Raw genomic sequence first — 57,671 nt, forward strand, 5'->3', positions numbered from 1 at the left:
GGGCGCGGGCGGGGGGGGGGGGGGGGGGGGGGGGGGGGGCCGGGGGGGGGGGGGGGGGGCGCGGGGGGGGGGGGGGGGGGGGGGGGGGGCGCCCCCCCCCCCCCCCCCCCCACCCCCGGGTGGCGGTGCGATCAGAGGCGGTTCGACGCCTCGGTGAGCACGCTGCGCAGGATCTGCTCGATCTCCTGGAACTCGGGAACGCCGATCGTGAGCGGCGGCGAGAGCTGGATCACGGGGTCGCCGCGGTCGTCGGCGCGGCAGTACAGCCCCGCATCGAACAGCGCGGTCGAGAGGAAGCCGCGGAGCAGGCGCTCCGACTCGTCCTCGTTGAACGTCTCGCGCGTGGCCTTGTCCTTCACGAGCTCGACGGCGAAGAAGTAGCCGGCCCCGCGCACGTCGCCGACGATCGGCAGGTCGTTGAGCTTCTCGAGCTCGGCGCGGAAGAGCGGCGAGTTGTCGCGGACGTGCTCGAGGAGGTTCTCCTCCTCGAAGATGTCGAGGTTCTCGAGCGCGACGGCCGCCGAGACGGGGTGGCCCGCCCACGTGTAGCCGTGGTAGAAGGTCGTGTCGCCCTTCGAGAACGGCTCGTAGATGCGCTCGTTGATGATCGTCGCGCCCATGGGGGCGTAGCCCGAGGTCATGGCCTTCGCGCAGGTGATCATGTCGGGCACGTAGCCGTACTCGTCGCACGCGAACATGTGGCCGATGCGGCCGAAGGCGCAGATGACCTCGTCGGAGACGAGCAGCACGTCGTACTTGTCGCAGATCTCGCGCACGCGCTGGAAGTAGCCGGGGGGCGGCGGGAAGCAGCCGCCCGAGTTCTGCACCGGCTCGAGGAAGACGGCCGCGACGGTGTCGGGGTCCTCCATGAGGATCTGCTCCTCGATGCGGTTCGCCGCCCAGATGCCGAACTCCTCTTCGCTGCCCGTGGGGGCGCCCATGTCGGCCGCGCGGTAGAAGTTGGTGTTCGGCACGCGCAGGCCGCCGGGGGTGATCGGCTCGAACGGCGCCTTGATCGGCAGGCCGGTGACGGCGAGGGCGCCCTGCGGGGTGCCGTGGTAGGCGAGCGCGCGCGAGATCACCTTGTACTTGCTCGGCTTGCCCATGAGCTTCCAGTAGTTCTTCGCCAGCTTGTAGGCGGTCTCGACGGCCTCGCCGCCGCCGGTCGAGAAGAACACGTGGTTGAGGTCGCCGGGCGCGTAGTCGGCGAGACGGTCGGCGAGCTCGATCGCCTTCGGGTGGGCGTACGACCAGATCGGGAAGAAGGCGAGCTCCTCGGCCTGCTTCGCACCGGCCTGGGCCAGGCGCTTGCGGCCGTGGCCGGCGTTCACCACGAAGAGGCCGGCGAGGCCGTCGATGTAGCTCTTGCCGTTGATGTCGAAGACGCGGTGGCCCTCGCCGCGGGTGATGATCGGCACGCCCGAGGTCTCCATCGTGGACTGCCGCGCGAAGTGCATCCAGAGATGGTCCTTCGCCTTCTGCTGCAGTGCGCCGTTGTCGTAGACCGTGTCGGTCATGATCTTCCCTTCTTAGCGAGTGCCCCAGTTGTAGAACTGCTTCTGGAGCTTGAGGTAGACGAACGTCTCGGTCGAGTTCACGCCCTCGAGGTTGCGGATGCGCGAGTTGAGCAGGGAGATGAGCTCCTCGTCGTTCTCGCACACCACCTCGGCGAGCAGGTCGAAGCTGCCCGCGGTGAGCACGACGTAGTCGATCTCGGGGATCTCGGCCAGCTGCTCGGCGAGCACCCGGGTGTCGCCGGACGCGCGGACGCCGATCATCGCCTGGCGGGTGAAGCCGAGCTGCATCGGATCGGTCACCGCCACGATCTGCATCACCCCCGACTCGGTCAGGCGCTGCACGCGCTGCCGCACGGCAGCCTCGGAGAGGCCGACCGCCTTGCCGATGTCGGCGTACGAGCGTCGGCCGTCGGCCTGGAGCTGCTCGATGATCGCCTTCGAGACCTCATCGAGCTGCACCGGCCGATGCCCGTTGGAACGACTTGCGTTCGTCATGGACTCGATTGTGACAGTGAAGGATGCCTCTGGCAAGCGAATCCGTCGAATTCTGGGTGTTGCACAACGGATTCCATGCATTCGACTCCGTTTCGCTGTGCAGATCGGGCTCGCAGGGAGCACCGTGCAGTGCCAGACTGGCGACATGCTTCCAGGGTCGGTCACGAGTCTCGCGACCGCCGGCGCCCCGGCCTGGGACTCGATCGTCGGCGAACGCTTCATCGCGGTGCTCCGCGCGCCGGCCGACCGGCGCGTGCTCGACGCGCTCGCCGAGGCGGCGGGCGACCCGCGACCGAGCCTGGAGCGGCTCATCTCGCTCATCCCGGCGCCGCTCGCCGAGGCGGGCGGCGACTTCGCCCTCGTGTGGTGGGGCGGGGGCGACCCCGGCGAGGTGACCGCGGTCGCGCGGGGCGATGCGGTCGTCGACCTCGATTCACCGGGCGGCAGCCGCCGGTTCGACGCGCGAGGCATCCGCCCCTGGCATCTCGCGGAATTCCGCGAGGTCGACGGGATCCGCCTCACGGCGGCGGGTGCACCGCTCGCGCCGCTCGGCGGCGGCACCGTCGTCGGCCACGCCCGTGCCAGCCTGCGGGCCTCCGCGATCGAGTGGCGGCGCGGCGACGCGATCGAGCCCGAGCGGGCCGCGGGCGACGCCGACACGGTCCATTCGAGGCATCCGGCCGTCGACGTCGACACTGTGCTCACCGCGAGGCGCGACGACGCGTCGGGCCCGCCGAGCGGGCCGAACGCGGTCGTCGAGGGCGCCGCCGGAGACCTCGATCGCGCGGTGCCGAGCGTGCGGATCGCGGGGGGTGCGCCGTTCACCCCCTCTGGCCCGGTCTTCGTCGGCCGGAGGCCCGCCGCGCCGCGGATCGCCGCGGTCGACGGCCCGGCGCCGCAGCTCGTGCGCGTGGCGTCACCCGGGCGGGTGGTGTCGTCCACCCACCTCGAGCTGCGGGTCGAGGGCGAGCGGCTCGTCGCGAGCGATCTCCGCTCGACGAACGGCACCACCGTGCTCGGCCCGAACGGGGTCCGCCGGTTGCGGGCGGGCGAGTCCATCGTGGTCGTTCCGGGCATGAGGCTCGACCTCGGAGACGATACGATCATCGAGATCCTCCGACCCCCGGGAGTCGATCCGACGCTCAGAGCAGACAGCAGGCCGAACACGTGACGCAGATAGGCAACGGCAACGCCCGCCACCGGGTCGCGCTGCCCGACGGCACCGAGGTCACCCTCGCCTGGGCCGCGATCACCGACACCGGGCTGCGCCGCGAGGTCAACGAGGACAGCTACGTCGCCCAGTCGCCCGTGTTCGCCGTCGCCGACGGCATGGGCGGCCACGCCGCCGGCGACTTCGCGAGCGCGGCGGTCGTCACGCGGCTCGCCGAGCACGGCGGGAAGGCCGCGATCGGCACCCCCGAGATCGACGCCTCGCTCCATCACGCCGTACAGGACATGGGCCGCGGCGCCGGGGTCACCGACGAGGGCAGCGGCACGACCGTCACGGGCGCGGCGCTCGGCACCATCTCCGACGAGCCGGCCTGGATCGTCTTCAACATCGGCGACTCCCGCGTGTACCGGCTCGTCGGCGGCGTGCTCGAGCAGCTCACCGTCGACCACTCGATCGTGCAGGAACTGGTCGACGCGGGGCAGATCACCCGCGAGGAGGCCGACACCCACCCGCACTCCAACGTGATCACGCGGGCCGTCGGGTTCCACGAGGCGCCGATCCCCGACTACCGCGCGATCGCCGTCGAGGCGGGCATGCGGCTGCTGATCTGCTCGGACGGGCTCACGAAGGAGCTGACCTCCTACGGCATCCGCCACTTCCTCCTCGCCAACCCGAACGCCGAGAAGGCCGCGGCGCAGCTCGTCGACGCCGCACTCGGCAACGGCGGGCGCGACAACATCACGGTGATCGTCGTCGACGTGCTGAAGGTCGTGCGTCCCGACCCGAGCGCCGACCCCGAGCTCGACGGCGAGGGCGGCGAGGCGGCGAGGGCCTGACGAGGGCCTGACGACGGCCCGATTCCGGGGCCGCCGGGCCTGATGTCCTGCGGCGCCGGAAGCCTACAATGGTGGGCACCGGGCCCACGTCTCCACCGACCCTGCCGAAGACGACCCGAGGAGCACAGGGAGGAACGTGACGCGACGTCTTCCATCCACCCCGCCGACGCTCCCGGGCTTCGAGTTCATCCGGGTGCTCGGCTCCGGCGGGTTCGCCGACGTGTTCCTCTACGAGCAGAACATGCCGCGCCGGCTCGTCGCGGTGAAGGTGCTGCTCGCGGGCGTCGTGAACGACGACCTCCGCCAGATGTTCCAGGCCGAGGCGAACCTCATGGCCCAACTGAGCTCGCACCCGTCGATCCTGACGGTCTACCAGGCGAGCGTCGCCGCCGACGGACGCCCGTACCTCGTGATGGAGTACTGCTCGGCCTCGATCGGCCAGCGGTACCGCGCCGTGCAACTGCCCCTCGGCGAGGTGCTGTCGATCGGCGTCAGGATCGCGAGCGCCATCGAGACGGCGCACCGTTCGGGAGTGCTGCACCGCGACATCAAGCCCTCGAACATCCTCACCACGGCGTACGGGCACCCCGTGCTCTCCGACTTCGGCATCGCGGCCACGCTCGGGCAGGCCGAGACGTCCGACCCGATGGGCCTCTCGATCCCCTGGTCGGCCCCCGAGGTGCTCCGCGACGAGATCTCCGGAACCGTCGCGAGCGAGGTCTGGTCGCTCGGCGCGACCGTCTACTCGCTCCTCGCCGGCCGCAGCCCGTTCGAGGTGATCGGGGGCGACAACCAGGCGCAGGCCCTCATCTCGCGCATCTCGAAGGGCAAGCTCCCGCCCACCGGGCGGGTCGACGTGCCGGCCAGCCTCGAGGCGGTGCTCGCCCGGGCGATGTCGAAGCAGCCGAAGGCCAGGCAGAGCGGCGCGCTCGAGTTCATCCGCGACCTCCAGGCCGTCGAGGAGGAGCTCGGGCTCCCGCAGACGCCGATCGAGGTCGCGATGGACGACTGGGCGCTGGCCACCGCGGTCGACCTCGACGAGCGCACGAGGGTGAATCCGGCGCGGCCGACCGCGGAGCTCGCGCGGCGCCGCCGTCGCGCAGCGGTGCAGCGGCCCTCGGCCTCCTCCCGGACGGGTCTCGCGGAGACGACCGGCTCGCGGGGGCGCAGCTCGCCGCCGACGGCCGGTCGGCTCGCCTGGGGGATCTCGATCGTGGCGGTGCTGCTGCTCGCGCTCGTCGGCGCGGGCGTCGTCACGGTCATCCAGAACACGCGCTCCATCCCGGTCGTCACCGAGGTCAACGGCAGCGCCGTCGGCGCCGAGGTCACGTTCGAGTGGGTCGACCCCGGCCTCCAGTCGGGTGACGCCTACATCGTCAGGGTCGACGGGGCCGCCTCCCCGATGCAGCGCGAGACCAGCTACTCGGTCGACGCGGGGGAGCGCGACCGCGTCTGCGCGAGCGTGACGGTCACGCGCGACGGCAAGTCGGGTGCCTCGAGCACCGAGCGGTGCGTCGAGGTGGAAGGCGTCGGCTGATGCGGCTCGCGATCCCGCATCGTCACCGCTCGGCGGTCATCACCGGCGTCTCGGTGGCCGCGGTGGTCGGTCTCGTGGGCACGATCGCGGTCACGAGCGGCGGCTACGCCTCGCAGCGGGTCGACCTCGGCGACGCCGCGGTGTGGGTCGCGAACGAAAGCGCGCAGTCGGTCGGCCGTGCGAGCACCGCGGCGCTCGAGCTGAACTCGGTCGTCGAGACGGGCGGCGGTGCGAGCATCGTGCAGCGGGGGCCGACGGTGCTCGTCCTCGACCCGGATCGCTCGAGCGTCGGCATCGTCGACGCGGCGACGAGCGAGCTGACCCAGCCGGTCGCCGTGCCGCCCGAGGTCACGACGCTCGCGCTCGCCGGCCCGCAGGTCGTGATCGCCGCGAACGGCGACGTCTGGCGCACGCCGCTCGCCGAGTTCCCCGAGTTCGAGGCCGACTCCGACGCGGCGCTGAGCTTCGGCGCGGACGCCGTGATCTCGGTCGATCCCGACGGCCTGATGTTCGCCGTCACGCCCTCGACCGGCGAGGTCGTCGAGGTCGACGCGGCCGGGAGCGCGACGGTCTCGTCCGAGTGGCGGATCCCCCCGGCCGCCGATCACGAGGTGCAGATCACCTCCGCGGGCGGAAGCTGGGCCGTCCTCGACGTCGACACCGGGGTGCTCACGGTCGACTCGCGGCCGGTCGACCTCTCGAAGGAGATCGGGGCCGGCGACGAGGTGCGCCTGCAGGCCGCGTCGTCGACGCCCGGCGAGATCTGGCTCGCCACCCGCCGGGCGCTCCTCGCCGTCGACCCCGACAGCGGTGCGGTGCGTCGTGCGACGGCCGATCGCTCGGGGGCGCCGGTCGCCCCGGTCGTGCACGACGGCTGCGTCCACGCCGCGTGGGCCGGCGACGGCGCCTGGCGGTCCTGCGACGGCGCTCCCGGCGAGCTGTTCACGCTCGAGGGCGCCACCGGCGACGACCTCGCCTATCTCGCGAACGGCTCCGCCCTCGTGCTCAACGACCGCGGCAACGGGCGCACCTGGGCGGCGAGCCGCGAGTACCAGCGCATCGACAACTGGAGGGACCTGCTCGACCTCGAGCAGGACGACGAGCAGCTCGAGCGCAACGATCCCGAGGACCGGCCGACTATCGAGAAGCGCAGCGTCGACCCGGTCGCCGAGGACGACGTCTTCGGCGCACGTCCCGGCAGGTCGACGCTGCTGCCGGTGCTGCTCAACGACTACGACGCGAACGGCGACGTGCTGATGCTCGAGCAGCCCGAGGAGCAGCTGCCCGAGTGGGCGCGGCTCGACCTCGTCTCCGACAACCAGCAACTGCAGCTCACCCTCGCCGAGGAGGCCACGGGGGTGCTCCGCTTCGCCTACCGCGTCGGCGACGGACACGGCGGCAGCGCCACGGCGGAGGTCGAGGTCACCGTGCGCGGCGCCGACGAGAACGCCGCACCGGAGCAACGCAGGCGCATCCACGAGGACGTCGCCGTCGACGGCCGGCTCACCGCCCCGGTGCTCGGTGACTGGGTCGACCCCGACGGCGACCCCGTGTTCCTCGCCGAGGCCTCGGTGGACGCGCCCGACGGGGTCTCGTGGTCGGCCGAGGGGGCCGTCGTGTTCCACGAGCGCCGGAGCACCACCGGCGAGCGCGTCGTGCCGCTCGTCGTCTCCGACGGCCGCGCCGAGGGATCGGGCACGCTCGAGATCACCGTCCACCCCGCGGGCGAGGTGCCGATCGTCGCCGAGCCCTTCATCGCGCTCGCGACCGCCGGCGAGGAGATCAGGATCGATCCGCTCAGGCACGTCCACGGGGGCACCGGCCGGGTCGGCCTGACGGCGGTGCCGGCGAAGCCCGAGGTGAAGATCACGCCCGACTTCGACGGCGGCACCTTCCGCTTCTCGAGCCTCGCGATCGGCACCCATCACCTCGAGTACACGGTCAGCGACGGCGGGGCGCCCGTGACCGGCGTCGTCCGCGTCGACGTGCAGCCGCCGCCCGACCGCGATCCGACGCCCATCACGGTGCCGCACACGGCCTTCCTGCGCGTCGGCGATCCGGCCGACGTCGACGTGCTCGCCACCGACATCGACCCGACCGGCGGGGTGCTCGTGCTCACCGACGCCGCACGCGACGTGCCCGGCGTGCAGATCGAGGTCGTCGAGCACCGCCTGCTGCGGGTGACCCTGACGGCTCCGCTCGAGTCGGGGTCGACGAGCTTCGCCTACCGCGTGAGCAACGGCATCGCCGAGGCCGAGGGCGAGGTCACGCTCGTCCAGGTGCCCGAGCCGGCGCTCCCGCAGCCCCCGGTCGCCGCGGACGACTCGGTCTCGGTGCGCACGGGCGACGTGATCGACATCCCCGTGCTCGCGAACGACGAGCATCCCGACGGCCTCCCGCTGCTGCTCTCGCCCGAGCTCGTGTCGAAGCCCGATGAGGGGCTGCTGTTCGCCTCGGGCGACCGCCTCCGCTACTTCGCTCCCGAGGCGCCGGGCACGTACACCGCGGTCTATCGCGTCGAGGACGAGCGCGGCCAGTCCGCGACCGCGACCGTGTCGATCTCGGTCAACGAGGCGGACCCCGAGACGAACGCCGGCCCCGTGCCCGAGGCCGTCGACGCGCGGGTGATCGCGGGCGCGACGGCGCGCGTCCGCATCCCGCTCGGCGGCATCGACCCCGACGGCGACTCGGTGCAACTGCTCGGGCAGCAGTCGAACACCGAGCTCGGCGCCGTCGAGGCGACCGGGCCCGACTGGCTCGACTATCGCGCCGCCGACTACTCGGCGGGCACCGACACCTTCGCCTACGCCGTCATCGACGCGCTCGGTGGTCGTGCGGAGGGCACGGTGCGCATCGGCATCGCTCCGCGGAGCGAGCGCCCGGCGGCACCCGTGGCCGTCGAGGACGTCATCACGGTGCGGCCCGACCGCACCATCACGGTCCCGGTGCTCGACAACGACTTCGACCCGGCCGGCGGCGCGCTCGAGATCGTCGACGTCGTGCCGCAGAGCGGGGGCGAGGCGCGCATCGTGGACGATCGCCTCGAGATCGACGTGCCCGCAGACGAGGGGGAGTTCGGGTTCGCCTACACCATCGAGAACGACACCCTCGGCCGGGCCTCGAGCTACCTCACCGTCGCCGCGAGCGAGGACGCGCCGCTCGCCCGCCCCGAGGCATCCGACACGGTGCTCACGCTCACCGACATCGTCGGCGTGGAGTCGGTCGACGTCCCGGTGCTGCGCGGGGTCTTCCTCGCCGACGGCGACGAGCGCAAGCTCGGCGTCGACCTCGTCGACGGCTACCGGAGAGGCGCCGAGGTGCTCGACGACGGCTCGATCCGCGTCGCGGTCGAGGACCGCCGGCGCATCATCCCGTTCGTGGTCTCCCACCCCGAGGAACCCGCGGTCACCGCGTACGCGTTCGTGTGGGTGCCGGGCCGCGACGACGCGTTGCCGCAGCTCCGCGCCGACGCGCCCGACGTCGAGGTGCGCAGCGGCGAGTCGATCGAGCTCGAGCTGGCCGACTTCGTCATCGCCGCCTCGGGCCGGCCCGTGCGCATCACCGACGAGGCGAGCGTGCTCGCCTCCCACAGCGACGGCTCGCCGCTCGTCGTCGACCGCGACACGCTCCGGTTCCAGAGCGAGCCGGGCTACGTCGGTCCCGCGTCGATCTCGTTCACGGCGACCGACGGCGAGGCGGACGATCCCGATGCGCGCACCGGCACGATCGTCATCCCGATCGAGGTCAGCTCGAACGAGGACGAGCCCCCGGCGTTCGCCGGCGGGGTCCTCGACTTCGAACCGGGTGAGCGGAAGACGATCGACCTGGGCAGGCTCACGCTTCCGGCCGGGTCCTCGACGGACGGGCTGAGCTACGAGGTGCTGCCGCCCGAGGCCGAGGGCTTCGACGTCGCGCTCGACGGCAGCGAGCTCACGATCACCGCCCGCTCGGAGACGGAGCTCGGCACCGAGTCCTCCGTCTCCATCGGCGTCGCCGACGAGGCGGGCGAGGGCAGCGGCGGGCGGATCGTGCTTCGCGTGGTGCCGTCGACGAAGCCCGTGGCGCGCCCCGCCGACGACCTCGCGATCGCGGCGAGGGGTCGCACGGTGTCCGTCGACGTGCTCGCGAACGACGAGGCCACCAACCCCTTCCCCGACGTGCCGCTGCGCGTCGTCGCCGTCGACCTGGGCGATCTGCCGCCCGGCGTCGCGATCTCGCCGAGCGAGGATCGCGCGACCCTCACGGCCACCGTCTCGGCGACGGCGGCGCCCGTCAACACGACGGTCAGGTACCAGGTCGAGGATGCCACGGGCGAGCCCTCGCGCCGGGCCTGGGCCGCCGTCACGATCTCGGTGCAGGACCGCCCCGAGCCCGTCATCTCGCCGCTCCTCACCGGATTCGGCGACGGCACGCTCGACATCGCGTTCGGTGCCGGCGCGTTCAACAACTCGCCGATCACCGGCTACGAGCTCGCGCAGATCGACCCGAACTCGCGCGAGGTGCTGAGGACCACCGTCTGCGCGGCGACGAACTGCACGATCGCGACGCCCGGCAACGGCCAGTCGAACGCGGTCATCGTCGAGGTCAGGGCCCGCAACGGGATCGGGCTGTCCGACCCGGTGACCGTGCCGGGGGCGGTCTGGTCGGACGTCGTCCCCCCGCCGGCCGAGGGGCTTCGCGCGCTCCCGCGCGACGGGCGGCTCCGCCTCGAGTGGAGCCCGGTCTCCGGCGGCTCCGGCAGCGCGGTCGGGTCCTACGTCGTGACGGTCGCCGGCGTCTCGATCGAGATCTCCGCGGCCTCCGCGTGCACCGCGTCGCTCTGCGGCGTGGACTCGCAGGCGATCGTCAACGGCAGCCGCGTGCCGGTCGCGGTCAGCGCCCGCAACCAGGCCTACCCGGCGCTCGCGACGTGGACGGAGGCGACCACCACCGGGACGCCGTTCGGCGCACCCGTCGCCGGGGCGCTCGACGTGGCCGGCGACGCGGCGGCCGGCACCGTGACCGTGACGTGGGCACCGTTCTCGGGCAACGGCGACGCCGTCGCGGGCTACTTCGTGCAGCGGCTCGTCGTGGGGGAGACCGCCGTGCCGGGCGGCGCGCAGGCCTGCTCGGTCACCACCCCGGCGCCCGGCTCGGTCGTGCCGCCCTCGACGGGCGGCACCGTCGCCGAGACGATCGGCGTCGGTCCCGACACCTCCAGCGTCCGGTTCACCGGGACGGCGACCGAGTCGGCGCGCTACTCCTTCATTGTCTGGGGCTACAACCGGGCCGGGTGCGCGCACACCGCGGTCGTCGGCACGGTCGTGCGGCCGGCGCCGGGCGGCGTCGGCGCCGTCGACAGCGGGATGGGCTGGAACGGCGCGGAGACCTGGGACCGGTACATCGGCGGCGTCGAGTCCGACGCGCCGCGCCTCGAGATCGTCGCCGTCGACGAGAACGGCATCCAGGTGCCCGGGTCGATCCGCGAGTTCCGCGGCTCGGGATGGCTGCGCGATCTGCTCGACGGGCGGTTCGAGTTCGGCGAGACCGGCCGGTTCCAGGTGCGGGGATGCAGCGTCTGGGGCAGTTGCGGCGCGTGGTCGAAGGTGCTGCCGGCCGGCTCGTCGCCGACGCTCACCTTCGCCCTGCCGAGTCGCCTCTGGGACGACCGCGGCGCCAGCTGGTCGTGGACGAGCCCGCCCGACAACTCCGGCCTCCCCGCGACGTTCAGCTGCGGCATCGAGGGCGAGCGCGGCCGGCGGGCCCAGACGCCCACGAGCTGCCAGATCTCCGGCGTCGTTCCGGGGGACCGGGTCTGGTTGGATGTTGAGGTCGCCGGTGTGACCGCCCGGTACGTGGCGACGAGTAAGGAGCCGTCATGACGATGTCCCCCGATGACGCCGCGCGTTTCGCGGCGACCCTCGACCGCCTCGTCGGCGCCGTCGAGGAGGTGCTGCTCGGCAAGAACAGGGTGGTGCGGCTCGCGTTCACCGCGCTGCTCAGCGAGGGGCACCTCCTGCTCGACGACGTGCCGGGCACGGGCAAGACGTCGCTCGCGCGTGCGATGGCGCAGTCCGTCTCCGGCACGAGCAACCGGGTGCAGTTCACGCCCGACATCCTGCCGGGCGACATCACCGGGGTGACGGTCTACGACCAGCGCTCGGGACTGTTCGAGTTCCACGCCGGCCCGGTGTTCGCGAACGTCGTGCTCGCCGACGAGATCAACCGGGCGAGCCCGAAGACCCAGTCGGCCCTGCTCGAGGTGATGGAGGAGGGGCAGGTCACGGTCGACGGCCAGTCGCACCCCGTGGGGCATCCCTTCATGGTGATCGCGACCCAGAACCCGGTCGAGCAGGCCGGCACCTACCGCCTGCCGGAGGCGCAGCTCGACCGCTTCCTCATGCGCACCTCGATCGGCTACCCCGACCACGCGTCGACCATCAGGATCCTGGAGGGCGCCGACCAGCGGGCCCACGACCACCGGGTCGAGCCGCAGGTCGACGCCGCCGAGGTGATCGAGCTCGCCGCGCTCGCCCGCACCGTGTTCGTCGACCCCACCATCCACGACTACGTCTCGAGGCTCGTCGACGCGACCCGCACGGCGCGCGAGGTGCGCCTCGGGGTGAGCGTGCGCGGTGCGCTCGCCCTCATCCGCACGGCGAAGACCCACGCCGCCGGCCGCGGCAGGCATTACGTGGTGCCCGACGACGTCAAGGCCCTCGCCGAGCCCGTGCTCGCGCACCGGCTCATCCTCGACCCCGAAGCCGAGTTCGACGGCGTCACCGCCTCGAACATGATCGCGCAGGTGCTCATCGAGACGCCGCCGCCCTCCACGAGGCAGGCGATGTGACCCTCGGCGCCACCCGCACGACGATCCCCGAGGAGGCCCGCAACGAGGGCGTCCTGGCGGTCGTCATCGGCCGCGCCGTTCGTGCGGCCGCCGCGGCCGGGGCGTTCGCCGCCGGGTCGGTGCGGGCCGTGCAGGGCGTCGTGACCCCGCTCGGGTGGTGCGTGCTCGCCGCCGCGGTGCTCGCGCTCGTGGTCGGCTACGGTTTCGGCCTGCTCGAGGTGATCGCGCTCGGGTGGGCCTTCGTCGTGCTGCTCGCCGCGGCGGCGCTCTGGCTCGTGGGCCGCGGGGCCGGCCAGGTGCGCCTGGTCGTGCCGATCCCGCGGGTCGTCGTCGGCGAGCACGCCGAGGCGCGCCTCGTCGCCGTCAACCCCGGCCGCCGTCGGTTCGGCGGCGTGCAGCTCGAACTGCCCGTCGGGGCCGCGGTCGTCGAACGGGTGCTCCCCGGGCTCGCCAGGGGCGGCGAGTACGAGGTGCAGTTCCGCATCCCGACCGACCATCGCGGCATCGTGCCGATCGGTCCGGCGCGCACCGTCCGCGCCGACCCCATCGGCCTGATGCGCCGTGAGATCGTCTGGTCCGAGACCGCCGAGCTCAAGGTGCACCCGCGCACGGTGCCGATCGCCGCGCTCAGCAGCGGGTTCATCCGCGACCTCGAGGGCTCGCCGACCCGCGACCTCACCTCGAGCGACATCGCGTTCCATGCGCTCCGCGAGTACGTCCCCGGCGACGACCGGCGGTACATCCACTGGAAGAGCTCGGCGAAGACCGGCACGTTCATGGTGCGCCAGTTCGAGGAGTCCCGCCGCAGCCGGCTGATGGTCGTGCTCGACCTCGACGCCGGGGCGTACGCGAGCGAGGCCGAGTTCGAGCTCGCGGTGAGCGCCGCCGCCTCCGTGGGCGCCCGCGCGATCCGCGATGCGCGCAGCGTCTCGTTCGTCGTCTCGGGGCGTCAGGCCGGCCGCGTCGGGTCGATGCGCGAGCTCCCGACGGTGTCGCGGGACCGGCTGGTCGACGCGCTGTGCGTCGTCGAGCGGGAGGAGCGCGTCGCCCTCCTGCCCGACGTCGCCCGGAGCGCCGCGGAATCGCTGCACGGACTCTCGCTCGCGGTGCTCGTCACCGGCACCGCGCGCGGCATCGGCCCGCTGCGCTCGGCCGCGAGCCGCGTGCCCGCCGGGGTCGACGTCGTCGCCGTGCAGTGCTCGCCCGAGGGCGAGCCCACCGCCCGCACCGTCGCGGGCCTCACCGTGTTCGGCATCGGCTACCTCGAGGACCTCCGCGCGATGCTCGCGAGATCGGCGTCGGTCGCATGACCGCCCGCGAGGGGATGGCGCCCGCCGCGGGGCGGGGGTGGTGGTCGACGGCGATCAGCGTCGCGCTCGTGCTGGCGATGCTCGCCGCCGCGATGATCCCGTGGTGGCCGACGTACGAGAGCCCTGCGTTCTTCACCGCGGCGGGCGCCGCGATCGTCGCGGGTGCGGCGATCGGCGTCGCCGGGGCCCGGTTCCGGGCTCCGGCCTGGGTGGTCGTGCTCGCGGTCGTGGCCGCGTATCTCGTGCTCGGCGTGGCCGTCGCGGTCCCCGACCGCGCGCTGTTCGGCCTCCTCCCGACCCCCGCCGGCCTGGCGGAGCTCGTGTCAGGGGCCGCCCTGTCGTGGAAGCAGCTCGTCACGATCGCGGTCCCCGTCGGCTCGTACCAGGCGCTCCTCGTGCCGCCCTTCCTGCTCGGCCTCGTGGCCTCGACGAGCGCCGTGACGATCGCGCTCCGGTCCCGCCGTCCGGCGTTCGCGGTGCTGCCGCCCGCGGTGCTCCTCCTCGCCGGCATCGCGCTCGGCGTCGTGCACTCGACCTTCGCCCTCGAGGCCGGCCTCGCGTTCTTCGTGACCGCCGTGGCGTGGTTCGCCCGCATCAGGATCGCCCAGCGCCGCCGGATCCCGAGCGGCCGGCCGGTCGAGGCGACGCTCGCCGACGCGCGGCGCGTCGTCGGGACATCCGCCCTCATCGCGGTCGCCCTCGTCGGGGCGACGGCCGCCGCCGTCGTGCTGCCGGTGCCCGCGCGCACCGTGGTGCGCTCGGAGCTGCAGCCGCCGTTCGAACCGCAGCAGCACGACAGCCCGCTGGCCGGGTTCCGCACCGCGTTCGGCGACGAGGTCGCCGAGGAGGCGATGCTCGAGGTGCGCGGTCTCCCGCCCAGGGCCGGCCTCCGGGTCGCGGTGCTCGACAGCTACGACGGCATCGTGTACTCGGTGGGCGGCGACGACGGCAACGGGCTCTCGGGCAGGTTCAGCCGGGTGCCGTACCGCCTCGACCAGCCCGAGGACTACGGCGAGTCGCAGCGGATCGACGTCTCGATCCTCGGCTACGACGACGTGTGGGTGCCCGGCATCGGCCGGCTCGAGCGCATCGACTTCGGGGGGCCGCGCGCCGACGAGCTCGCCGAGGGGTTCTTCTACAACGACGTGACCGGCACGGCGGCGGTGCAGCAGGGGCTCCGCGACGGCGACCGGTACACCGCGACGTCGATGGTGCCGGCTCCGCCGCGCGACGTCTCGGTGCTGCGCCCGGGCACGAGCGTGCTGCCCCCGATGCCCGAGCTGCCCGACGAGCTCGAGGACCTCCTCGACGAGTGGGCGCCGCCCGCGAACGCCGAGGGGCAGCGCCTCGCCGCCGTCATCGAGGGCTTCCACCGCGAGGGGTACGTGAGTCACGGCCTCGACCGCGAGCGGAGCCGGTCGGGTCACGCGCTCGACCGGATCGCCGAGCTCGCCTCGGAGCGGCCGATGGTCGGGGACGGCGAGCAGTACGCCGTCGCCGCGGCGCTCATGGCCCGCCGGATCGGGTTCCCGGCACGGGTGGTCGTCGGGTACCTGCGGCAGCCCGGCACCGAGTACGACGTCGAGTCCGACGTGGTGCGGTTCCGCAGCCAGGACCGGCAGGCGTGGATCGAGGTGCAGGACTCCCACGGCGAGTGGGTCGCCGTCGACCCCAACCCGCCGGTGCGGCCGATCCCCCCTCCCGAGCCCGATCAGCCCCAGAGCGTGTCGAGACCGCAGTCGGCCCTGCCGCCGCCCGCGGAGCTCACGCCCGTCGACGACGACGCCACGAAGCCGGATGCCTCCGCCGACGACCCGTCCGACGGCGGGGCCGGCTGGCTCGCCGGACTCCTCGCGGTGCTCGAGGTCTCGGGGGTGGTGGTCCTCGGCCTCGCCGCGATCCTCAGCCCGTTCCTCGCCGTCATGGTCGCGAAGCTCCGGCGCCGCCGACTGCGCCGTCGCGCCGGCACCACCGTCGAACGCATCGAGGGCGGCTGGCGCGAGTTCGCCGACACCGCGAGCGACTACGGCTACACGATCGTGCCGAACGCGACGCGCGCCGAGCAGGCGGCGATGGTCGGCGGGCTCGGCCCGCTCGTGCTCGCCTCGGTCGTCGACCGTGCCGTGTTCGCACCCGGCGGACCCGACGACGGCGACGATCGCCGGGTCTGGGAGACGGTCGACGAACTGCAGCGGCGCCTCGGCGAGACGCGCCGCCCGATCGACCGGCTGCGGGCGGCGATCTCGCTGCGCTCGCTCGGCGGGTACGCTGTGACCCGGAGAGGAGCACGTTCGTGAGGTGTCGGATCTGCGGTGCCGAGCTGCCCGCCGAGGCGATGTTCTGCGGCGAATGCGGCAGCTCGACGAGCGCGACGCCCGAGTCGCGGCGGCGTGCCGACCCGCGACCCGGCGACACGACGGTGGTCGACCGGCTGCGCGTCTCCCAGCGCAACAGCGGCGTCATCAGCGTGCCCGTCGAGGGCTTCGCGGCGCCCGTGCCCATCCCCGAGGCCGCAGCCGATGCCGCGGGCGACCGTCCCGCAGCGCCGGCCGTCGAGCAGCCGGCCGCACCGAGGTTCACGCTGCGCTTCAGCACCGGCGAGACGCTGACGGTCTTCGGCACCGGCCTCATCGGCCGACGGCCGCTGCCCCAGCCCGGCGAGGAGTTCGACCACCTCGTGCAGATCGCCGACCGCACCCTCTCGGTCTCGAAGACCCACCTCGAGTTCGGCGAGCACGACGGCGTGCTGTGGGTCGCCGACCGGTTCTCGGGCAACGGCACCGTCGTGCGGCGGCCCGACGACGGCGCGCTCCGATGCGAGCCGGGCCGGCGCTACCTCGTGCCGCGGGGCAGCCGGGTCGAGCTCGCCGAGCAGTCCTTCGTCGTCGCCTGAGTCCGTTCCTCCACAGCGGGGGCGCGGTGCGCACCGTCCACGGCGCGAGAGCGGCCGGCGCGAGCGCGCACCGGGGGTGATCGGATGTCACGGTGCACCCCTCCGACGACGCCGGCCCCGGCCCGCTCCTGCTGCCGCTTGCGCTGCCCCAGGCTCCGCCCGAGCCCGAGCGACCGGGGTTCCCCGTGCTCGCGACGCTCGCCCCGATCGGCGGCGCGCTCGCGCTGTGGGCGATCACCGGCTCGCCGTTCTCGCTCGTCTTCGCCGTGCTCGGGCCGGTCGTCGCGATCGCCTCGATGCTCGACGCCCGGCGGCAGGCGCGACGTCGCCGCCGCCGGGCCGCCGCCGACCGCGACACGCGCCTCGACGAGCTCCGAGGCGAGATCTCGGCGCGCCATGAGCACGAGCGCCGGGCGGCCTGGCGGCTGACGCCGTCGCCCTCGTCGATCGTGTCGGGCGGCGCGCAGCCCGCCTGGACCGATCGGACGCCGCCGCCGGTCGTGATCGGCGCCGGGGTCGCGCGTAGTGCCGTCCGGGTCGACGGGGTGCCGTGCGACGCGCGGGACCGCGCCGTGCTCGAGGCGGCGGCCCGGCTCGCCGAGGCGCCCGTGCTCGCCGACCCCTCGAACGGGATCGGCTTCGTCGGGCCGCTCGCGCTGGCGCGCTCGGCCGCCCGTGCCGCGCTCGTCCAACTGGCCTGCCGCGTCGATCCGCGGGCGATCGCGATCTCGGCGTCGTCAGGGCCCGAGTGGGAGTGGGTGCTGCGGTTGCCGCACGCGGGCGGTTCGGCGGGGTCCGCGGGCGCCGGCTCCGCGCCGAGCCTGCGCCTCCTCGACGCGGCGTCCGAGACCGAGGCCGCGCCCGGCGGACGGGCGGGCGCGCGCCCGCGTCGCTCCGATCGGAGCGAGCCGCACGACCCGTACCGGCTCGTCGTCGCCGAGGAGCTGCGGTGCCTCCCGCCGGGCCTCGCGACCGTCGTCCGCATCACCGGACCGCGGGCGGCGGTCGTCCACCGCGACGGCGCAGCACCCGCCGCGATCGCACCGGCGCTCGTGGGCCTCGTCGAGGCGACGCGGTGGGGCGACGCCGTGGCGGGCGTCGCAGCGCAGCTCGACCTCGGCGGCGACGCGACGCTCCCGCGGCGGGTCGCGCTCGCTGAACTGCCCGCCGCGATCGACGGCGCGCACGCCCGCACCTCGCTCGCCGTCGCCGTCGGCACGGCCGTCGAGGGGCCGCTCGTGCTCGACCTCGTCGAGCACGGTCCGCACGCGCTCGTGGCGGGCACCACGGGCAGCGGCAAGAGCGAGTTCCTCCTCGCCTGGCTCACGGCGCTCGCCCGCGCCCATCCGCCGGCCCTCGTCTCGTTCCTGCTCGTCGACTTCAAGGGCGGAGCGGCCTTCGAGCCGATCCGCCGGCTCCCGCACGTCGTCGGCGTCGTCACCGACCTCGACGAGGCCGAGGCGCTGCGGGCGGTCGAGAGCCTGCGGGCCGAGCTCCGGCACCGCGAGTCCGTGCTGGCCGGGGTCGGCGCCCGCGATCTCCGCGAGCTCGGCGAGGAGGTCCAGCTCGCCCGTCTCGTGATCGTGGTCGACGAGTTCCAGGCCATGATCGAGCGGTTCCCCGAGCTCGGCGGGGTCATCGCAGACATCGCGGCGCGCGGCCGTTCCCTCGGCGTGCACCTCGTGCTCGCCTCGCAGCGGCCGAACGGCGTCGTGCGCGAGCAGGTCACCGCGAACTGCGCCATCCGCGTCTCGCTGCGGGTGATGCAACGTGTCGACAGCCTCGCGGTCGTCGGCACCGAGGAGGCGGCCGAGATCGCACCCGATGCTCCGGGCCGCGCGGTCGTCGACCGCGGGGACGGCCGGCCGGTGCGGTTCCAGTCGGCGATCGCCGACGAGGCGTCCGTGCTCGGCGCGCGCGTGGCGAGCGCCGCCCTGGTGCGGCCGCGCCGCCCGTGGGTCGATCCGCTGCCGCCCCGCGTCGGCCCCGACGAGCTCGGCGGGCTCCTCGGCGCAGGCACGGGCGGCCCGCAGGCGGGCTCGGCGCAGTCGGGGGCGGCGATCGCCGGCGGGGGCGCCGGCCCGCGCGGCTTCGGGCTCGTCGACGAGCCCGAGCGGCAGCGGCGCTCGGCGGCAGCGTGGGATCCGGCGGTCGACGGCCACCTCCTCGTCGCCGGGATGCCGGGCAGCGGCCGCACGACCGCCCTCGAGTCGATCGCCGCCGTCGTGCGCGCCGAGCACGGCGACTCGTCGGTCGCCGTGCTCGAGGGGCCGCGCAGCGCCGTCTGGGACGCGATCGAGTCGCTCGCCGTCGGTGAGCCGGCCGCCGGTTCCGCCCTGCGGCTCCTCGTCGTCGACGAGCTCGACACCCGCTTCCGTTCGTGGCCCGACGACCACCGGGCGCTCGCGCTCGAGCGGCTCGAGGCGCTGATCCGCGCCGGGCGCGCCCGCGGGCTCGCGGTCGCCGCCTCGGCGACCCAGTGGCTCGGCGTCCCGCACGCGCTCCGCGACGGGTTCGGCATCCGCCTCCTGCTGCGCCACGCGACGCGCGCCGAGCTCGTGCAGGCCGGGGGAGCGGGCGAGCTCTGGCGGCCGGTGGAGGTGCCCGGCTCGGGCCAGTGGCGGGGGCGGCGCGTGCAGGTCGTCGACGCGCAGCGACCGAGCGGACCGGCGCCGGCGCGACTCGCGGCGCGGGTCCCGCCGCTCGAGCTCGAACCGGGCGCGCGCGTCGCGCTCGTGACGACGAGTCCGACCGCCGACGCCGAGGTCCTGCGCGGCGCGGGCCACGCGCCCGTCCTGCTCGGGCCCCACGCCGACGCCGCGGCGCTCGCCGCGCTCGCCCGTCCGGGGGCCGCGGTCGTCGCGGTCGGCAGCCCCGAGGCGTGGTCGGCGCACTGGTCGCTCCTGCCGACGATCCGCGAGACCGCGACGATCCTCGTGCGCGGCGGGGCACCCGAGTACCGCGCGCTCGTCGCCGACCGGTCGCTGCCGCCGCTCCTCGACGAGGGCGCGTCGCAGCTGTGGCTGAGGGCGCCGGGCGGGGCGACCGTGCGACGGACGTGGCCTTCCGCGGCAGCAGCAACCGATTCCGCCGTGTAAGTCCCGATTGGAAACGGAATCCGTACAGATCGTTCCGAGAAATTAACGATTCGGACATCAATTGGTGCGTTGATGCCATGCAGTGTGTCAGTATCTTCCCACCCCGCATGCGCTTGCAACCGAAATGGAGTCCCTCGTGAGCACACGGCCCCTGCCCCAAGACCCGATGATCCGCTCGCTGATCGCACAGGCGCGCCAGTCGCAGCTGAATCGTCGCACGCTCCTCGCCGGCGCCGGTGCCGGCGCGACCGCGCTCGCGCTCGCCGCATGCTCCACCGGCGGCGGCCAGGCGAAGCCGACCCCCGCGGCCGACAAGTCCGCCACCGACAAGACCCTGAACTGGGCCAACTGGGCCGCGTACATCGACGAGGACGACGACGGCAACTACCCCACGCTCGTCCGGTTCACCGAGGAGACCGGCATCGAGGTCAACTACGAGGTCGCCGTCGACGACAACAACACCTACTACGGCAAGGTCAAGGACCAGCTCGCCCTCGGCAAGGACATCGGCGCCGACACGGTCTGCCTCACCGACTGGATGGTCGGCCGCTGGATCCGCTTCGGCTACACGCAGGAGCTGGACCACGACAACATCCCGAACCTCGCGAACCTCACTCCCGCGCTCGCCGACCCCGACTTCGACCCCGGCCGCAAGTTCTCGGTGCCGTGGCAGGGCGGCTTCGCCGGCATCGCCTGGAACAAGGAGGCCATCCCCGGCGGCCTCACCAGCGTCTCCGACCTCTGGGACTCCTCCCTCAAGGGGCGCGTCGGCGTGCTCTCCGAGATGCGCGACACGATGGGCTGCATCATGCTCGACATGGGCGTCGACATCACCGGCGACTGGGGCGACGAGGAGTACTCCGCCGCGATCGAGGTCCTGCGCCAGCAGGTCGAGGACGGCCAGGTCCGCAACATCAAGGGCAACTCGTACCTCGAAGACCTGAAGAGCGAAGACACCCTCGCCGCGATCGTGTGGTCGGGCGACATCACGGTGCTGAACGCCGAGGCCGGCGACAAGTGGGAGTTCGCGCTCCCGTCCGCGGGCGGCACGCTGTGGAACGACAACTTCCTCGTCCCCGTCGGCTCGACGCGCAAGACCAACGCCGAGACGCTCATCAACTACTACTACGAGCCCGAGGTCGCCGCCGAGGTCGCGGCGTGGGTGAACTACATCACCCCCGTCGTCGGCGCGAAGGAGGCCGCCACGGCCATGGATCCCGAGCTCGCCGAGAACCAGCTGATCTTCCCCAACGAGGAGACGCTGTCGCAGGCCCACATCTTCCGCACCCTCTCGGGCGCCGAGGAGCAGAAGTACCAGGCCGAGTTCCAGTCCATCCTGCTGGGGTCGTGACGGTGTCGATCCGAGAATTCGCCGAACGCGGCGCGGATCTCGAGCTCGTCGGCATCCAGAAGCGCTTCCCGGGGTTCACCGCGATCGAAGAGCTCGACCTCACCATCCCGGCGGGGTCGTTCTTCGCCCTGCTCGGCCCGTCGGGCTGCGGCAAGACGACCACGCTCCGGCTGGTCGCCGGCCTCGAGGAGCCCACGAAGGGCCGCATCCTCATCGGCGGCACCGACGTCACCTCGACGAAGGCGCACCAGCGTCCCGTCAACACGGTGTTCCAGAGCTACGCCCTCTTCCCGCACATGTCGATCCTCGAGAACGTGGGCTTCGGACTGAAGCGCCGGCACATCGCCGACGCCGAGGCGCGGGCGCACGAGGCGCTCCGGCTCGTCGAGCTCGACCACCTCGCGCAGCGCCGACCGGCCCAGCTCTCGGGCGGCCAGCAGCAGCGCGTCGCACTCGCCCGCGCGATCGTGAACCGGCCGGCGCTGCTGCTCCTCGACGAGCCGCTCGGCGCGCTCGACCTGAAGCTGCGCCGCCAGATGCAGCTCGAGCTGAAGTCGATCCAGGAGGAGGTCGGCCTGACCTTCCTCCACGTCACCCACGACCAGGAGGAGGCCATGACCATGGCCGACACCGTCGCGGTGATGAACAAGGGAGCGATCGAGCAGATGGGCGCCCCGGAAGAGCTCTACGAGCTGCCCCGCACGGCGTTCGTCGCGAACTTCCTCGGCCAGTCGAACCTCTTCACGGGCGAGATCGTCGGCACGACCGACACCGCGATCTCGGTCGACGTGCAGGGCACCCGGGTGGTCGTGCCGACGGCGCGCGCGGCGCGTCACCAGGGCGAGGTCACGATCGGCGTCCGCCCCGAGAAGGTGGCGCTCCGCCGCGAGGCGCCGGCCGCCACCTCCGAGCGCAACCTCATCGGCCCGGGCCGCGTCATCGACGTCTCGTTCTCTGGGGTGAGCACCCAGTACCTCGTCGCGGTTCCGGGCATCGGCACGCTCACGGTGTTCGCGCAGAACATCGGGTTCGGGCCGGTCGCGACCGAGGGGGCCGAGGTGTGGCTCAGCTGGGAGGTCGAGCACGGCTTCGGCCTCGAGGACGTGCCGAGCGAGACCGGCCGGTTCCCGGCCGACACCGACACCCGGTCGATCGCCGCCCAGCGGCGCGATGCGCTCGTCGCGGAGCTCGAGGAGCACTGACCATGGCCTTCGCAGCGTTCGCGACGGCGGAGGCGCAGCCGCAGGCACCCAGGAAGAAGAGCCGCATCGCGCTCTTCCTCCTGCTGCCCGGCATCCTCTACCTCGTGCTCTTCTTCCTGACGCCGCTGGTGTCGCTCGTGCTGACGTCGCTGCAGGCGCCGACCGAGTTCGGCGACATCGGCCAGTACAGCTACGCGTTCAACTGGCAGAACTACGTCGACGTCGTCGAGGCGTACTGGCCGCACATCCTGCGGTCGTTCGGCTACGCCCTCGCGGCGACGGTGCTCGCGCTCGCGTTCAGCTACCCGCTGGCGTACTTCATCGGCGTGAAGGCCCGGCGCTGGCCGCTCCTCCAGAGCCTGATGCTCGTGCTCGTGATCGCCCCGTTCTTCATCAGCTTCCTGCTGCGAACCCTCGCGTGGAAGCAGATCCTCTCGGACGAGTCGTTCATCATCACCTCGCTGAAGGCGCTGTCGCTGATGGCGCCCGACGCGCACTTCACGGGCACGCCGTTCGCGGTCATCTTCGGCCTGACGTACAACTTCATCCCGTTCATGACGCTGCCGCTGTACACGACGCTCGAGCGGCTCGACCTGCGCTACCTCGAGGCGGGCAGCGACCTCTATGCGAACCCGTTCACGGTATTCCGCAAGGTCACGATCCCGCTGTCGATGCCGGGCATCGTCGCGGGCACGCTGCTCACGTTCATCCCCGCCGCGGGCGACTACGTGAACGCGAGCCGCGACTTCCTCGGAGGCCCCGATACCCAGATGATGGGCAACGTGATCGAGGCGAACTTCCTCGTGCTGCTGAACTACCCGGCAGCGGCGGCGCTGTCGATCATCCTGATGTCCGCGATCCTCGTGCTCGTCGGCATCTACGTGAAGCGCTCCGGAACGGAGGACCTGCTGTGAGCGGAGAAGTCCAGGCGGCCGCCGTGCTCGGCGGCCTCAGCGAGAGCGAGCAGCTCGACGAGCAGCGTCCGGGCGGCAGGGTCCGTCCGCGCAGGCTCGGCCTCGGCGACTGGCTGCTGCCGGTGTACACCGTCATCGCGTTCGTGTTCCTGCTCATCCCGATCGCGTACACCTTCGTGTTCTCGTTCAACGACTCGATCAAGTCGAACATCGCCTGGCGCGGGTTCACCTTCGACAAGTGGCTGAACGTCTGCAACGTCGAGGGCGGCGCGGTGTGCCAGGCGTTCGGCAACAGCATCGTGATCGGCCTCGTCGCGACGGTCATCGCGACGACGCTCGGCACGATGATCGCGATCGCGATCGTGCGCTACCGGTTCCGGGCGCGCTCGGCGATCAGCCTCCTGCTGTTCCTGCCGATGGCGACCCCCGAGGTCGTGCTCGGTGCCGGGCTCGCGGCGCAGTTCCTCGCCGTCGGCGTCGCCAAGGACATGACGACGATCATCCTGGCGCACACGATGTTCTGCATCAGCTTCGTCGTGGTGACCGTGAAGGCGCGCGTGGCGAGCCTCGACCCGGCGCTCGAGGAGGCCGGGCGCGACCTCTACGGCACGCCCGCCCAGGTGTTCTGGCGGGTCACGTTCCCGCTGCTCATGCCGGGCATCCTCGCCGCGGCACTGCTGTCGTTCGCGTTGAGCTTCGATGACTTCATCATCACGAACTTCAACTCGGGCTCCGTGTCGACGTTCCCGAAGTACATCTACATCTCGGCGTCGCGCGGCATCCCCGCCGAGGCGAACGTCATCGCGTCCGCCGTGTTCCTCTTCGCCCTCGTGCTCGTCGTCGGCGCGCAGGTGTCGCGGGCGGCACGGGCGAAGCGACTCGCGAAGCTCAGCTGACCCGAACGGGTTTCGCACCGAGACGGATGCCTCGGCGGGAGCGATCCCGCCGAGGCATCCGTCGTTCGTGCGGTGGACCGCTCAGACCGTGGCGCGGATCTCCCCGACGCGGTGCTCTCCGCCCATGACCCAGAGGTCGAGCTCGGTCTGCACCGCATCGATCGCGGCGTCGTCGAGCGCGCCGGCCGCGGCGAGCAGGCGCAGCCCGATGATGGTCGAGGCGCGCGAGGAGCCGTCGAGCACCTTCAGGGCGGTCGTCGTGCCGTCGGGCGCCGACATCACCATGACCCCCTCCGCGCCGAACTTCGCGAAGACGCCGAGGCGGTCGATCGCGACGGTGTCGGGCTGGCCGGGACCGGCGACCGCCCAGCCGTGCTCGCGCGCGGCGGCGGTGAGCGCCGCGGACTCGCGGTACAGGGCGAAGGGCGAGCCGGCCTGCGCCGTCGTGATCTTGTGGATGCCGCGTGCGAGCGCCGTGAGCGTGATCGCGTGCACCGGGGCGCCGCAGCCGTCGATCGCCGAGGCGGCGGGGCGCTCGCCGGTGAGCCGCTCGAGCACGTCGAGGATGCGCTTCTGCAGCGGGTGCTCGGGGTCGAGGTAGCCCTCGACCGGCCACTCGTTCGCGACGCAGGCGTTCAGCATCGCCGCGTGCTTGCCCGAGCAGGTCATGTAGCCGCGGCGCTTCGGGCCGCCGCGGCGGATGAGCTCGTCGCGGGCGACGCGATCGCCGGGTGCCGTGGCGGGGCAGCCGAGCGCGGCGTCGGAGAGGCCGACGCGGCCGAGGAGGCCGTCGACGAGCGCGACGTGCGCGGCGGTGCCCGAGTGGCTCGCCATCGCGATCGCCGCGTCCTCGCCGCGCAGGGTGACGCCGCTCGTCATCACCGCGACCGCCTGGAAGGGCTTCAGGGCCGATCGCGGGAAGACGGGCGTCGCGACGTCGCCGAGCGCACGCACGACCTCGCCCTCGGGGGAGAGCACGACGGCGGAACCGGCGTGCCTGGACTCGATGAAACCACTTCGTTCGACCACTGCGAGCTGGACGGAGTCTTCGACGGAGAACGTCTCGGCCACGGCTCAGCCGAGGGCCGCGAGGCCGTCGTCGAGCACGCGCAGGCCGTCGTCGATGAGCTCGTCGCTCATCGCGAGGCTCGGCAGGAACCGCAGCACGTTGCCGTAGGTGCCGGCGCTGAGGAACAGGACGCCCTGCTGCGCGGCGTAGGCGACGAGCGCGGAGACGGCCTCGGGGTTCGGCGCCTTGGTCGTGCGGCCGGTGCCGGGCTGGACGAGCTCGATCGCGATCATCGCGCCCTTGCCGCGGATCTCGCCGATGACGTCGTAGCGTTCGGCGAGCCGCTCGAGCCCCGAGAGCAGCGCGGTCTCGATGCGCCGGCCCTCGGCGAGGAGGTCGTGCTCCTCGATGGACTCGAACACGGCGATCGCCGCAGCGCACGCCACGGGGTTGCCGCCGAAGGTGCCGCCGAGGCCGCCGGCGTGGGCGGCGTCCATGATCTCGGCGCGGCCGGTGACGGCCGCGAGCGGCAGGCCGCCGGCGATGCCCTTGGCGCTCAGCACGAGGTCGGGCTCCCACCCGAAGTGCTCGCTCGCGAAGAACTTGCCGGTGCGGGCGAAGCCCGACTGGATCTCGTCGGCGATCATGACGACGCCCTGCTCGGTGCACCAGGCCTGCAGCGTCGGCAGGAAGCCGTCGGCGGGCACCATGAAGCCGCCCTCGCCCTGGATGGGCTCGACGACCAGGCAGGCGAGGTCGCTCGCGCCGACGACCTTCTCGAGGTAGGCGATCGTGCGGGCCGCGGCGTCGACGCCCGAGAGGCCGTCGCGGTAGGGGTACGAGCTCGGCGCGTGGTAGACGTCGCCGGCGAAGGGGCCGAAGCCGGTGCCGTAGGGCATCGCCTTGTAGTTCATCGCCATCGTGAGGTTCGTGCGGCCGTGGTACGCGTGGTCGAGCACGGCGACGGCGCGACGGCCGGTGTGCTTGCGCGCGATCTTGACGCCGTTCTCGACGGCCTCGGCGCCCGAGTTCACGAGCACCGACTTCTTCTTCCAGTTGCCGGGCGTGTGCTCGGCGAGGAGCTCGGCGACGCGCACGTACTCCTCGTAGGGCGTCACGGTGAACAGGGTGTGGATCACGTCGCCGAGCTGCTCGGTCGCCGCCTGGACGACGCGCGCGTCGGTGTGGCCGATCGTGGTGACGCCGATGCCGGCGCCGAAGTCGATGAACTGATTGCCGTCGACGTCGACGAGGACGGCGCCGTTCGCGCGCTCGATGAAGACGGGCAGGGCGCTCGAGACGCCGCCCGAGACGACCTCGAGGCGTCTGGCCTGGAGCGCCTGGGACTTGGGGCCGGGAACGGCGGTGACGATCTTGCGCTCCTGCGGCACGGAGTACGCGGGCGCGGCGGGCCGGGCGGAAATCTGGGAGTCAGTCATGGTGCCTCCACCTTATCGCCGCCGGGCCCGTCGCCGCCGGGCCGCGGGCCCCCGAGAGCGGGCAGAATCGGAGGGTGCACGGTGCCGGGAACCGCTCGTCGCCGGCACCGAGGAGGAGGCTCGCGATGCTCGGCACGCACCACTACGAGGTCGCGATCGACTGGCAGGGCGATCAGGGCACGGGCACGAGCGGCTACCGCGACTACCGGCGCAGGCACGTCGTGCGTGCGGCGGGCAAGGAGCACGACATCGCGGGCTCGAGCGATCGCACCTTCCACGGCGATCGTGAGCGCTGGAACCCCGAGGAGCTGCTCCTCGCGGCGCTCGCGCAGTGCCACATGCTCTCGTACCTGCACGTCGCCACGAACCACGGCGTGATCGTGCGCGGGTACACCGACGCGCCGAGCGGCACCATGGTCGAGGACGGCCGCGGCGGCGGCGCGTTCACCGAGGTCGTGCTGCGCCCCACGGTCGTCGTCGCCGACGCCTCGATGGCCGGGCTCGCCGAGGAGCTCCACGCCGAGGCATCCGCGAAGTGCTTCATCGCCGCCTCGGTCGCGTTCCCGGTGCGCCACGAGGCGACCGTCGTCGTCCTCGGCGAGGACTGACTCACGCGCCCGGGCGGGCGGGGAGGGTCGGGCCGGGCGGGCAGGTGTGGCCGCCGACGAGCCGGCTGCACTCGGGCAGGAACCCGGGGTAGCGCTCGGACTGCGGGTCGCCGAACCAGCGGTGCCAGAGGCGCCAGAAGTTGAGGTTGCCGAACGCCGAGCAGTCGTCGCCGGTCTCGGGCGCGGCGAGCGTCGCCGCGCTCGGCTGGTACGGCGTGTAGTTGTAGAGGTTCGCCGTGGCCTGGTTGCGGATCGTCACCTTCGTCGCCCCGCACGCGGCGTCGGGATTGAACTGCACGTCGACGGCGCCGATGCGGTAGGTGCGCTTCGGCTCCTCGGTGTACTGCCGGAACTGCCAGGCCGCGTTGTACACCTGGTTGAAGAAGCCGAAGTACTTCGTGTCGCAGTCGGCGGTGTCGGGGCAGCCGTACCCCGTCGCCCGCAGGTAGCCCGACTCGCTGGGCCGGGTGAGCAGCGACTGCTCCTTCTGCAGGAGCACGAGCAGGGTGCGGGGGCTGATGCCGCAGGCCTCGGAGACCTTCTGGATGATGCGGCTCGCCCGTTCGCGCGTGCCGCCCTCGTAGGCGGCGCAGTGGCGACCGCCGACGGCGGGCTGCGACTCGGTCGTCTGCCGGTAGTCGGCGAGGCACGGCACGTCGTCGGCCGGTCGGCAGTCGAGGCCCTCGAGGAAGCGCTGGATCTCGGCGGCGTTCATGGCGCTCGCGTCGTAGAAGGCGTCGTCGCTGACGATCAGCCCCGGGTCGAACTCCTCGGTCGCGGAGGGGATCTCGAACTCGGGCGTCGGTGCGGAGCGCACCGCGGCGCCGCCCTGCCACTGCCCGCCCTCGGAGGCCGGATCGGGTGATCCGGTGGCGCAGGCGGCGAGGGCGAGGAGCGCGGCCGTCGCGAACGCGGCGGCGGCGGCGAGCTTCGCGGGAGTCATCGAAGCGACCATAGCGGGTGCCCCTCGGCGCCCGCTGGGAAGCGGGTCACACCCGCTCGCGCGGCACGACCTTGTCGGCGAGCCGGGCGAGCGCCCCCTGCGGCGGCACCTCGTTGTACTGCCCGGCGAGCTCCTGCCCGGTGAGGGCGTGGATCGCGGCCATGATCTCGTCGGTCGCCGCGCGGCGGGCGCGTCCGCTCGTGGCCGGGCCGTGGTGGCTGAGGTCGAGCGGCTCGCCGAACCGCACCGTGACGGGGCGCACCCGCGGCACCTTCGCGCCGATCGGCTGGATCTCCTGGGTGCCGACGAGGCCGACGGGCACGACCGTCGCGCCGGTCGTGAGGGCGAGCCAGGCCACGCCGGTGCGGCCGCGGTACAGGCGCCCGTCGGTCGAGCGGGTGCCCTCGGGGTAGAGGGCGAAGGCCTCCGACTGCTCGAGGATGCGACGGCCGGCCTCGAGCGCCTCCTGCGCCGCCGCGCCCGCGCCGCGCTCGACGGGCACGGCGCCGATCGCGCCGAAGAACGTGCGCGAGAGCCAGCCGGAGAACCCGGTGCCGGTGAAGTAGCTCGACTTCGCGAGGAACTGCACGGGTCGCGGGGAGGCGAGGGGGATCACGACGCTGTCGACGAACGACAGGTGGTTCGATGCGAGGATGACGGGTCCGCGCTTCGGGACGTTCTCGCGGCCGGTGATCGTGGGCCGGTAGACGAGGAGGGCGATCGGCTTCAGCATGCCGCGGAAGATGCGGTAGGCGGGTCCCCGCTTGACCGCGGGGGCGGGAACGGCGTCGGCCTCGATCTCACTCACCTTCCGACCCTACGAGCCCCGGTATGCGACGGGCGGAATATCCGCGGCCTGCCGCGGACGGGCCCGATGGGGGAGGATTGACGTCATGGATGCGGTCGTCGACGGCGAGATCGTCGAGTTGCCGGGCGGGGACGCCCGCGTGGTGACGGCGGCGCGCGGCCGACGCGGCCCCGGCCCCGGACCGGAGCTGCTGCTGCGGCGCCTGGTCGCCGCGGGGTCGGGCGTGCCGGCCGACGACGTCGAGCTCGTGCAGTCCTGCGAGACGTGCGGCGGCCGCCACGGGCGCCCGACCGTGGGCTATCCGACGACGCCGTCCGGAGCGCCCTGGTTCGTCGATGCGGGCGCCGCCGGCGAGCTCGTCGTCGCCGCGGCCGCGACGCGGCGACGGGTGGGCGTCGGCGTCGAGCTCGTGAGCGCCGCCGCCCTCGAGGGCGTCGACGAGGCGGCGCTCCACGCGAGCGAGCGGGCCGCGCTCGCCGCGCTCGACCCGCCTGAGCGGGCGCGGGCGCGGGCGATGCTGTGGGCGCGCAAGTCGGCGCTCCTGCGGGCGATCGGCCACACCGAGTTCACCGAGCCCTCGACCCTCGCGCTCACGATGCCCGGCGACGACGAGGGCATCGGACGCATCGAGCGCACCGTCCCCGAGTTCGGCCCGGGGTGGCGCGGCGTCCGGTTCCACGATCTCGCCGTGCCCGGCGCGGTCGTCGCCTCGGTCGCAGTGCTCGGCTGACCGGATGCCGCGGCGCTCCGCGCCATACAGTGGTCTCGTGCGCAACGTCATCATCCTCGGCTCATCCGGTTCGATCGGCACGCAGGCCCTCGACGTCATCCGTGCGAACCCGAGGCGGTTCGAGGTCGTCGGCCTCGCCGTCGGCTCGAACCGGGCCCTCCTCGACGAGCAGGCGGCGGAGTTCGGCGTCGAGCACACGGCCGTCGGCATCGACGAGGCCGTGCAGCTCGTGCAGAGCGTCGACGCCGACGTCGTGCTGAACGGCATCACGGGCTCCGTGGGGCTCGGCCCGACCCTCGCGACGCTCGAGCGCGGCACGACCCTCGCGCTCGCCAACAAGGAGTCGCTCATCGTCGGCGGCGACCTCGTCACCCGCCTGGCGAAGCCCGGGCAGATCGTGCCGGTCGACTCCGAGCACTCGGCGATCGCCCAGGCCCTCCGCTCCGGCACCGACGACGAGGTGCGCCGGCTCGTGCTGACCGCGTCGGGCGGGCCGTTCAGGGGTCGCAGCCGGGCCTCGCTCGAGGCCGTGACGCCCGCCGAGGCGCTCGCGCACCCCACCTGGGACATGGGGCTCGTCGTCACGACGAACTCGGCGACCCTCGTGAACAAGGGCCTCGAGGTCATCGAGGCGCACCTGCTCTTCGACGTCGACTACGACCGCATCGACGTCGTCGTGCACCCGCAGTCGATCGTGCACTCGATGGTCGAGTTCGTCGACGGCTCGACGATCGCCCAGGCGTCGCCGCCCGACATGCGGCTGCCGATCTCGCTCGGCCTCGACTGGCCGAACCGGGTCGCCGCCGCGGGCCGGCCGCTCGACTGGACGGGCGCGCAGAGCTGGACCTTCGAGCCGCTCGACGAGGCCGCATTCCCCGCGGTGGCGCTCGCCAAGCAGGTCGGCCGCGCGGGCGGCGAGTACCCCGCGGTGTTCAACGCCGCGAACGAGCAGGCTGTCGCCGCATTCCACGCGGGCCGGATCGGGTTCCTCGACATCGTCGACACGGTGCGCGACGTGGTCGAGCAGCACGAGGCATCCGGGGCCGTGACCCTCGAGACCCTCGCCGCGGCCGAGTCGGCCGCCCGTCGCGCCGCCGATGCGCGCATCGCCCGGCGCTCAGCCGATCGATAGCCGGCACCCAGCGGGCACCGAGCGAGCGGCAGTACGCTGTCCGACGTGGATTCCGTGCTCGCATTCGTGATCGGCGTCGCCATCATCGTGATCGGCCTCGCCGTCTCGATCGGCCTGCACGAGATCGGCCATCTCGTGCCCGCGAAGCTGTTCGGCGTCAAGGTCACGCAGTACATGATCGGCTTCGGCCCGACGATCTGGTCGCGCCGCAGGGGCGAGACCGAGTACGGGCTGAAGGCGATCCCGCTCGGCGGCTACATCGCGATGATCGGTATGTTCCCGCCGGCGAAGGGCGAGCGCGCCCACGAGGACTCGACGGGGTTCTTCCGCGGCCTCGTGCAGGATGCGCGCGACTCGAGCGCCGAGTCGATCGGCGCCGGCGACGAGGAGCGCGCGTTCTACCGGCTGCCGGTGTGGAAGCGCATCATCATCATGTTCGGCGGGCCGTTCATGAACCTGCTGCTCGCGGTCGTGCTCTTCGGCGTGCTGCTCATGGGCTTCGGCACGGCGCAGGCCTCGACGACGGTCGGCTCGGTCTCGGCGTGCGCGCTGCCGGCGACGAGCGAGCGCCAGACGTGCGAACCCGGCGATCCGGCCGCCCCCGGGGCCGCGGCCGGCATCGAGCCGGGCGACCGCATCGTCTCGGTCGCGGGGGAGCCCATCGACAGCTGGGCCGAGTCGACCGCGATCATCCGCGAGCACGCGGAGGAGCCCGTCGACTTCGTCGTCGTCCGCGACGGCGAGGAGGTCGCGCTCACGGTCACGCCGATGCTGAGCGAACGGTACGTGCTCGACGAGCAGGGCGTCGTCGTGACGGATGCCTCCGGCGAGCCGCGGACAGTGCAGGCCGGCTTCGTCGGCATCGCCGCCGCGACCGAGACCGTGCCGCAGCCCGTGACGGCGGTGCTCCCCGCGGTCGGGCAGCAGATCAGCGGCGTCACCGGCATCATCTTCAACCTCCCCCAGCGCATGGTCGACGTCGCGAACGCGGCCTTCGGCCCCGAGGAGCGCGACCCGAACGGCCCGATGTCGGTCGTCGGCGTCGGCCGCGTCGCCGGCGAGATCGCGAGCCTCGACGAGATCCCGCTCGCGTCGAAGGCCGCGAGCATGGTGGGTCTCCTCGCGGCGCTCAACGTCGCGCTGTTCGTGTTCAACCTCATCCCGCTGCTGCCGCTCGACGGCGGGCACATCGCGGGTGCGCTGTGGGAGGCGATCCGGCGCGGCGTCGCGAAGCTCTTCCGCCGCCCCGATCCGGGCCCCGTCGACCTCGCGAAGCTCATGCCGATCACGCTCGGCGTGGTCGTGATCTTCGGCGCGATGAGCGCGCTGCTCATCTACGCCGACATCGTGAAGCCGGTCTCGCTGCTCTGATGCCGACGGCCGTTCCGTACTCCCGGGGGAGTAGGCGATGAGTCGTCGCCGGGGCGACGGCCGCGCCGCGCGCCGGGTCTACGATCGGACCGTGCCCGATCGACGCAGCCCCGAGCCCGGCTGGCGGGGCGGCCCGCCGTGGGCGGGGCCGCCGAGCTGGACCGGACCCGACGGCGACGAGCGCCGCCGCCCGCCGGCCGGGTTCGTGCTGCTCGCCCCCGTCGTGATCAGCCTGCTGGTGCAGGTGCCGGCCGCGATCGGCGTGGCGATCTGGCACGACGTCGGCCTGCCGGCCGGGCTCGCGCAGCTCGCGCTCGCCGCGGCCGGCCCGCTCGCGCTCCTCGGCTCGCGCCGGTACCCCGGCCCCACCGTCGCCGTCGTCGCGCTCGCGGCGCTCGCCGACTTCCTCCTCGCGCCCGACGCCGGTCCGCCGTACGTCGCGCTGCTCTTCGCGATCGTGCTCGCCGTGGCGCGCGGGGCGGTGGTCTGGGCCGCGGCGTCCGTCATCGCGGCGTGGCTCGTCGCGGTCGTCGTCGGGCCCCTCGTCGGGGTCTCCTGGCCGCCGCTGCGCATCGCCTTCACGACGCTCGCGCTCGCCGTGTGCTTCGGCATCGGCTGGTTCGCGCGCACGCGCCGCGCGCGGTTCGCCGCGGCGCGGGCCGAGGCGATGCGGCGCAGGCAGACGGCCGAGGAGCGCGAACGGGTGCGCATCGCGCGCGAGCTCCACGACGTCATCGGCCACGCCCTCTCGCAGATCAACGTGCAGGCGAGCGTCGGCCTCCATCTCATGGATCGCGATGCCGAGCAGGCGCGCACCGCGCTCGTGCACATCAAGGAGACCTCGAAGACCGCCCTGGAGGAGGTGCGGAGCGTGCTCGGCGTCATCCGCGACGGCGAGGCGCCGCTCGTCCCGCAGGCCGAGCTCGCCGAGCTCCCGCGGCTCGTGCGCGGCATCGCGGCACCCGGATTCGCGGTCGAGCTCGACGACCGGCTCGCGGCGCCGCCCGGGCGAGCGGTGCAGTTCGCCGCGTACCGCATCGTGCAGGAGGCGCTCACGAACGTCGTGCGGCACGCCGGGGCGAGTCGCGCGGCCGTCGTGCTCGAGCGACCGGGCGACGAGCTCGTCGTCACGATCGACGACGACGGACGCGGGTTCGCCGCCGACGGCGCCGACGCCGCGTCGGAGGGTCGCGGCCTGCTCGGCATGCGGGAGCGCGCCGCCCTCCTCGGCGGCTCGGTCGAGCTCGGCGGGTCCTCCCTCGGCGGCACCCGCGTGACCGCGCGGCTCCCGTGGAGCGACGCCGTATGATCCGGGTCGCGCTGGCCGACGACCAGCTGCTCGTGCGGGCGGGCTTCCGTGCCCTGCTCGACGCCGAGGACGACCTCGAGGTCGTCGGGGAGGCCTCCACCGGTGAGGAGCTGCTCGCCCTCGTGCGCGAGCGCCCCGTCGACGTGGTGCTCATGGACATCCGCATGCCGGACGGCGACGGCCTCTGGGCGACCGAGCAGATCGCCGCCGACCCGGCGCTCGCCGGCGTCCACGTCGTCATCGTCACCACCTTCGAGCTCGACGAGTACGTGGCGCGGGCGGTGCGCGCCGGCGCCGCCGGGTTCCTCGTGAAGGACACCGAGCCCGTCGACCTGCTGCGGGCCGTGCGCGTCGTCGCGGCCGGCGAGGCGCTGCTCTCGCCGGGGGTCACCAAGCGCCTCCTCGAACGGATGGCGACGGGCCTCCGAGACGCCCCCGACGAGACCGCCCTCGCCGCCCTCACCGAGCGCGAGCGCGAGGTGCTGCGACTCGTCGGCCTCGGGCTCACGAACGACGAGATCGCAGGGCGGCTCGTGCTGAGCCCGCTCACGGCGAAGACCCACGTCTCCCGCATCATGCAGAAGCTGCACGCACGCGACCGGGTGCACCTCGTCGTCGTGGCCTACGAGTCGGGCCTCGTCGCGCCCGGCTGGCAGGGCGAGACCGGCCGGCCGGAGTAGCGGCTCCCGCGGGCTGCTCCCGGGGGAGTACGCGAAGTGGCTCCGCCGGGCGGATTCGCCGCGGCGCGGGCCTCGCGAGACTCGAGTCGACGGTCGAGACGCGACCGCACGAATCAACCGGGAGCATCCCATGTTCACGACCCTCGCCGCGACCGCGGCCACCCACGCCGGCCCCTGGGCCGCCGGATTCGGATGGGCCTTCCTCCTCATCCCGATCTTCTGGTTCCTCGTCATCGGGCTCATCGTCTTCCTCGTGAGCCGCAACCGCCGCCGGTACTGGGCGAACGGCGGGCCCGAGGGCTACGGCCCCCCGTGGGCGCGGGGCGCGAGTGCCGAGCAGACCCTCGGCCAGCGCTTCGCGAACGGCGACATCGACGAGACCGAGTACCGCGCACGCCTCGAGGTGCTGCGCGCGAACCGGCCGGGCGCGTAGCGCAGCCGCCGCGGGAGCACGGCGAGGGCGGATGCCCGCGTCACCGAGACCGGGGCGCGGCATCCGCCCTCGTGTCGCCCTCGCGACGTCGCAGCCGACCTCAGCCCAGGATCTCCTCGAGCGCCCGTCGCTGGTGCCGGTGCCCGACGGTCTCGTAGCCGACCACCACGACGACCGGCGCGAGCGCGGCGATCACGATGCCGAGCGGCAGGCTCGCGCCGGCGGCGACCGCCGCGACGGAGCCCGCGAGCACGAGCAGGCTGCCGGCGAACAGCCCGATGTGGAACGGGTCGAAGCGCCCCATGAGGAAGGTGTAGAGAGTGAAGAGCGCCAGGAGGAAGATCGCCACGGGCACGACGATCGTCGCGAGCACCGCCACGTCGTCGATGTGCGCGGTGCCCTCGATCGCGTTCGCCGCGACGTGCAGGCCCGCGCCGGTCGCGGCGAGCGAGCCGAACACCACCATGTGCCCGTAGCCCCAGAGGTACGAGCGACGGCGGAAGGCGCTGAGCAGCTTGCCCGAGGGCATCATGAAGTACGTCCACCACAGCCCGAACGCGAGCAGCGTGCCGCCGAACGCCACGGCGGCCGCGTCGATCGACCAGCCCTGCTTCTCGACGACCGCCGAGATCGCGAGGATGGTGCCGAGCACGACCTCGCCGAGCGTGATGATGACGAGCAGTCCGTACCGTTCGGCGATGTGGTGCGGATGCCACGGGGTGCCGCCGCCGTGGCGCTCCGCGAGGGGCGGCACCGCCATCTCGCAGACGCCCAGCAGCACCCAGATCCAGAGGGTCGTCGCGAACGGCAGGTTCACGATGATCAGCACGATCCACGCGAGCTGCACGACCCCGAGGAAGGCGGCGTAGCGGAGGGCGGTGCGGCGGGAGCGGGGGTCGTGCCGGGCGATGCGCAGCCAGAGCGCGATCGTCGAGATGCGCATCACGACGTAGCCGGCGATGATCACCCCGTTGTCGACGTGCTCGCCGCCGTCGACGGAGTGGAAGAACTCGGGCATGCCGAGCGCCATCACGAGGACGCCGACCATCTGCACCATCGTCGCGATGCGCACGAAGGCGTCGTCGTTGTCGTAGGCGCTCGCGAGCCACGAGTAGTTGATCCAGGCCCAGCAGATCGCGAAGACCGCGAGGGTGAAGGCGATGATCGCGGGGCCGAAGTGCCCGAGCTCGAGGAGGTGCGCGGCCTGGGTGCCGGCCTGGCTGAAGGCGACGACGAAGGTCAGGTCGAACAGCAGCTCGAGCGGGGTGGCGGTGCGGTGCGACTCGTTCGGATCGCGTCCCACCATCCGGCGCAGCCGGTGGTCGAGCGGGGGGTGGGCGGGCGTCGTCATGCGCATATCGTTTCAGGAATTCGCGCGCCCGTCAGGACGATCTCGCCGAATGGTCCTGAGGGGCGCGCGAATTCCTGAGACGGCGATGCGACGGGGATGCCTCGGCGCGGCGCCGCGGCATCCCCGGCCGGACTCAGCGGCTGAGCAGCAGCGCCTCGCCCTGGCCGCCGCCGCCGCAGAGGGCGACCGCCGCGTTGCCGCCGCCGCGGCGCGCGAGCTCGAGGGCCGCGTGCAGGGCGAGGCGCGCGCCGGAGGCGCCGATGGGGTGGCCGAGCGCGATGGCGCCGCCGTGCGCGTTGACGCGCTCGAGGTCGAGCTCGAGGTCGCGCGCCGACTGCAGCGAGACGGCGGCGAAGGCCTCGTTGATCTCGACGACGTCGAGGGCGGATGCCTCGAGGCCGCCCTTCTCGAGGGCCGCCGCGATGGCGTTGGAGGGCTGCGAGTGCAGCGAGTTGTCGGGCCCGGCGACCTGGCCGGCGGCACCGACGAGGGCGAGCCACGGCAGGCCCCGCGACTCGGCCCACTCGCGGCTCGCCACCACGACGGCCGCGGCGCCGTCGGAGAGGGGCGAGGAGTTGCCCGCGGTGATCGTGCCCTCGGCGCTGAAGGCGGGCCGGAGCTTCGCGAGCACCTCGACGGTCGAGTCGGGGCGCACCCCCTGGTCGTCGGTGACGACGACGGGATCGCCCTTGCGCTGCGGGATCTCGACGGGCACGATCTCGTCGGCGAAGACGCCGTCGGCCTGCGCCGCACCGGCACGCACGTGGGAGGCGGCGGCGATCTCGTCCTGTTCGGTGCGACCGATGCCGTAGCGGCCGTTGAAGCGCTCGGTCGAGGCGCCCATCGACTCGCGGTCGAAGGCGTCGGTGAGGCCGTCGTGGGCGGCGTGGTCGAGGAGCTCGACGCTGCCGTAGACGTGCCCGGCCCGCGAGCCCGGCAGCAGGTGCGGCGCGTTCGTCATCGACTCCTGGCCGCCGGCGACGACGACGTCGGCCTCGCCGAGGCGGATGAGCCGTGCGGCGTCGGTGATGGCGACGAGGCCCGACAGGCAGACCTTGTTGAGGGTGGTCGCGGGCACCCGCCACGGGATGCCGGCGGCGACGGCGGACTGCTTCGCGGGGTTCTGGCCCGCGCCCGCCTGGAGGACCTGGCCCATGATCACGGCGTCGACGTCGTCGGGGGAGACGCCGGCCTTCGCGAGGGCGCCGCGGATGGCGACCGTGCCGAGTTCGACCGCGCTCTGCCCGGCGAGGTTGCCGTTGATGCGGGCGAACGGGGTGCGGGCCCCCGCGATGATGACGACGTCGGGGATGCTCATGTCTCCTGGACTCCTTCGTACGGGTTGCGAGCGTTGCGCTTCGCAGCCTATTGTACTTTCCTGAGACCTGAACCAGCTGTCAGGTTTCCCGAGAAGCATCACATTCCCAGCCATTCACTGTTGAGAGGCAGAACCCATGCGGGCTACGAAGAAGTACCTCGCGACGGCCGTCATCGCCGCCGCTTCCCTCGCTCTCGTCGGCTGCGCGCCGACCGCGGGCGCCGACCCCGCCGCGAGCGACGCCGGCGCCCCGGTCAAGATCGCCATGCTGACCTCGCAGACCGGCCCGCTCGCCGCCTACGGCGAGGCCTACACCGCCGGCTTCGAGGCCGGCCTCGACTACGCGACCGACGGCACCGGCGCCGTCGACGGCCGCGAGCTCGAGATCGAGTGGGCCGATGACCAGGGCAACCCCGACACGGCCGTCGCCAAGGCGAAGGACTTCATCGGGCAGGGCTACCAGATCCTCGCGGGGACCGCAGCGTCGGGCATCGCCACCGCGCTCGCCGAGCAGGCCGCGCAGAACCAGATCCTCTACATCTCCGGCCCCGCCGCCGCCGACGCCATCACCGGCGTGAACGAGTACACCTTCCGCTCCGGTCGCCAGACCTACCAGGACGTCGCGACCGCCGGCACCTTCATCGGCGACCCCGCGGGCAAGAAGGTCGTCGTCTTCGCCCAGGACAACGCCTTCGGCCAGGGCAACCTCGCCGGGGTGCAGGCCGTGCTCGGCAGCAAGGGGGCGGCCGTCGAGGGCGTGCTCGTCGCCGAGGACGCCACCGAGTTCACGCCGTTCGCGCAGCAGCTCATCAGCGCGTCGCCCGACCTCGTGTTCGTGGCCTGGGCGGGCGCCTCCTCGGGCGCGATGTGGACCGCGCTCTCGCAGCAGGGCGTCTTCGACGCCGTCCCGGTCGTCACCGGCCTCGGCGACGTCGCCACGTACGGCGCGTACGGCGAGGCATCCGCCGACATCTCGTTCCTCAACCACTACTTCGGCGGAGCGGCCGGCACCGACGTCGAGGCCGCGATGATCGAGCACCTCGAGGCCGCGGGCGCCGCGCCCGACCTGTTCTCGCCCGACGGCTTCGTCGCGGCGCAGATGATCGTGCAGGCCGTGCGCGAGGGCGGCGACACCGTCGACGGCATGATCGACGCCCTCGAGGGGTGGACGTTCGACTCGGTGAAGGGCGAGATCACCGTCCGCGCCGAGGACCACGCCATGATCCAGCCGATGTACCAGGCGAAGCTCGTCCAGGACGGCGGCGCCTGGGTTCCCGAGCTCGTCGACACGATCGACGCGGACGAGGTCGCACCGCCGGTCGCCGGCGAATGACCATCGGGGCCGGCGGCCGCTCCATCCGGCGGGCGCCGGCCCGAACCCCCTCGCCCGACCCCCGACCGAAGGCAGCCATGACCGACCACGCGATGCTCAGCCTCGAGCAGATCGGCCTCCGCATCGGCGGCGCCCGCATCCTCGAGGGCGTCTCGCTCGACGTGCCCGCCGGGCAGATGCTCGGCGTCATCGGCCCGAACGGCGCCGGCAAGACGACCCTCTTCAACGTCGTCTCGGGCGTCGTCCGGCCGACCGCCGGGCGCGTCCTCCTCGACGGCGCCGACGTCACCCGCGAGCCGATCCACCGGCGCGCCGCGGCCGGACTCGGGCGCACCTTCCAGACCTCGAGCCTGTTCCCGGCGCTCAGCGTGCTCGAGAACGTGCGGCTCGCGGCGCAGGCGCACGCGGGCGGGGCGACGAGCCTCGTCCGCATCCCGCGGGCGAGCGACGCGGCGAGCGAGCGCGCCCTCGAGTGCCTGGCCGAGGTCGGCCTCGAGCACCGGGCCGGCGCCGAGGCATCCGGTCTCGCGCACGGCGAGAAGCGCAAGGTCGAGATCGCCATGCTCATCGCGACCGACCCGAAGGTGATCCTCCTCGACGAGCCCATGGCGGGCGTCGCCTCGGGCGACGTGCCGGCGCTCACCGAGGTCATCCGCGGGCTCCACCGCGGCGGACGCACCGTGCTCATGGTCGAGCACCACATGGAGGTCGTCCTCGGCCTCGTCGACCGCGTCGCGGTCATGCACCACGGCGAGCTCCTCGCCGTCGACACCCCGGAGGCCGTGATGGCGAACCCCACCGTGCAGTCCGCCTACCTCGGGGAGGCGATGTGAGCGCGACCACTGGCCGCGAGCCCATCCTCGTCGTCGACCGCCTCTCGGGGCGCATCGCCGGCCAGCAGGTGATCGAGGACGTGGCCTTCGAGGTGCCCGCCACGGGGGTCACCGCCCTCCTCGGGCGCAACGGGGTCGGCAAGACCTCGACGATCAAGTCGATCCTCGGGCTCATCGAACGCACGGGGGAGGTGCGCCTCGCCGGCGAGCGGATCGAGACGCTGCCCACGCACCGCATCGTGGCGCGCGGCGTCGGCTACGTGCCCGAGGACCGCGAGGTCTTCGGCCAGCTGACCGTGGCCGAGAACCTCCGCCTCGCCGAGCGCGACGCCTCGCCCCGGCGCGAGCTCGTCGAACGGCTCTTCCCCGACCTGACCGCGCGGCGCGCGCAGCGCGCAGGCACCCTCTCCGGCGGTCAGCAGCAGATGGTCTCGCTCGCCAGGGCGCTCGTGAACGAGAACCGGCTGCTGCTCGTCGACGAGCCGACGAAGGGGCTCGCCCCGCGCATCGTCGACGAGGTCGCCGTCGCGCTCGCCGAGGCGGCGCGGACCGTGCCGATCCTCCTCGTCGAGCAGAACCTGCGCGTCGTGCGCCGGCTCGCCGAGCGCGTCGTGGTGCTCTCGGGCGGTCGCGTCGTCTTCACCGGCGGCGCCGCCGAGTTCCTCGACGACGACGAGCTCGTCCACCGCCACCTCGGCGTGCACGACGCGAGCGAGGCCGCCTGATGTCGACGATCGTCCTGCTGCTCGTCACCGGACTCGGGCTCGGCGCGCTCTACTTCCTCGTCGCGAGCGGGCTGTCGCTCATCTACGGGCTCATGGGCGTGCTGAACTTCGCCCACGGCTCCTTCCTCACGATCTCGGCCTTCCTCGGCTGGGAGGTCGGCCGCCGGGTCTCCGACGGCACCTGGTGGGGGCTCGCCGTCTCGGCGTTCGTCGGCATCGCGGTCGGCGCGATCGTCGCCGCCCTCACCGAGTACCTGCTCATCCGGCGGCTCTACGAGCGCCACATCGAGCAGGCGCTCGTCACGGTCGGGCTCTCGCTCGCGACGGTCGCCCTCTTCGAGGGCATCTGGGGCACCGACCCGATCTACACCGCCCGGCCCGACTGGCTCACGCAGACGACCGAGATCCTCGGGGCCAAGATCCCGAACGACCGGTTCCTGCTCATCGCCTGCGCCGTCATCGTGCTCGGCGGCATCGTGCTCTTCCTCAAGCGCACCCGCTACGGCCTCATCATCCGCGCCGGGGTCGAGAACCGGCAGATGGTCACCGCGCTCGGCATCGACGTGCGGCGCTCGTTCACCCTCGTGTTCGCGATCGGCGGCGCCGCGGCCGGCCTCGGCGGCATGCTCGCCTCGGTCTACTACGGCTACGTCTCCGCCCACCTGGGCTCCGTGCTGCTCATCTTCGCGTTCATCGTGACGGTCATCGGCGGCCTCGGCTCGCTCACGGGCGCGGCCGTCGCCTCGGTGCTCGTGGCCGTGCTCCAGCAGTTCGCCAACTACTACCTCGGCGGCACCGGCGACCTCGTCGTCGTCGTCGCGCTCGCCGCGGTGCTGCTCATCCGCCCGCGAGGACTCATGGGGAAGATCGCATGACCCGGAACAAGACCCTCTGGCTCGCCGCAGGCGGCGTGCTCCTCGTGGTGCTGCTCGCCGTGCTGCCGCTTCTCGCCATCGAGATCCCGGGCGTGCTGCCCGGCCCGACCTACACCCCCGGCACCCTGCAGCTCATCGCCTACGCGATGCTCATCGCGGCCCTCGCGCTCAGCTACCGCATGATGTTCGGCCTCGCCGGCCTCCTCTCGTTCGGGCACGCGCTGTTCTTCGCGGCGGGCGCCTACGGGCTCGGCATGACGCTCGACGCCTTCGGCCCCGCCGACTGGCCGAGCGAGCTGATCTTCCTCGGCTCGATCGTGGTCACCCTCGTCGCGGGCTTCGTGCTCGCCGCGACGGTCGGCGCCCTGGCACTGCGGGTGACCGGCATCTCCTTCGCGATGGTGACCCTCGCCTTCGCCCAGGCCGGGTCGGTGCTCATCCGCCGCAACCCGGGCGGCGCCACCGGCGGCGACGAGGGCCTCGCCCTCGACATCGAGCACGTGCCCGACGCGCTCGTCGGCGTGCTCAACACCCGCAACCTCTACTGGGTCGCGCTCGGGGTGCTCGTCTTCGTCTACCTCGTCGTGCTCTGGGTCGAGCAGAGCCGAGCGGGCCACGTCGCCGCGGCGACGCGCGAGAACGAGCTGCGGGTGCGCGTGCTCGGCCTCCGGCCGTACGACGTGAAGCTGCTCATCTTCGTCGTCGCCTCGGTGCTCGCCGCCGTCGCCGGCATGGGCTACCTGCTGCTGCAGTCGGGCGCGGCCCCGCGCGTCGCGACGGCCGACTTCACCCTGACCCTCCTCGTCATCGTCGTGCTCGGCGGAGTGGGGTATCGCTGGGGCGCGATCGTCGGCGGTATCGTCTACACACTGCTCGACCAGCGGCTCACGGCGCTCGCGGGCTCCGAGTTCATCGCGGGGCTGCCTGCCGTGCTCCGGGTGCCGCTGAGCGAGCCGTTGTTCATCCTGGGAACGCTCTTCATCCTCGTGGTGCTGTTCCTGCCCGGGGGGATCGCGGGCATCCCGCAGCGCATCCGCTCGGGGCGCGCGAGCCACCCGGCCGAGTCGGAAGAGGTCGTCGATGCCTGACGGACGGCACACGCTCGGGCGGTGGACCCGCGACCGGGCCCGCGCGACGCCCGAGCGCATCGCGATCGACGATCGCGGCGTGGTCGTGCGGTACCGCGAGCTCGACGAGCGGGCCGAGCGGCTGGCCGCGGCGTTCCGGGCGGCGGGCTACGCGGTCGGCGACCGGGTGGCGACGATCACCGGCAACAGCGCCGACCAGGTGGTGCTCTTCTTCGCCTGCGCGAAGGCGGGGCTCGTGCTCGTGCCGCTGTCGTGGCGCCTCGCCCCGCGCGAGCTCGCGGCCCAGCTCGAGATCGCCGAGCCCGCGCTCCTCCTCGTCGAGAACGAGTTCGACTCGCTCGGCCGGGCGACGCTCGCGCGGCTCGCGCGCCGCATCCCGAGCACCGCGCTCGGTGCCCACGGCGTCGAGGCCGAGGTGCCCGCGCCCGGCCGCGACGGCGGGCCCGTGGCATCCGGGCGCACGGAAGTGCGCGACGACGACGCGCTGCTCATCATCTTCACCTCGGGCACCACCGCGACCCCGAAGGGGGCCGTGCTCACGCACGCGAACTGCTTCTGGACGAACCTCTCGTTCTCGCGCATCGCCGAGCTGCGGGCGGCCGACACTGTGCTCGCGGTCATGCCGCAGTACCACGTCGGCGGCTGGAACATCCAGCCGCTGCTCGCCTGGTGGACGGGTGCGACGGTCGTGCTCGAGCGCACCTTCGACCCGGGCCGCGTGCTCCACCTCATCCAGGAGCGGCGCATCACGACCATGATGGGCGTGCCCGCGAACTACCTCTTCCTCGCCCAGCACCCCGCCTTCGGCGACACCGACCTCTCGAGCCTCGAGCACGCCATCGTCGGCGGGGCGCCGATGCCGCCGGCCCTCCTGCGCACCTGGCACGCCCGCGGCATCGCGCTCACTCAGGGCTACGGGCTCACCGAGGCCTCCCCGAACGTGCTGTGCCTGCCCGACGACGACGCGCTCCGGCGCGCCGGGTCGGCGGGCAAGCCCTACCCGCACGTCGACGTCGCCGTCGCCGACCCGGTCACGGGGGAGCACCTCGAGGGAGCTGCCGAGGGCGAGCTGCTCGTGCAGGGGCCGGGCGTCTTCGCCGGCTACTTCCGCGACGAGGCCGCGAGCGCCGCGGCGCTCCGCGACGGCTGGCTGCACACGGGCGACCTCGTCCGGCGCGACGCCGACGGGTACTTCACGATCGTCGACCGCTTGAAGGACCTGTACATCACGGGCGGCGAAGGCGTCGCGCCCGCCGAGGTCGAGGCGGCGCTCATGGCGCACCCGGCCGTCGCCGACGTCGCGGTCGTCGGGGTGCCCGACGATCGCTGGGGCGAGGCCGGCGTCGCCTGGGTGGTCACCGCCCGCGGCCGCCTCACGGATGCCTCGGAGCTGATCTCGTTCGCGCGCGAGTCGCTCGCCCACTTCAAGGCGCCGCGCGAGGTGCGCTTCATCGACGAGCTGCCGCGATCCGCGGCGGGCAAGGTGCTGCGTCGTGCGCTCGCCGATCGATCGGCCGAGCCGGCCCGATCGACCCATCCCGAACCGGAGGAGGCGCGATGAGCGCGGCACCCCGCACCGCCCGCGGCGAGAAGACCCGTCGGCGCCTCCTCGAGGCCGCCGAGCACGTGTTCGCCGCGCACGGTTACCACGAGGCATCCGTCTCGCGCATCACCGAGCGCGCGGGCGTCGGCCAGGGCACGTTCTACCTCTACTTCGACACCAAGCTCGACGTGTTCAACGAGCTCGTCGAAGACCTGAACCACCGGGTGCGGCAGGCGATGAGCGAGGGCTCCCGCGGTGCGGCGAGCCGCATCGAGGCCGAGCGCGCGGGGTTCGCGGCGTTCTTCCGCTTCACCGCCGAGCACCCGGCGCTCTACCGCGTCGTGCGCGAGGCCGAGCTCGTCTCGCCCGACGCCCTCCGGCTGCACTACTCGCGCATCGTCGAGGGCTACATCGACGGGCTCCGCGACGCCGCGGAGGAGGGCGAGATCGGCGACATCGACCCGACCGTCGCCGCGTGGGCGCTCATGGGCGTCGGCGAGATGATCGGCATGCGCTGGGTGCTCTGGGGCGACGGCGACGCCGCGCCCGGCGACCCGGCCGACCCGACGGCGAGCGGCACCCGCGAGGTGCCGGCGCACGTGCTCGACGAGATGATGCGCTTCATCGCCGGTGCGCTCGGGCGCCCCGCGCTCGCACCGGATGAGCGATCCGCGTCAGACCGGGCCGGTGCGCTCGGGCGCCCCGCGCTCGCAACGGACCCGCGGCCCGCCGCGGACGACAAGGAGGAATCGTGACCGACCTTTCAGGGCGACGCGCCGTCGTCACCGGGGGAGCGAGCGGCATCGGCGAGGCCTGCGCACGCGCGTTCGCCGCCGCGGGCGCGCACGTCGTGATCGCCGACCTCAACGCGGAGGCGGCCGAGCGGGTCGCGAGCGAGCTCGGCGGCGAGGCCTGGGCGGTCGACCTCGGCGACACCGCCGCGCTCGCCGGGCGCTCGCTCGACGCCGACATCCTCGTGAACAACGCCGGCATCCAGCACGTGCGGCCCATCGAGGACTTCGAGCCCGAGCGCTTCGCCCTCATCATGCGGCTCATGCTCGAGTCGCCGTTCCTCCTCATCCGGGCCGTGCTGCCCGGCATGTACGAGCGCGGCTTCGGCCGCGTCATCAACGTCTCGAGCGTGCACGGACTGCGCGCCTCGCCGTTCAAGTCGGCGTACGTCGCCGCCAAGCACGGCCTCGAGGGCCTCTCGAAGGTGACCGCGCTCGAAGGCGGCCCGCACGGCGTCACCTCGAACTGCATCAACCCCGGCTACGTGCGCACGCCGCTCGTCGAGAAGCAGGTCGCCGATCAGGCGCGCGTGCACGGCATCCCCGAGTCCGAGGTGCTGCCGAAGATCATGCTCACCGAGTCGGCGATCAAGCGGCTCGTCGAGCCCGCCGAGGTCGCGAGCCTCGCGCTCTGGCTCGCCGGGCCCGACGCCGGCATGGTGACGGGCGCGAGCTACACGATGGACGGCGGATGGAGCGCACGATGAACGTCACCGGCGTCACCGCGGTCGCCGCGCCGGTCGCCGGCGGGCTGCTCGCCGGCGGCCAGTGGCACGAGGATGCTCCGGGGCTGCCCGTGCTCGCGGTGCACGGCATCACCGCGAGCCACCGCAACTGGGACCTCTTCGCCGAGGCCGTGCCCGAGCGCCGCATCGTCGCACCCGACCTCCGCGGGCGGGGCCGCAGCAGCGTGCTGCCCGCGCCCTACGGCCTCGAGCAGCACGCCGACGACCTCGCGGCCTTCCTCGACGCGCTCGGCATCGAGCGGGCGTACGTCGTCGGCCACTCGATGGGCGCCTTCGTCTCGGTGCGCCTCGCCGAACGCCACCCCGAGCGGGTCGCGGGGCTCGCGCTCGTCGACGGCGGGCTGCCCGTGCCGAGCCCCGATGGCGTCGCCGCCGCGGAGCTGCCGAAGCTGCTGCTCGGGCCGGCGCTCGAGCGGCTCTCGATGACCTTCGCGGATCGAGCGGCCTACCTCGACTTCTGGCGGCGGCATCCGGCCCTCGGACCGTACTGGAACGAGGCGATCGAGGCGTACGTCGACTACGACCTCGACGGGCGCGAACCCGAGCTCCGCAGCTCGGCGAACGCCGAGGCCGTCGCCGTGAACGCCGTCGAGCTCGACGGCCGCGGCGGCTACACCGCCGCCCTCGAGGCGCTGCCCGGGCCGGTCGACGTGTTCCGCGCTCCGCGGGGGCTCCTCGACGCGGACCCGCTCTACCCCGAGGCGCTCGTCGCCGAGTGGGCCGCGCGGGTGCCAGCGCTCGTCACCCACGAGGTCGCCGACGTCAACCACTACACGATCCTCATGACCGAGGGCGGCACGGGTAGCGTGATCCCTGTGATCCGCGCCCGCATGGAGGCCGCCGACACACAGGAAGGTGCAACGTGACACTCGACAAAGTCGTCGGGTCCGCCCAAGAAGCGGTCGCCGACATCCCCTCAGGAGCAAGTCTCGCCGTCGGCGGGTTCGGGCTCTGCGGCATCCCGATGGTGCTCATCCAGGCGCTGCTCGATGCCGGAGTCGACGGGCTCTCCGTCGTCTCGAACAACTGCGGCGTCGACGACTGGGGGCTCGGCGTGCTGCTCGCGAAGCAGCGCATCGCCAAGATGACCTCCTCGTACGTCGGCGAGAACAAGGAGTTCGAGCGCCAGTACCTCTCTGGCGAGCTCGAGCTCGAGCTCACCCCGCAGGGCACGCTCGCCGAGAAGCTCCGCGCCGGCGGATCGGGCATCGCCGCGTTCTTCACCCAGACGGGCGTCGGCACGCAGGTCGCCGAGGGCGGGCTGCCCCGCCGCTATCACGCCGACGGCACGATCGCCGTCGCGAGCCCCGAGAAGCCGGTGCAGACCTTCGAGTTCGCGGGCTCGCCGCGCGAGTTCGTGCTCGAGGAGGCGATCACCACCGACTTCGCCCTCGTGCACGCCCTGAAGGGCGACCGCCACGGCAACCTCGTGTTCGACAAGTCGGCCCGCAACTTCTCGCCGCTCGCGGCCATGGCCGGCCGCATCTGCGTCGCCCAGGTCGAGGAGCTCGTCGAACCGGGCGAGCTCGACCCCGACGCCGTGCACCTGCCGGGCGTCTACGTCGATCGCGTCGTCGTCGTCGGCCCCGACATCGAGAAGCGCATCGAACGCCGCACCGTGCGAGAGGGGAACTGACATGGCGCTCACCAGACTCGAGATGGCGGCCCGTGCCGCCCGCGAGCTCGCCGACGGCTCCTACGTGAACCTCGGCATCGGCCTGCCCACCCTCGTGCCCAACTACGTGCCCGACGACGTCACCGTCGTGCTGCAGTCCGAGAACGGCATCCTCGGCGTCGGCCCGTACCCGACGGAGGACGCCGTCGACCCCGACCTCATCAACGCCGGCAAGGAGACCGTGACGGTGCTGCCCGGCGCCGCGTACTTCGACTCGGCGACGAGCTTCGGCATGATCCGCGGCGGCAAGATCGACGCGGCCATCCTCGGCGCCATGCAGGTATCGGCCGCGGGCGACCTCGCCAACTGGATGATCCCCGGGAAGATGGTGAAGGGGCCCGGCGGCGCGATGGACCTCGTGCACGGCGCCCGCAAGGTCATCGTGCTCATGGAGCACGTCGCCAAGGACGGCACGCCGAAGATCGTGCACGAGTGCTCGTTGCCGCTCACCGGCCGCGGGGTCGTGCACCGCATCATCACCGACCTCGCCGTCATCGACGTCACGCCCGAGGGGCTGAAGCTCGTCGAGCTCGCACCCGGCGTCACCGCCGACGAGGTCGTCGCCGCGACCGAACCCCCGCTCGACACCGCCGGGCTCGCGTAGCCCGCGGCCCCCAGCGCATCACCCGAGGCCCGGTGCGGGCCGACCCGGCCCGCACCGAGCCTTCGACGACCCCGGAAAGGCCCAGCAATGATCGACACCCTCCTCCCCGGCATCGAGTCCGCGACCGTCCTGACGCCCCGCCTCCGCGCCGGCGTGCTGCGACGGCGGTCCGACGACGCATCGGCGACCGTGGTCCTCGTGCACGGCAACGTCTCCTCCTCGCTGTTCTGGCAGCCGATCATGCTGGCGCTTCCCGCCGACGTCGATGCGATCGCGATCGACCTCCGCGGGTTCGGGGCGAGCGAGAAGCTGCCGGTCGACGCGAGCCGTGGCGTCCGCGACTTCTCCGACGACGTCGCGAGCGTGATCGACGCCCTCGGGATCGGCGCCGTGCACCTCGTCGGCTGGAGCATGGGCGGCGGGGTCGTCATGCAGCTCCTGCTCGACCGCCCCGAGCTCGTCGCGAGCCTCACGCTGCAGTCGACGGTGTCGCCCTACGGCTTCGGCGGCACGGCCGCCGACGGCTCGCTGCTCGTCGCGGATGCCGCGGGCACGGGCGGCGGCGGCGCGAACCCCGACTTCGTGGCGCGGCTCGAGGCCGGCGACCGCACCGAGGAGGCCGGAGCCTCGCCGCTCGCCGTCTACCGCTCGAGCTACGTCGCGCCCGGCTTCTCCTCCGAGTTCGAGGCGATCTGGGTCGAGTCGATGCTCTCGACGGCGACCGGGCTCGACAACTACCCGGGCGACGCGACCGCCTCCGAGAACTGGCCGGGCTTCGCCCCCGGCGGGCGCGGCGTGCTGAACACGATGGCGCCGACGAACTTCGACACCTCCGCGATCGTCGACCTCGACCCGAAGCCGCCCGTGCTCTGGGTGCACGGCGCGCAGGACGCGATCGTCGGCGACGCCTCGTTCTTCGACCTCAACCAGCTCGGCAAGGCGGGCATCATCCCCGGCTGGCCCGGCGACGAGGTCGCCCCGCCGCAGCCGATGGTGTCGCAGACCCGTGCAGTGCTCGCCCGCTACGCGGCAGGCGGCGGCGCCGTCACCGAGCTCGAGCTCGATGGCTGCGGCCACTCGCCGCACCTGGAGCACCCCGAGGCGTTCCTGCGCGCACTGCTCGCCCTCGTCCGCTGACGCCCGCGCCGACCAGCCCGTCCCGGCTCGCAGCCGACGGCCCGCCGAGCGCAACTACACTTGAGTCGTGCCTGCTGTGAATCTCGGAATGCCGAAAATCCCCGAAGTCCTGGCCCCGCGACGCAAGTCCCGCCAGATCAAGGTGGGCAAGGTGCTCGTCGGCGGCGACGCCCAGGTCAGCGTGCAGTCGATGACGACGACGCCCACCACGAACATCAACGCGACCCTGCAGCAGATCGCCGAGCTCACGGCCTCGGGCTGCGACATCGTGCGGGTGGCCGTGCCGAGCCGCGACGACGCCGAGGCGCTGCCGATCATCGCGAAGAAGAGCCAGATCCCGGTCATCGCCGACATCCACTTCCAGCCGAACTACGTGTACGCCGCGATCGACGCGGGGTGCGCGGCGGTGCGCGTGAACCCGGGCAACATCCGCAAGTTCGACGACCAGGTCGGCGAGATCGCCCGCCGCGCGAAGGAGGCGGGCGTCTCGCTGCGCATCGGCGTCAACGCCGGCTCCCTCGATCCGCGACTGCTGCAGAAGTACGGCAAGGCGACGCCCGAGGCGCTCGTCGAGTCGGCCGTGTGGGAGGCCTCGCTCTTCGAGGAGCACGACTTCCACGACTTCAAGATCTCGGTGAAGCACAACGATCCCATCGTCATGGTGAAGGCGTACCGCATGCTCGCCGAGCGGGGCGACTGGCCGCTGCACCTCGGCGTCACCGAGGCCGGCCCCGCCTTCCAGGGCACGATCAAGTCGGCGACCGCGTTCGGCATCCTGCTCGGCGAGGGCATCGGCGACACCATCCGCGTCTCGCTGAGCGCCCCGCCCGTCGAAGAGGTGAAGGTCGGCCTGCAGATCCTGCAGTCGCTGAACCTCCGCGAACGCAAGCTCGAGATCGTCTCGTGCCCCTCGTGCGGCCGCGCCCAGGTCGACGTGTACAAGCTCGCGAACGACGTCACCGAGGGGCTCGAGGGCATGAGCGTGCCGCTCCGCGTCGCCGTCATGGGCTGCGTCGTCAACGGCCCCGGCGAGGCGCGCGAGGCCGACCTCGGCGTCGCCTCGGGCAACGGCAAGGGCCAGATCTTCGTGAAGGGCGAGGTCATCAAGACCGTGCCCGAGGCCGAGATCGTCGCGACGCTCATCGCCGAGGCGAACCGCATCGCCGACGAGATGGGCTCGGACGCCCCGGTCGGCACGCCGACCGTCGTCACCCCGTAGCCGCGGCCGCCCTGCGCGAGTAGGGTGTGCGCGCACGGATGCCTCGACGGCATCCGCCGGCGAGAGGAGACCGCGATGAACAGCGGCGGCGGCGAGTTCGAGTATCCCGACACGGCGGGCTACCCCGACGGAATGGGCACGCTCCACGAGGGCGTCGACGACGATCGTGACGCCGAGGGCGACGTCGAGGACGCCGAGGACGCCGAGGACGACGAGGCGGCGGCGGCGACCGAGGGCGACCTCGAGCGCTTTGCCCTCGAAGACGAGGAGGACGTCGAGGGCGTCTGAGCCGGTCGCCGGCCGATCGGCGGGCGGGCCTCAGGCCGCGGTGAAGCGCACCGAGCCGTCGGCGATGTCGGCGGCCTCCAGCACGACCTCGATCGTGCCGCCCGCCCGGGCGCCGTCGGGTGCGGGGCAGCTCGCCGTCACCGCGGGCGTCTCGAGCTGGAACACCGCGCGCTCGCCCCGCAGCTCGAGCACCGTCGCCGTGAACCGCTCGCCGACGCGGTCGTGGAGGAGGGCCGCCTCCACCCGCGCGATCGACCCCGAGTCGAGCTGGGCGGCGCGCTGGGCCGAGGCGGCCATGATCGGCGGCAGCCCGGGGAGCGAGTCGCGCACCCACGCCGGCACCTCGCGCCCGGCGGCCACCGCCGCGCAGACGACGAGCCCCCAGCGGTCGACGAGCCGGCGGATGGGCGCGGTGACGTGCGCGTACGGCGCCGCGAGGGCCGCCTGCAGGGTCTCGGCGGGCACGGTGCCGTCGAAGGCGACGTAGCCGGCGCCGCGGAAGAGGCCGCTCGCGATCTGCAGCACGGCGAGGGCGAGCGGGTCGGCGCGGTCGAGGCCGCGCAGGTACTCGCCGTACGAGAGGTCGCCGGGCCAGGGGCATCCGAGCGCCTCGGTCTGCCGGCGGAACGCGGCGAGCCGCTCGTCGTCGGGCGCGGGCATCGTGCGCAGCACCCCGACCCGGGCGTCGAGCATCATCGAGGCCGCCGACATGCCCGTCATGAGCGAGAGCTGGGCGTTCCAGTCCTCGACGGGCAGGGGGGTGCGCCGCAGCAGGTCGTAGCCCCCGTCGCTGCGCACGATCTCCTCGTCGGGCGTGTTGAGGCTCGCGCCGCCGCGGATCCGTTCCTGCTCGACCCGGGCGCGGCCGATCTCGCCGAGGAGCGCGACGGGCGCGTCGGCGTCGCCGGCGTCGATGAGCGCCTGCGCCTCGCGGTAGTCGAGGCGCGCCCGCGACCTGATCAGAGCGCGTTCGAGGCGGGTGCTCGCGATCGTGCCGTCGCCGGCGAGCTCGAAGCGCCAGACGAAGGCCGCACGGTCGGCGTCCGGCAGCAGGGAGGCGCGGTCGTCGCCGATGACCGGCGGATGCAGCGGGATCCGGCCGTCGGCGGCGTAGAGCGTCTGCCCGCGCTCGCGGGCCGCGCGGTCGACGGCGCCGCCCGGCGCGACGAACGCCGGCACGTCGGCGATCGCGTAGTGCACGACGTAGCCGTCGCCGCGCCGGGCGAGGTGCATCGCCTGGTCGAGGTCGGTCGAGCCGGAGGGGTCGATCGTCGCGAAGGGGAGGTCGCGGAGGTCGGCTGCGGGTGCGGCCGGCGACGCCGCCTCGGCCTCGGCGAGCACCTCGGGGGCGAACTCCTCGGGCAGTTCGAGCGAGGCGCGGAGCGCGGCGAGCGACTCGGCCAGCTCGCTCTGCGCGACGGAGTCCGTGAGATGCGGGCGGCGGGCTGGCATGGGCCAAGCCTACGAGGCGCGCACGAGCCGGATGCCCCGCCGCCTCGTCAGCCGTCGCGGCGGCCGAGCACGCGCGAGAGGTGCCGCAGCACCGATTCGCCCCACTCGTCGGCCTCCGCGTCGCTCGCCTCGGCGAGGCAGTCCCACCAGGTGAGCGAGCGGTTCACGGCCTGGGTGACCTCGGCGGCGGCGACGAGCTCGGCCCAGAGGTCGTCGTCGAGCGCGTCGGGCTCGGCCCACGCCCGGCGGAACGCCGCCTCGACCGGGGCCGGGTCGAGCCCGCCGACCTCCATCACCGCCGCCGGGATGAGGATCGCCTCGACCGGGTGCGCCCACTGGGCGTCGCCGAAGTCGAACACCCGCAACCGCCCGCGCTCGCCCGCCGAGGTCGCGAAGACGTTGCCCGGGTGCAGGTCGCCGTGCTGGAGCGTCGAGGGCAGACCGCTCGCGGCGAGCGTCGCGGCCGCCTCGGCGACGCGCGGGCGGGCGTCGCGGAGCGCGGACGCCGTCTCGTCGTCGGGCGAGGAGGGATGCCCCGCGGGGAGCCCCAGCACCCGCTCGAGCATCAGCTCGAAGCGAGCCGGCACCGTGCCGGGGGAGCAGTCGGGAACCCCGAGGGCCACGACCTCCGCCGCGCGGTCGACGAGTGCGCCCTGCACCCGCGCCCACTCCGCGACCACCTCGAGCCAGTCCCCGGCGGTCGCGCCCGAGTCGCCCCGCGCCTCGCGGAGCGTCGCGCCGTGGTCGGCGGTGAGCATCCACCCGCGCTCGGCGTCGGCGGCGACGGGGGCGGCGACCGCGTCGGGCAGCGCGCCCGCGAGGAAGGCCTGGAGCCGGGGCTCGAAGGCCTGCGCGCGGCAGTTCGCCTTGAACCAGAAGCGTGCGGGGAGCCCGCCCTGCGCGGCGTCGATCACGAGCTGCGTCGACCACGGGCGCACGCGCGGCTGGGCGACGGCCGTGAGCCGCGCGTCGCTCGCGGCGAGCGCCGACGCGGCCCACGCGGTGGCGGCGTCGTGCCATTCGGTCGTCGTCACGACGGCGGAGAACGGGCGGCCCTGATCCATGCCAGCACGATAGGGCAGGAGTCGCCCATCGTGCTCAGTAGAATCGTCGGGTGTCCACACGCCTCTCGAACTACTTCCTCCGTACGCTCCGCGAAGACCCCGCCGACGCCGAGGTCACGAGCCACAAGCTGCTCGTGCGCGCCGGGTACATCCGCCGCCAGGCCCCGGGCGTGTTCGCGTGGCTGCCGCTCGGCCTCCGCGTGAAGGCGAAGATCGAGCGCATCGTGCGCGAGGAGATGGAGAACGCGGGCGCGCACGAGGTGCACTTCCCGGCGCTGCTGCCGCGCGAGCCCTACGAGGTCACGAACCGGTGGACCGAGTACGGCGAGGCGCTCTTCCGCCTCCAGGACCGCAAGGGCTCCGACTACCTGCTCGCGCCGACGCACGAGGAGGTCTTCACGCTGCTCGTGAAGGACCTCTACAGCTCCTACAAGGACCTGCCGCTCTCGATCTACCAGATCCAGGACAAGTACCGCGACGAGGCGCGGCCCCGCGCGGGCCTCCTGCGCGGCCGCGAGTTCACGATGAAGGACGCCTACTCGTTCGACATCGACGACGCCGGGCTCGACGCCTCCTACCAGGCCCAGCGCGACGCCTACGAGCGCATCTTCACGCGCCTCGGCCTCGAGTACGTCATCGTCAAGGCCGACGCCGGCGCGATGGGCGGCTCGAAGAGCGAGGAGTTCCTGCACCCGACGCCCGTCGGCGAGGACACCTTCGTGCGTTCGGCGGGCGGCTACGCCGCCAACGTCGAGGCGTTCCAGACCCTCGTCCCCGAGTCGCTGCCGATCGAGGGCCAGCCCGAGCCCGTCGTGTTCGACTCGCCGAACACGCCGACCATCCTGAGCCTCGTCGACCACGTCAACGAGCACGAGGCGCGCACCGACCGCGCCTGGCACGCCGCCGACACCCTGAAGAACGTCGTCCTCGCGCTCACCCACCTCGACGGCACGCGCGAGCTCGTCGTCGTGGGCATGCCCGGCGACCGCGACGTCGAGATGAAGCGAGCAGAGGTGGCCTTCGCGCCCGCCGAGGTCGAGGCCGCGACCGAGTCCGACTTCGCGAAGCACCCCGTACTCGTCAAGGGCTACATCGGCCCGTGGTCGCCCACCGGCCCCGTGCTCGGCGAGGAGTCGGCCAGCGGCATCCGCTTCCTCGTCGACCCGCGCGTCGTCGACGGCACCGAGTGGGTGACCGGCGCCAACCTGCACGAGAAGCACGTGCTCTCGCTCGTCGCGGGCCGCGACTTCGTCGCCGACGGCGTGATCGACATCGCCGACGTGCGCGCCGGCGATCCCGCGCCCGACGGCTCGGGCCCGGTCGAGCTCGCGCGCGGCATGGAGATCGGGCACGTCTTCCAGCTCGGCCGCAAGTACGCGGAGGCGCTCGGGCTCAAGGTGCTCGACGAGAACGGCAAGCTCGCGACCGTCACGATGGGCTCGTACGGCATCGGCATCACCCGCATCCTCGCGATCATCGCCGAGCTGCACAACGACGACAAGGGCCTCATCTGGCCGCCGGCCGTCGCCCCGTTCGACGTGCACGTGGTCGCGACCGGCAAGGACGAGGCGGTGTTCGACGCCGCCGAGAAGATCGTCGCCGACCTCGAGGCCGCCCGCTTCGACGTGCTCTACGACGACCGCCCGAAGGTCTCGCCCGGCGTGAAGTTCGGCGACGCCGAGCTCATCGGCGTGCCGAAGATCATCATCGCCGGCCGTGGCGTCGCCGAGGGCGTCGTCGAGGTCTGGGACCGCGCGACGGGCGAGCGCACCCCGGTGCCCCTCGACGGCGTCGTGGCGGCGCTCCAGGGCTAGTCGCCCCGAGCTGCGTCGGCGATCAGCCGGCGCAGCTCCGCCGACGTCTCCTCGGAGCGCGCCAGCAGCACCCGGAGTCGGGCGTCGACCTCGGCGACCGACCTCGTCGTCGCCGGGTCGGCGCCGGCACCCGCCCCCGCGGTGACGGCCCCCGACACCGCACCGGCGGCGACCCCGGCCGCCGTCGCGTCGTTCGTCGCACTCGCGCTCGTCGTCTCGGGCCCGGTCCCGGCCGCCTCGCTCGACGGCTCGGCGTCGCGTTGCGGCCCGAGGAAGAGGTTCGCGAGGTAGCCGGTGAAGGTGCCGAAGATGCCGACGCCGACGATGATGATGAGCGCGCCGAGCAGCCGGCCCGAGTTCGTGACCGGGAACTGGTCGCCGTAGCCGACGGTCGAGATCGTGACGATCGTGTACCAGAGCGCATCGGAGGCCGAGGTGATGTTCGCGCCTTCCGCGTGCCCCTCGACCGCGAGGATGGCGAGGCTGCCGAACTGCAGCACGAACACGCCGAGCAGGAGCAGCGTCATCAGGGTGCTGTTGGCGCGATCGTGCACGAGCGTGTTCCAGATCGTGCGCGGTCCGAGGTCGCGCATGAGCCGCACCACCCTGAGCAGCCGGAAGACGCGCAGGACCTTGAGCTGCGGGAACGGCAGGCTCGCGAGCAGGTCGGCCCAGCCGAAGCCGCGGAAGAAGTAGCGCCCGGCCGACGGCGCCGTCGCCATCCGGTAGATGAAGTCGCCGAGGAAGATGAGGCTGAACAGCGCGTTCATCACCGACAGGATGAGCTGGAGCGCGCCGTCGGACTGGAACACGTATACGAAGACGAGGTTCAGGATCGAGAGGATCGAGAGCACGCCGATGAAGATCTCGTAGGCCGTGTTCTTGAGCTCCGAGCGGACCTTCGTGCGGGACCTGGCCATGGCTGCTCCTCGTGCTGCGGGTGGCGGCGACGGCGCCGTGCCCCCATTGTGCACTCCGGCGGCCCGGGTCCCGCGGATGCCGAGCGTTGCCTCGCCGGTCATCTCCCGTTCACCGGCTCGCCCCCTCCTCGCAGCCCGGCGACGCGACGCTCGACGCGTACGCCGCCGAGAGTGAGGACGCCCCCGATGACCCTGGCCGACCAGACCCGCCGTTCACTGCCGATCGTCGACCACGCGCGAGGCAAGCGCTCGCCCGTCACCTGCCGGCTCAAGTGCGCCGACGCCTGCCTCGGCCCCGAGTGCAACACCTCGGCCAACCCCGAGTTCCGATCGCTCGCCTCGGCGGCGCTCAGCCGTCGTGCGCTGCTCGGCCTCGGCGCCGCAGGCGCGTTCACCCTCGTGGCGGCCGGCGCGCTGAAGCCCGCGCCGGCCCAGGCCGCGACCCTCGCCGGGCGCGGCGCAGGTGCGGGCGCCGCCGCGGCATCCCGCCTGCCCTTCGAGCCCATCGCCCCCGTCTCGCACCTCGTCGACGAGTTCACGGTGCCGGCGGGCTACCGCTGGCAGGCGCTCGTGCGCTGGGGCGACCCGATCTTCCCCGACGCGCCCGCCTTCGACCTCCACGGCCAGAGCGCCGCCGCGCAGGCCCGCCAGTTCGGCTACAACAACGACTACCTCGACGTGATCGCCGACCGCGGCGGCCTCACCGGGGTCCTCGTCACGAACCACGAGTACGTGAACCCGGGCATCATGTTCCCGCCGTCGAGCGACCCGGCCGAGCTCCGCCGGCGCAGCGAGATCTACAAGGCCGCGCAGGGCATGAGCGTCGTGGAGGTCGCCCGCGACCGCGTCGGCGGTCCCTGGCGCATCGTGAAGGGCGGCGCGCGCAACCGCCGGATCACGGTCGAGAGCGAGTTCGCGTTCACGGGCCCGGCCGCCGGTTCGGCGCTGCTGCAGACGGCCGGCGACCCGAGCGGCACGGTCGTCAACGGCACGCTCGGCAACTGCGCGGGCGGCACGACGCCGTGGGGCACCGTGCTCTCCGGCGAGGAGAACTTCAACGGCTACTTCCGGGCGGCGCCCGACACCGCGGCCCGCAAGCGCTACGGCTTCGCCGACGCCGCGACCTCGACCGGGTGGGAGACGTGGGACCCGCGCTTCGACGGCTCGGCACCGGGCTACGAGAACGAGGGCAACCGCTTCGGCTACATCGTCGAGATCGACCCGCAGGACCCGACGTCCACGCCCGTGAAGCACACCGCGATGGGTCGCTTCAAGCACGAGGGCGCGAACGTGCGCATCGCCGAGGACGGCAGGGCGGTCGCCTACATGGGCGACGACGAGCGCGGCGACTACCTCTACAAGTTCGTCTCCAAGCACAAGTTCAACCCGAAGGACAACCCCGGCGCGCGCAAGCAGAACGGCCGCCTGCTGAGCGAGGGCGACCTGTTCGTCGCCCGGTTCAGCGGCAACTCGCCCGCCGCCGAGATCGACGGCACCGGCAAGCTGCCCTCCGACGGCGCGTTCGACGGCTCGGGGGAGTGGGTCGCCCTCACCCGCAAGGGCGAGAGCGTCGTGCCGGGCATGTCGGTCGAGGAGGTGCTCGTGAACACCCGGCTCGCCGCCGACCTCGTCGGCGCGACGAAGATGGACCGCTGCGAGGACGTCGAGCCGCACCCGACGAGCGGCCGCGTGTACGTCGCGTGCACGAACAACACGCAGCGCGGCACGGCCGGGCGGCCTCCCGTCGACGAGGCGAACCCGCGCGCGACGAACCGCGACGGGCACGTCATCGAGCTGACCGAGCTGCGCGGGCAGTCGGGCGAGCGCTTCGCCTGGAGCATCCTGCTGCTCTGCGGCGACCCCGCCTCGATCACGCAGACCTACTTCGCGGGCTACCCGAAGGAACAGGTCTCGCCCATCTCGTGCCCTGACAACGTGGCCTTCGACTCCGAGGGCAACCTCTGGATCTCCACCGACGGCGCGCCCTCGACGATCCGGAGGAACGACGGCCTCTTCAAGGTGCCGCTCGAGGGGCCGGAGCGCGGGCACGTGCAGCAGTTCCTCTCGGTCCCCCGCGAGGCCGAGACGTGCGGCCCGGTGATCCGCGCCGAGGAGGGCGTGGTGTTCGTCGCCGTGCAGCACCCCGGCGAGGAGGGCTCGTTCGCCGCGCCGACCTCGCTCTTCCCCGACTACGGTTCGGCGGCCCCCGGTGCGTTCGCCGCGCCGCGGCCGTCGGTCGTGCAGGTGTGGCGCGGCTAGCGCCGGCTTCCGCGACGCAGTGAGAGACGACCGGATGCCGCGTGGGGGCGCGGCACCGGCCCGCCGCGCGGGGGCGCGGCGATGAGAACGGATGCCGCGCGGCGGGGGCCGCGCGGCATCCGCTT

At 73.1% G+C, this 57,671-nt stretch carries 47 protein-coding genes; 36 read left to right on the forward strand and 11 right to left on the reverse strand.

Going from position 1 to position 57,671, the window contains the following annotated elements; genetic code table 11:
- Positions 1-131: 131 nt before the first annotated feature.
- The gene (locus tag ACFVSL_RS15915) at positions 132-1,517 is read right to left on the reverse strand and encodes an aspartate aminotransferase family protein (RefSeq protein ID WP_386941950.1); all 1,386 of its coding nucleotides are present in this window, start codon (positions 1,515-1,517) and stop codon (positions 132-134) included.
- 12 nt (positions 1,518-1,529) lie between these two features.
- On the reverse strand, positions 1,530-2,012 hold the full coding sequence (locus tag ACFVSL_RS15920) for an Lrp/AsnC family transcriptional regulator (RefSeq protein ID WP_386941951.1): 483 nt from the start codon (positions 2,010-2,012) through the stop codon (positions 1,530-1,532).
- 145 nt (positions 2,013-2,157) lie between these two features.
- Here ACFVSL_RS15920 and ACFVSL_RS15925 point away from each other — a divergent pair, with 145 nt between their 5' ends.
- From ACFVSL_RS15925 to ACFVSL_RS15985, 13 genes are all read left to right on the forward strand, one after another.
- Complete coding sequence (locus ACFVSL_RS15925; RefSeq protein ID WP_386941952.1) at positions 2,158-3,183, forward strand: FHA domain-containing protein; 1,026 nt, start codon at positions 2,158-2,160, stop codon at positions 3,181-3,183.
- Positions 3,180-4,019 (forward strand): PP2C family protein-serine/threonine phosphatase, encoded by an 840-nt coding sequence (locus tag ACFVSL_RS15930; RefSeq protein ID WP_386941953.1) that lies wholly within the window; start codon positions 3,180-3,182, stop codon positions 4,017-4,019. Before ACFVSL_RS15925 ends, ACFVSL_RS15930 begins: the two co-directional genes overlap by 4 nt.
- Before the next feature lie 136 nt (positions 4,020-4,155).
- Entirely contained in the window at positions 4,156-5,556 is a 1,401-nt protein-coding gene (locus tag ACFVSL_RS15935) for a serine/threonine-protein kinase (RefSeq protein ID WP_386941954.1), read from the forward strand.
- Entirely contained in the window at positions 5,556-11,417 is a 5,862-nt protein-coding gene (locus ACFVSL_RS15940; RefSeq protein ID WP_386941955.1) for an Ig-like domain-containing protein, read from the forward strand. The genes ACFVSL_RS15935 and ACFVSL_RS15940 overlap by 1 nt, the downstream gene beginning before the upstream one ends.
- Positions 11,414-12,385 (forward strand): AAA family ATPase, encoded by a 972-nt coding sequence (locus tag ACFVSL_RS15945; protein ID WP_386941956.1) that lies wholly within the window; start codon positions 11,414-11,416, stop codon positions 12,383-12,385. Before ACFVSL_RS15940 ends, ACFVSL_RS15945 begins: the two co-directional genes overlap by 4 nt.
- The gene (locus tag ACFVSL_RS15950) at positions 12,382-13,695 is read left to right on the forward strand and encodes a DUF58 domain-containing protein (RefSeq protein ID WP_386941957.1); all 1,314 of its coding nucleotides are present in this window, start codon (positions 12,382-12,384) and stop codon (positions 13,693-13,695) included. Before ACFVSL_RS15945 ends, ACFVSL_RS15950 begins: the two co-directional genes overlap by 4 nt.
- Entirely contained in the window at positions 13,692-15,992 is a 2,301-nt protein-coding gene (locus ACFVSL_RS15955; RefSeq protein WP_386941958.1) for a transglutaminaseTgpA domain-containing protein, read from the forward strand. Before ACFVSL_RS15950 ends, ACFVSL_RS15955 begins: the two co-directional genes overlap by 4 nt.
- On the forward strand, positions 15,989-16,588 hold the full coding sequence (locus ACFVSL_RS15960; protein WP_386941959.1) for a hypothetical protein: 600 nt from the start codon (positions 15,989-15,991) through the stop codon (positions 16,586-16,588). The genes ACFVSL_RS15955 and ACFVSL_RS15960 overlap by 4 nt, the downstream gene beginning before the upstream one ends.
- Before the next feature lie 92 nt (positions 16,589-16,680).
- Positions 16,681-19,686: an FtsK/SpoIIIE domain-containing protein gene (locus ACFVSL_RS15965; protein WP_386941960.1), complete on the forward strand. Its 3,006-nt coding sequence runs from the start codon at positions 16,681-16,683 to the stop codon at positions 19,684-19,686.
- A gap of 136 nt (positions 19,687-19,822) precedes the next feature.
- Positions 19,823-21,037: a PotD/PotF family extracellular solute-binding protein gene (locus ACFVSL_RS15970; protein ID WP_386941961.1), complete on the forward strand. Its 1,215-nt coding sequence runs from the start codon at positions 19,823-19,825 to the stop codon at positions 21,035-21,037.
- A 2-nt stretch (positions 21,038-21,039) separates the two neighbouring features.
- Complete coding sequence (locus tag ACFVSL_RS15975) at positions 21,040-22,239, forward strand: ABC transporter ATP-binding protein (protein WP_386941962.1); 1,200 nt, start codon at positions 21,040-21,042, stop codon at positions 22,237-22,239.
- 2 nt (positions 22,240-22,241) lie between these two features.
- Entirely contained in the window at positions 22,242-23,153 is a 912-nt protein-coding gene (locus tag ACFVSL_RS15980) for an ABC transporter permease (RefSeq protein WP_386941963.1), read from the forward strand.
- 113 nt (positions 23,154-23,266) lie between these two features.
- Complete coding sequence (locus ACFVSL_RS15985; RefSeq protein ID WP_386942154.1) at positions 23,267-24,049, forward strand: ABC transporter permease; 783 nt, start codon at positions 23,267-23,269, stop codon at positions 24,047-24,049.
- A gap of 81 nt (positions 24,050-24,130) precedes the next feature.
- On the opposite strand, the gene ACFVSL_RS15990 is transcribed toward ACFVSL_RS15985, so the two are convergent.
- Positions 24,131-25,120 (reverse strand): asparaginase, encoded by a 990-nt coding sequence (locus ACFVSL_RS15990; RefSeq protein WP_386941964.1) that lies wholly within the window; start codon positions 25,118-25,120, stop codon positions 24,131-24,133.
- Positions 25,121-25,123: 3 nt separating this feature from the next.
- Entirely contained in the window at positions 25,124-26,497 is a 1,374-nt protein-coding gene (gene gabT, locus ACFVSL_RS15995; RefSeq protein ID WP_386941965.1) for a 4-aminobutyrate--2-oxoglutarate transaminase, read from the reverse strand.
- Between the two features lie 125 nt (positions 26,498-26,622).
- Between gabT and ACFVSL_RS16000 the strand changes: the two genes are divergently transcribed.
- Entirely contained in the window at positions 26,623-27,105 is a 483-nt protein-coding gene (locus ACFVSL_RS16000) for an OsmC family protein (RefSeq protein ID WP_386941966.1), read from the forward strand.
- Between the two features lies 1 nt (position 27,106).
- On the opposite strand, the gene ACFVSL_RS16005 is transcribed toward ACFVSL_RS16000, so the two are convergent.
- Both ACFVSL_RS16005 and ACFVSL_RS16010 read right to left on the reverse strand, forming a co-directional pair.
- A complete protein-coding gene (locus tag ACFVSL_RS16005; protein ID WP_386941967.1) occupies positions 27,107-28,048 on the reverse strand; it encodes a hypothetical protein in 942 nt (313 codons plus the stop codon).
- 46 nt (positions 28,049-28,094) lie between these two features.
- Positions 28,095-28,856: a lysophospholipid acyltransferase family protein gene (locus ACFVSL_RS16010; RefSeq protein ID WP_386941968.1), complete on the reverse strand. Its 762-nt coding sequence runs from the start codon at positions 28,854-28,856 to the stop codon at positions 28,095-28,097.
- A gap of 85 nt (positions 28,857-28,941) precedes the next feature.
- Here ACFVSL_RS16010 and ACFVSL_RS16015 point away from each other — a divergent pair, with 85 nt between their 5' ends.
- The 6 genes from ACFVSL_RS16015 to ACFVSL_RS16040 all read left to right on the forward strand — a co-directional run bounded on the left by ACFVSL_RS16015 (position 28,942) and on the right by ACFVSL_RS16040 (position 34,511).
- A complete protein-coding gene (locus ACFVSL_RS16015; RefSeq protein WP_386941969.1) occupies positions 28,942-29,586 on the forward strand; it encodes a 4'-phosphopantetheinyl transferase family protein in 645 nt (214 codons plus the stop codon).
- A gap of 37 nt (positions 29,587-29,623) precedes the next feature.
- Positions 29,624-30,718 (forward strand): 1-deoxy-D-xylulose-5-phosphate reductoisomerase, encoded by a 1,095-nt coding sequence (dxr, locus tag ACFVSL_RS16020; RefSeq protein WP_386941970.1) that lies wholly within the window; start codon positions 29,624-29,626, stop codon positions 30,716-30,718.
- A gap of 45 nt (positions 30,719-30,763) precedes the next feature.
- Complete coding sequence (locus ACFVSL_RS16025; RefSeq protein WP_386941971.1) at positions 30,764-32,089, forward strand: M50 family metallopeptidase; 1,326 nt, start codon at positions 30,764-30,766, stop codon at positions 32,087-32,089.
- Between the two features lie 91 nt (positions 32,090-32,180).
- The gene (locus ACFVSL_RS16030; RefSeq protein WP_386941972.1) at positions 32,181-33,398 is read left to right on the forward strand and encodes a sensor histidine kinase; all 1,218 of its coding nucleotides are present in this window, start codon (positions 32,181-32,183) and stop codon (positions 33,396-33,398) included.
- Positions 33,395-34,078 (forward strand): response regulator, encoded by a 684-nt coding sequence (locus tag ACFVSL_RS16035; protein ID WP_386941973.1) that lies wholly within the window; start codon positions 33,395-33,397, stop codon positions 34,076-34,078. The genes ACFVSL_RS16030 and ACFVSL_RS16035 overlap by 4 nt, the downstream gene beginning before the upstream one ends.
- A 130-nt stretch (positions 34,079-34,208) precedes the next feature.
- The gene (locus ACFVSL_RS16040; protein WP_386941974.1) at positions 34,209-34,511 is read left to right on the forward strand and encodes an SHOCT domain-containing protein; all 303 of its coding nucleotides are present in this window, start codon (positions 34,209-34,211) and stop codon (positions 34,509-34,511) included.
- A gap of 100 nt (positions 34,512-34,611) precedes the next feature.
- Here ACFVSL_RS16040 and ACFVSL_RS16045 read toward each other — a convergent pair whose 3' ends face one another.
- Together ACFVSL_RS16045 and ACFVSL_RS16050 are read right to left on the reverse strand one after the other, a co-directional pair.
- The gene (locus tag ACFVSL_RS16045) at positions 34,612-35,862 is read right to left on the reverse strand and encodes a low temperature requirement protein A (RefSeq protein ID WP_386941975.1); all 1,251 of its coding nucleotides are present in this window, start codon (positions 35,860-35,862) and stop codon (positions 34,612-34,614) included.
- A 133-nt stretch (positions 35,863-35,995) separates the two neighbouring features.
- A complete protein-coding gene (locus ACFVSL_RS16050; protein WP_386941976.1) occupies positions 35,996-37,180 on the reverse strand; it encodes an acetyl-CoA C-acetyltransferase in 1,185 nt (394 codons plus the stop codon).
- Positions 37,181-37,316: 136 nt separating this feature from the next.
- Between ACFVSL_RS16050 and ACFVSL_RS16055 the strand changes: the two genes are divergently transcribed.
- The 14 genes from ACFVSL_RS16055 (at position 37,317) to ACFVSL_RS16120 (ending at position 50,037) form a co-directional block, all read left to right on the forward strand.
- Complete coding sequence (locus ACFVSL_RS16055) at positions 37,317-38,513, forward strand: substrate-binding domain-containing protein (RefSeq protein WP_386941977.1); 1,197 nt, start codon at positions 37,317-37,319, stop codon at positions 38,511-38,513.
- Between the two features lie 77 nt (positions 38,514-38,590).
- Entirely contained in the window at positions 38,591-39,346 is a 756-nt protein-coding gene (locus ACFVSL_RS16060; RefSeq protein WP_386941978.1) for an ABC transporter ATP-binding protein, read from the forward strand.
- On the forward strand, positions 39,343-40,071 hold the full coding sequence (locus ACFVSL_RS16065) for an ABC transporter ATP-binding protein (RefSeq protein WP_386941979.1): 729 nt from the start codon (positions 39,343-39,345) through the stop codon (positions 40,069-40,071). The genes ACFVSL_RS16060 and ACFVSL_RS16065 overlap by 4 nt, the downstream gene beginning before the upstream one ends.
- On the forward strand, positions 40,071-40,946 hold the full coding sequence (locus tag ACFVSL_RS16070) for a branched-chain amino acid ABC transporter permease (protein ID WP_386941980.1): 876 nt from the start codon (positions 40,071-40,073) through the stop codon (positions 40,944-40,946). The genes ACFVSL_RS16065 and ACFVSL_RS16070 overlap by 1 nt, the downstream gene beginning before the upstream one ends.
- The gene (locus tag ACFVSL_RS16075) at positions 40,943-42,034 is read left to right on the forward strand and encodes a branched-chain amino acid ABC transporter permease (protein WP_386941981.1); all 1,092 of its coding nucleotides are present in this window, start codon (positions 40,943-40,945) and stop codon (positions 42,032-42,034) included. Before ACFVSL_RS16070 ends, ACFVSL_RS16075 begins: the two co-directional genes overlap by 4 nt.
- The gene (locus ACFVSL_RS16080; RefSeq protein WP_386941982.1) at positions 42,027-43,595 is read left to right on the forward strand and encodes a class I adenylate-forming enzyme family protein; all 1,569 of its coding nucleotides are present in this window, start codon (positions 42,027-42,029) and stop codon (positions 43,593-43,595) included. The genes ACFVSL_RS16075 and ACFVSL_RS16080 overlap by 8 nt, the downstream gene beginning before the upstream one ends.
- Complete coding sequence (locus ACFVSL_RS16085) at positions 43,592-44,332, forward strand: TetR/AcrR family transcriptional regulator (protein ID WP_386941983.1); 741 nt, start codon at positions 43,592-43,594, stop codon at positions 44,330-44,332. The genes ACFVSL_RS16080 and ACFVSL_RS16085 overlap by 4 nt, the downstream gene beginning before the upstream one ends.
- On the forward strand, positions 44,329-45,075 hold the full coding sequence (locus ACFVSL_RS16090) for a 3-hydroxybutyrate dehydrogenase (protein ID WP_386941984.1): 747 nt from the start codon (positions 44,329-44,331) through the stop codon (positions 45,073-45,075). The genes ACFVSL_RS16085 and ACFVSL_RS16090 overlap by 4 nt, the downstream gene beginning before the upstream one ends.
- Positions 45,072-45,980, forward strand: coding sequence for an alpha/beta fold hydrolase (locus tag ACFVSL_RS16095; protein WP_386941985.1), 909 nt, complete (start codon positions 45,072-45,074; stop codon positions 45,978-45,980). The genes ACFVSL_RS16090 and ACFVSL_RS16095 overlap by 4 nt, the downstream gene beginning before the upstream one ends.
- On the forward strand, positions 45,977-46,750 hold the full coding sequence (locus tag ACFVSL_RS16100) for a CoA transferase subunit A (RefSeq protein ID WP_386941986.1): 774 nt from the start codon (positions 45,977-45,979) through the stop codon (positions 46,748-46,750). The genes ACFVSL_RS16095 and ACFVSL_RS16100 overlap by 4 nt, the downstream gene beginning before the upstream one ends.
- A gap of 1 nt (position 46,751) precedes the next feature.
- A complete protein-coding gene (locus ACFVSL_RS16105) occupies positions 46,752-47,393 on the forward strand; it encodes a CoA transferase subunit B (RefSeq protein ID WP_386941987.1) in 642 nt (213 codons plus the stop codon).
- 87 nt (positions 47,394-47,480) lie between these two features.
- Entirely contained in the window at positions 47,481-48,530 is a 1,050-nt protein-coding gene (locus ACFVSL_RS16110) for an alpha/beta fold hydrolase (protein WP_386941988.1), read from the forward strand.
- Positions 48,531-48,618: 88 nt separating this feature from the next.
- Positions 48,619-49,749: a flavodoxin-dependent (E)-4-hydroxy-3-methylbut-2-enyl-diphosphate synthase gene (ispG, locus tag ACFVSL_RS16115; RefSeq protein ID WP_386941989.1), complete on the forward strand. Its 1,131-nt coding sequence runs from the start codon at positions 48,619-48,621 to the stop codon at positions 49,747-49,749.
- A gap of 75 nt (positions 49,750-49,824) precedes the next feature.
- Positions 49,825-50,037 carry a hypothetical protein gene (locus ACFVSL_RS16120; protein WP_386941990.1) on the forward strand — a complete coding sequence of 71 codons (213 nt, stop codon included), beginning with the start codon at positions 49,825-49,827 and terminating at the stop codon, positions 50,035-50,037.
- 30 nt (positions 50,038-50,067) lie between these two features.
- Here the strand turns inward: ACFVSL_RS16120 and ACFVSL_RS16125 are convergent, their stop codons facing one another.
- On the reverse strand, positions 50,068-51,489 hold the full coding sequence (locus ACFVSL_RS16125) for an RNB domain-containing ribonuclease (protein ID WP_386941991.1): 1,422 nt from the start codon (positions 51,487-51,489) through the stop codon (positions 50,068-50,070).
- A 47-nt stretch (positions 51,490-51,536) separates the two neighbouring features.
- Complete coding sequence (locus ACFVSL_RS16130; RefSeq protein WP_386941992.1) at positions 51,537-52,553, reverse strand: phosphotransferase; 1,017 nt, start codon at positions 52,551-52,553, stop codon at positions 51,537-51,539.
- A gap of 50 nt (positions 52,554-52,603) precedes the next feature.
- Between ACFVSL_RS16130 and ACFVSL_RS16135 the strand changes: the two genes are divergently transcribed.
- Complete coding sequence (locus tag ACFVSL_RS16135) at positions 52,604-54,367, forward strand: proline--tRNA ligase (protein WP_386941993.1); 1,764 nt, start codon at positions 52,604-52,606, stop codon at positions 54,365-54,367.
- Here the strand turns inward: ACFVSL_RS16135 and ACFVSL_RS16140 are convergent.
- A complete protein-coding gene (locus tag ACFVSL_RS16140; RefSeq protein WP_386941994.1) occupies positions 54,364-55,287 on the reverse strand; it encodes an ion transporter in 924 nt (307 codons plus the stop codon). The two genes, ACFVSL_RS16135 and ACFVSL_RS16140, sit on opposite strands and share 4 nt — an antisense overlap.
- Positions 55,288-55,473: 186 nt before the next feature.
- Between ACFVSL_RS16140 and ACFVSL_RS16145 the strand changes: the two genes are divergently transcribed.
- Positions 55,474-57,546: a PhoX family protein gene (locus ACFVSL_RS16145; RefSeq protein WP_386941995.1), complete on the forward strand. Its 2,073-nt coding sequence runs from the start codon at positions 55,474-55,476 to the stop codon at positions 57,544-57,546.
- The last annotated feature ends 125 nt before the right edge of the window (positions 57,547-57,671 follow it).

Source organism: Agromyces sp. NPDC058064, from assembly GCF_042885275.1.
Classification (GTDB): domain Bacteria; phylum Actinomycetota; class Actinomycetes; order Actinomycetales; family Microbacteriaceae; genus Agromyces.

What these genes read in the sequence shown, in the direction of transcription:
- ACFVSL_RS16070 (WP_386941980.1), top strand. Translation starts at nt 40,071, where the DNA reads ATGTCGACGATCGTCCTGCTGCTCGTCACCGGACTCGGGCTCGGCGCG.
- ACFVSL_RS16085 (WP_386941983.1), top strand. Translation starts at nt 43,592, where the DNA reads ATGAGCGCGGCACCCCGCACCGCCCGCGGCGAGAAGACCCGTCGGCGC.
- ACFVSL_RS15980 (WP_386941963.1), top strand. Translation starts at nt 22,242, where the DNA reads ATGGCCTTCGCAGCGTTCGCGACGGCGGAGGCGCAGCCGCAGGCACCC.
- ACFVSL_RS16000 (WP_386941966.1), top strand. Translation starts at nt 26,623, where the DNA reads ATGCTCGGCACGCACCACTACGAGGTCGCGATCGACTGGCAGGGCGAT.
- ACFVSL_RS16015 (WP_386941969.1), top strand. Translation starts at nt 28,942, where the DNA reads ATGGATGCGGTCGTCGACGGCGAGATCGTCGAGTTGCCGGGCGGGGAC.
- ACFVSL_RS16060 (WP_386941978.1), top strand. Translation starts at nt 38,591, where the DNA reads ATGACCGACCACGCGATGCTCAGCCTCGAGCAGATCGGCCTCCGCATC.
- gabT (WP_386941965.1), bottom strand. Translation starts at nt 26,497, where the DNA reads ATGACTGACTCCCAGATTTCCGCCCGGCCCGCCGCGCCCGCGTACTCC.
- ACFVSL_RS16125 (WP_386941991.1), bottom strand. Translation starts at nt 51,489, where the DNA reads ATGCCAGCCCGCCGCCCGCATCTCACGGACTCCGTCGCGCAGAGCGAG.
- ACFVSL_RS16110 (WP_386941988.1), top strand. Translation starts at nt 47,481, where the DNA reads ATGATCGACACCCTCCTCCCCGGCATCGAGTCCGCGACCGTCCTGACG.
- ACFVSL_RS15945 (WP_386941956.1), top strand. Translation starts at nt 11,414, where the DNA reads ATGACGATGTCCCCCGATGACGCCGCGCGTTTCGCGGCGACCCTCGAC.
- ACFVSL_RS16080 (WP_386941982.1), top strand. Translation starts at nt 42,027, where the DNA reads ATGCCTGACGGACGGCACACGCTCGGGCGGTGGACCCGCGACCGGGCC.
- ACFVSL_RS15955 (WP_386941958.1), top strand. Translation starts at nt 13,692, where the DNA reads ATGACCGCCCGCGAGGGGATGGCGCCCGCCGCGGGGCGGGGGTGGTGG.
- ACFVSL_RS16130 (WP_386941992.1), bottom strand. Translation starts at nt 52,553, where the DNA reads ATGGATCAGGGCCGCCCGTTCTCCGCCGTCGTGACGACGACCGAATGG.
- ACFVSL_RS16045 (WP_386941975.1), bottom strand. Translation starts at nt 35,862, where the DNA reads ATGACGACGCCCGCCCACCCCCCGCTCGACCACCGGCTGCGCCGGATG.
- ACFVSL_RS16140 (WP_386941994.1), bottom strand. Translation starts at nt 55,287, where the DNA reads ATGGCCAGGTCCCGCACGAAGGTCCGCTCGGAGCTCAAGAACACGGCC.
- ACFVSL_RS15915 (WP_386941950.1), bottom strand. Translation starts at nt 1,517, where the DNA reads ATGACCGACACGGTCTACGACAACGGCGCACTGCAGCAGAAGGCGAAG.
- ACFVSL_RS16120 (WP_386941990.1), top strand. Translation starts at nt 49,825, where the DNA reads ATGAACAGCGGCGGCGGCGAGTTCGAGTATCCCGACACGGCGGGCTAC.
- ACFVSL_RS15925 (WP_386941952.1), top strand. Translation starts at nt 2,158, where the DNA reads ATGCTTCCAGGGTCGGTCACGAGTCTCGCGACCGCCGGCGCCCCGGCC.
- ACFVSL_RS16055 (WP_386941977.1), top strand. Translation starts at nt 37,317, where the DNA reads ATGCGGGCTACGAAGAAGTACCTCGCGACGGCCGTCATCGCCGCCGCT.
- ACFVSL_RS16050 (WP_386941976.1), bottom strand. Translation starts at nt 37,180, where the DNA reads ATGAGCATCCCCGACGTCGTCATCATCGCGGGGGCCCGCACCCCGTTC.
- ACFVSL_RS16075 (WP_386941981.1), top strand. Translation starts at nt 40,943, where the DNA reads ATGACCCGGAACAAGACCCTCTGGCTCGCCGCAGGCGGCGTGCTCCTC.
- ACFVSL_RS15920 (WP_386941951.1), bottom strand. Translation starts at nt 2,012, where the DNA reads ATGACGAACGCAAGTCGTTCCAACGGGCATCGGCCGGTGCAGCTCGAT.
- ACFVSL_RS16105 (WP_386941987.1), top strand. Translation starts at nt 46,752, where the DNA reads ATGGCGCTCACCAGACTCGAGATGGCGGCCCGTGCCGCCCGCGAGCTC.
- ACFVSL_RS16040 (WP_386941974.1), top strand. Translation starts at nt 34,209, where the DNA reads ATGTTCACGACCCTCGCCGCGACCGCGGCCACCCACGCCGGCCCCTGG.
- ACFVSL_RS16035 (WP_386941973.1), top strand. Translation starts at nt 33,395, where the DNA reads ATGATCCGGGTCGCGCTGGCCGACGACCAGCTGCTCGTGCGGGCGGGC.
- ACFVSL_RS16145 (WP_386941995.1), top strand. Translation starts at nt 55,474, where the DNA reads ATGACCCTGGCCGACCAGACCCGCCGTTCACTGCCGATCGTCGACCAC.
- ACFVSL_RS16005 (WP_386941967.1), bottom strand. Translation starts at nt 28,048, where the DNA reads ATGACTCCCGCGAAGCTCGCCGCCGCCGCCGCGTTCGCGACGGCCGCG.
- ACFVSL_RS16095 (WP_386941985.1), top strand. Translation starts at nt 45,072, where the DNA reads ATGAACGTCACCGGCGTCACCGCGGTCGCCGCGCCGGTCGCCGGCGGG.
- ACFVSL_RS15940 (WP_386941955.1), top strand. Translation starts at nt 5,556, where the DNA reads ATGCGGCTCGCGATCCCGCATCGTCACCGCTCGGCGGTCATCACCGGC.
- ispG (WP_386941989.1), top strand. Translation starts at nt 48,619, where the DNA reads ATGCCGAAAATCCCCGAAGTCCTGGCCCCGCGACGCAAGTCCCGCCAG.